This is a genomic window from Paenibacillus sp. FSL M7-1414 (assembly GCF_038003195.1).
In the GTDB taxonomy this organism is placed as follows: Bacteria; Bacillota; Bacilli; order Paenibacillales; family Paenibacillaceae; genus Paenibacillus; species Paenibacillus amylolyticus.
In genome coordinates, this window is the sequence record NZ_JBBOOS010000001.1 from 2,364,534 (window position 1) to 2,422,204 (window position 57,671).

At 44.8% G+C, this 57,671-nt stretch carries 58 protein-coding genes (2 of these 58 cut by a window edge); 53 read left to right on the plus strand and 5 right to left on the minus strand.

The features are described from left to right. From MHH92_RS10690 to coaD, 17 genes are all read left to right on the plus strand, one after another. Positions 1-12 carry the end of a hypothetical protein gene (locus tag MHH92_RS10690; RefSeq protein ID WP_340903628.1) on the plus strand. 423 nt of this gene lie to the left of the window's left edge, so 12 of the gene's 435 nt are visible here — the last part of the coding sequence; its start codon lies off the left edge, out of view; the stop codon is at positions 10-12. A gap of 337 nt (positions 13-349) precedes the next feature. After that, entirely contained in the window at positions 350-1,108 is a 759-nt protein-coding gene (locus tag MHH92_RS10695) for a GIY-YIG nuclease family protein (protein WP_340903630.1), read from the plus strand. Positions 1,109-1,689: 581 nt separating this feature from the next. Next, the gene (locus tag MHH92_RS10700; RefSeq protein WP_340903631.1) at positions 1,690-2,955 is read left to right on the plus strand and encodes a hypothetical protein; all 1,266 of its coding nucleotides are present in this window, start codon (positions 1,690-1,692) and stop codon (positions 2,953-2,955) included. Between the two features lie 212 nt (positions 2,956-3,167). Further along, the gene (locus tag MHH92_RS10705) at positions 3,168-3,713 is read left to right on the plus strand and encodes a DUF6932 family protein (protein WP_340903633.1); all 546 of its coding nucleotides are present in this window, start codon (positions 3,168-3,170) and stop codon (positions 3,711-3,713) included. After that, on the plus strand, positions 3,694-4,767 hold the full coding sequence (locus MHH92_RS10710; protein WP_340903634.1) for a hypothetical protein: 1,074 nt from the start codon (positions 3,694-3,696) through the stop codon (positions 4,765-4,767). Before MHH92_RS10705 ends, MHH92_RS10710 begins: the two co-directional genes overlap by 20 nt. A gap of 78 nt (positions 4,768-4,845) precedes the next feature. Then, a complete protein-coding gene (locus MHH92_RS10715; protein ID WP_076318496.1) occupies positions 4,846-5,583 on the plus strand; it encodes a hypothetical protein in 738 nt (245 codons plus the stop codon). Positions 5,584-5,637: 54 nt separating this feature from the next. Further along, entirely contained in the window at positions 5,638-6,303 is a 666-nt protein-coding gene (locus MHH92_RS10720; protein ID WP_445744669.1) for an ATP-dependent DNA ligase, read from the plus strand. 224 nt (positions 6,304-6,527) lie between these two features. After that, complete coding sequence (locus tag MHH92_RS10725; RefSeq protein WP_076318497.1) at positions 6,528-7,199, plus strand: SOS response-associated peptidase; 672 nt, start codon at positions 6,528-6,530, stop codon at positions 7,197-7,199. A gap of 133 nt (positions 7,200-7,332) precedes the next feature. Then, on the plus strand, positions 7,333-7,674 hold the full coding sequence (locus MHH92_RS10730) for a hypothetical protein (protein ID WP_076318498.1): 342 nt from the start codon (positions 7,333-7,335) through the stop codon (positions 7,672-7,674). Between the two features lie 58 nt (positions 7,675-7,732). After that, positions 7,733-8,083, plus strand: coding sequence for a hypothetical protein (locus MHH92_RS10735; RefSeq protein WP_340903637.1), 351 nt, complete (start codon positions 7,733-7,735; stop codon positions 8,081-8,083). 618 nt (positions 8,084-8,701) lie between these two features. Continuing rightward, positions 8,702-9,985 (plus strand): putative phage abortive infection protein, encoded by a 1,284-nt coding sequence (locus tag MHH92_RS10740; RefSeq protein WP_076318501.1) that lies wholly within the window; start codon positions 8,702-8,704, stop codon positions 9,983-9,985. Positions 9,986-10,131: 146 nt separating this feature from the next. Continuing rightward, complete coding sequence (locus MHH92_RS10745) at positions 10,132-10,887, plus strand: hypothetical protein (protein ID WP_076318502.1); 756 nt, start codon at positions 10,132-10,134, stop codon at positions 10,885-10,887. Positions 10,888-11,028: 141 nt separating this feature from the next. After that, positions 11,029-11,337, plus strand: coding sequence for a hypothetical protein (locus MHH92_RS10750; RefSeq protein WP_143781037.1), 309 nt, complete (start codon positions 11,029-11,031; stop codon positions 11,335-11,337). Between the two features lie 322 nt (positions 11,338-11,659). Next, positions 11,660-12,487: a hypothetical protein gene (locus MHH92_RS10755; protein WP_076318504.1), complete on the plus strand. Its 828-nt coding sequence runs from the start codon at positions 11,660-11,662 to the stop codon at positions 12,485-12,487. Between the two features lie 734 nt (positions 12,488-13,221). Continuing rightward, positions 13,222-13,644: a BRO-N domain-containing protein gene (locus MHH92_RS10760; protein WP_340907661.1), complete on the plus strand. Its 423-nt coding sequence runs from the start codon at positions 13,222-13,224 to the stop codon at positions 13,642-13,644. A gap of 290 nt (positions 13,645-13,934) precedes the next feature. Continuing rightward, complete coding sequence (gene rsmD, locus MHH92_RS10765) at positions 13,935-14,543, plus strand: 16S rRNA (guanine(966)-N(2))-methyltransferase RsmD (RefSeq protein ID WP_340903640.1); 609 nt, start codon at positions 13,935-13,937, stop codon at positions 14,541-14,543. Between the two features lies 1 nt (position 14,544). Beyond that, positions 14,545-15,051, plus strand: coding sequence for a pantetheine-phosphate adenylyltransferase (gene coaD / locus MHH92_RS10770; protein ID WP_085981453.1), 507 nt, complete (start codon positions 14,545-14,547; stop codon positions 15,049-15,051). On the opposite strand, the gene MHH92_RS10775 is transcribed toward coaD, so the two are convergent. Continuing rightward, entirely contained in the window at positions 15,029-16,366 is a 1,338-nt protein-coding gene (locus tag MHH92_RS10775; RefSeq protein ID WP_340903642.1) for a nucleoside recognition domain-containing protein, read from the minus strand. The genes coaD and MHH92_RS10775 overlap by 23 nt on opposite strands. A 251-nt stretch (positions 16,367-16,617) precedes the next feature. On the opposite strand from MHH92_RS10775, the gene MHH92_RS10780 reads away from it, so the two are divergent. After that, positions 16,618-17,658: a SepM family pheromone-processing serine protease gene (locus tag MHH92_RS10780; RefSeq protein WP_091031961.1), complete on the plus strand. Its 1,041-nt coding sequence runs from the start codon at positions 16,618-16,620 to the stop codon at positions 17,656-17,658. A gap of 350 nt (positions 17,659-18,008) precedes the next feature. Here MHH92_RS10780 and MHH92_RS10785 read toward each other — a convergent pair whose 3' ends face one another. After that, the gene (locus MHH92_RS10785) at positions 18,009-19,241 is read right to left on the minus strand and encodes a nucleotidyltransferase (RefSeq protein ID WP_340903646.1); all 1,233 of its coding nucleotides are present in this window, start codon (positions 19,239-19,241) and stop codon (positions 18,009-18,011) included. A 290-nt stretch (positions 19,242-19,531) separates the two neighbouring features. Then, positions 19,532-20,767: an NO-inducible flavohemoprotein gene (hmpA, locus tag MHH92_RS10790; RefSeq protein WP_340903647.1), complete on the minus strand. Its 1,236-nt coding sequence runs from the start codon at positions 20,765-20,767 to the stop codon at positions 19,532-19,534. A 463-nt stretch (positions 20,768-21,230) separates the two neighbouring features. Between hmpA and MHH92_RS10795 the strand changes: the two genes are divergently transcribed. The 21 genes from MHH92_RS10795 to MHH92_RS10895 all read left to right on the plus strand — a co-directional run bounded on the left by MHH92_RS10795 (position 21,231) and on the right by MHH92_RS10895 (position 41,236). Next, positions 21,231-21,737, plus strand: coding sequence for a YceD family protein (locus MHH92_RS10795; RefSeq protein ID WP_340903648.1), 507 nt, complete (start codon positions 21,231-21,233; stop codon positions 21,735-21,737). 67 nt (positions 21,738-21,804) lie between these two features. Beyond that, positions 21,805-21,978: a 50S ribosomal protein L32 gene (rpmF, locus tag MHH92_RS10800; RefSeq protein WP_017689233.1), complete on the plus strand. Its 174-nt coding sequence runs from the start codon at positions 21,805-21,807 to the stop codon at positions 21,976-21,978. A 372-nt stretch (positions 21,979-22,350) separates the two neighbouring features. Then, positions 22,351-22,899: a transcription factor FapR gene (gene fapR, locus MHH92_RS10805; protein WP_047842457.1), complete on the plus strand. Its 549-nt coding sequence runs from the start codon at positions 22,351-22,353 to the stop codon at positions 22,897-22,899. Further along, complete coding sequence (gene plsX, locus MHH92_RS10810) at positions 22,896-23,891, plus strand: phosphate acyltransferase PlsX (protein ID WP_017689231.1); 996 nt, start codon at positions 22,896-22,898, stop codon at positions 23,889-23,891. Before fapR ends, plsX begins: the two co-directional genes overlap by 4 nt. Before the next feature lie 8 nt (positions 23,892-23,899). Beyond that, the gene (locus tag MHH92_RS10815; RefSeq protein WP_338593790.1) at positions 23,900-24,889 is read left to right on the plus strand and encodes a beta-ketoacyl-ACP synthase III; all 990 of its coding nucleotides are present in this window, start codon (positions 23,900-23,902) and stop codon (positions 24,887-24,889) included. Positions 24,890-24,914: 25 nt separating this feature from the next. Next, positions 24,915-25,856, plus strand: a complete 942-nt coding sequence (gene fabD, locus MHH92_RS10820) for an ACP S-malonyltransferase (protein ID WP_340903667.1) — start codon at positions 24,915-24,917, stop codon at positions 25,854-25,856. A 249-nt stretch (positions 25,857-26,105) separates the two neighbouring features. Further along, on the plus strand, positions 26,106-26,855 hold the full coding sequence (gene fabG / locus MHH92_RS10825) for a 3-oxoacyl-[acyl-carrier-protein] reductase (protein ID WP_017689228.1): 750 nt from the start codon (positions 26,106-26,108) through the stop codon (positions 26,853-26,855). Positions 26,856-27,007: 152 nt separating this feature from the next. Next, the gene (acpP, locus tag MHH92_RS10830) at positions 27,008-27,241 is read left to right on the plus strand and encodes an acyl carrier protein (RefSeq protein WP_024630176.1); all 234 of its coding nucleotides are present in this window, start codon (positions 27,008-27,010) and stop codon (positions 27,239-27,241) included. A 177-nt stretch (positions 27,242-27,418) separates the two neighbouring features. Beyond that, a complete protein-coding gene (fabF, locus tag MHH92_RS10835; RefSeq protein ID WP_036609459.1) occupies positions 27,419-28,657 on the plus strand; it encodes a beta-ketoacyl-ACP synthase II in 1,239 nt (412 codons plus the stop codon). Positions 28,658-28,670: 13 nt separating this feature from the next. Further along, a complete protein-coding gene (gene rnc / locus MHH92_RS10840; protein WP_036670338.1) occupies positions 28,671-29,375 on the plus strand; it encodes a ribonuclease III in 705 nt (234 codons plus the stop codon). Positions 29,376-29,593: 218 nt separating this feature from the next. Next, complete coding sequence (gene smc / locus MHH92_RS10845; protein ID WP_076249832.1) at positions 29,594-33,163, plus strand: chromosome segregation protein SMC; 3,570 nt, start codon at positions 29,594-29,596, stop codon at positions 33,161-33,163. A 108-nt stretch (positions 33,164-33,271) separates the two neighbouring features. After that, positions 33,272-34,285, plus strand: a complete 1,014-nt coding sequence (ftsY, locus tag MHH92_RS10850; protein WP_036609455.1) for a signal recognition particle-docking protein FtsY — start codon at positions 33,272-33,274, stop codon at positions 34,283-34,285. A gap of 146 nt (positions 34,286-34,431) precedes the next feature. Further along, a complete protein-coding gene (gene trhA / locus MHH92_RS10855; RefSeq protein ID WP_017689222.1) occupies positions 34,432-35,079 on the plus strand; it encodes a PAQR family membrane homeostasis protein TrhA in 648 nt (215 codons plus the stop codon). A 262-nt stretch (positions 35,080-35,341) separates the two neighbouring features. Further along, positions 35,342-35,692 (plus strand): YlxM family DNA-binding protein, encoded by a 351-nt coding sequence (gene ylxM, locus MHH92_RS10860; protein ID WP_017689221.1) that lies wholly within the window; start codon positions 35,342-35,344, stop codon positions 35,690-35,692. Between the two features lie 62 nt (positions 35,693-35,754). Continuing rightward, entirely contained in the window at positions 35,755-37,134 is a 1,380-nt protein-coding gene (gene ffh, locus MHH92_RS10865; RefSeq protein ID WP_017689220.1) for a signal recognition particle protein, read from the plus strand. Between the two features lie 53 nt (positions 37,135-37,187). Then, positions 37,188-37,460 carry a 30S ribosomal protein S16 gene (rpsP, locus tag MHH92_RS10870; RefSeq protein ID WP_017689219.1) on the plus strand — a complete coding sequence of 91 codons (273 nt, stop codon included), beginning with the start codon at positions 37,188-37,190 and terminating at the stop codon, positions 37,458-37,460. 23 nt (positions 37,461-37,483) lie between these two features. Then, positions 37,484-37,714 carry a KH domain-containing protein gene (locus tag MHH92_RS10875; protein ID WP_017689218.1) on the plus strand — a complete coding sequence of 77 codons (231 nt, stop codon included), beginning with the start codon at positions 37,484-37,486 and terminating at the stop codon, positions 37,712-37,714. A gap of 301 nt (positions 37,715-38,015) precedes the next feature. After that, complete coding sequence (rimM, locus tag MHH92_RS10880) at positions 38,016-38,528, plus strand: ribosome maturation factor RimM (protein ID WP_340903682.1); 513 nt, start codon at positions 38,016-38,018, stop codon at positions 38,526-38,528. A 1-nt stretch (position 38,529) separates the two neighbouring features. After that, the gene (gene trmD / locus MHH92_RS10885) at positions 38,530-39,297 is read left to right on the plus strand and encodes a tRNA (guanosine(37)-N1)-methyltransferase TrmD (protein ID WP_211081668.1); all 768 of its coding nucleotides are present in this window, start codon (positions 38,530-38,532) and stop codon (positions 39,295-39,297) included. 162 nt (positions 39,298-39,459) lie between these two features. After that, positions 39,460-39,834: a VOC family protein gene (locus tag MHH92_RS10890; protein WP_340903685.1), complete on the plus strand. Its 375-nt coding sequence runs from the start codon at positions 39,460-39,462 to the stop codon at positions 39,832-39,834. 154 nt (positions 39,835-39,988) lie between these two features. After that, the gene (locus MHH92_RS10895; protein ID WP_340907662.1) at positions 39,989-41,236 is read left to right on the plus strand and encodes a hypothetical protein; all 1,248 of its coding nucleotides are present in this window, start codon (positions 39,989-39,991) and stop codon (positions 41,234-41,236) included. A gap of 3 nt (positions 41,237-41,239) precedes the next feature. On the opposite strand, the gene MHH92_RS10900 is transcribed toward MHH92_RS10895, so the two are convergent. After that, positions 41,240-42,205: a polysaccharide deacetylase family protein gene (locus tag MHH92_RS10900; protein WP_340903687.1), complete on the minus strand. Its 966-nt coding sequence runs from the start codon at positions 42,203-42,205 to the stop codon at positions 41,240-41,242. 349 nt (positions 42,206-42,554) lie between these two features. On the opposite strand from MHH92_RS10900, the gene rplS reads away from it, so the two are divergent. The 10 genes from rplS to MHH92_RS10950 all read left to right on the plus strand — a co-directional run bounded on the left by rplS (position 42,555) and on the right by MHH92_RS10950 (position 51,211). Continuing rightward, positions 42,555-42,896: a 50S ribosomal protein L19 gene (gene rplS / locus MHH92_RS10905; RefSeq protein ID WP_017689212.1), complete on the plus strand. Its 342-nt coding sequence runs from the start codon at positions 42,555-42,557 to the stop codon at positions 42,894-42,896. A 304-nt stretch (positions 42,897-43,200) separates the two neighbouring features. After that, positions 43,201-43,821 carry a signal peptidase I gene (gene lepB, locus MHH92_RS10910; RefSeq protein ID WP_017689211.1) on the plus strand — a complete coding sequence of 207 codons (621 nt, stop codon included), beginning with the start codon at positions 43,201-43,203 and terminating at the stop codon, positions 43,819-43,821. A gap of 30 nt (positions 43,822-43,851) precedes the next feature. Further along, positions 43,852-44,715 carry a ribosome biogenesis GTPase YlqF gene (gene ylqF / locus MHH92_RS10915; protein WP_017689210.1) on the plus strand — a complete coding sequence of 288 codons (864 nt, stop codon included), beginning with the start codon at positions 43,852-43,854 and terminating at the stop codon, positions 44,713-44,715. 463 nt (positions 44,716-45,178) lie between these two features. After that, positions 45,179-45,880 (plus strand): ribonuclease HII, encoded by a 702-nt coding sequence (locus MHH92_RS10920; protein WP_083669772.1) that lies wholly within the window; start codon positions 45,179-45,181, stop codon positions 45,878-45,880. A gap of 30 nt (positions 45,881-45,910) precedes the next feature. Continuing rightward, positions 45,911-47,968 (plus strand): DNA ligase, encoded by a 2,058-nt coding sequence (locus MHH92_RS10925; protein ID WP_340903690.1) that lies wholly within the window; start codon positions 45,911-45,913, stop codon positions 47,966-47,968. After that, the gene (locus MHH92_RS10930; protein ID WP_340903692.1) at positions 47,965-48,276 is read left to right on the plus strand and encodes an EscU/YscU/HrcU family type III secretion system export apparatus switch protein; all 312 of its coding nucleotides are present in this window, start codon (positions 47,965-47,967) and stop codon (positions 48,274-48,276) included. Before MHH92_RS10925 ends, MHH92_RS10930 begins: the two co-directional genes overlap by 4 nt. Further along, complete coding sequence (locus MHH92_RS10935) at positions 48,270-48,668, plus strand: YraN family protein (RefSeq protein ID WP_340903694.1); 399 nt, start codon at positions 48,270-48,272, stop codon at positions 48,666-48,668. The genes MHH92_RS10930 and MHH92_RS10935 overlap by 7 nt, the downstream gene beginning before the upstream one ends. Positions 48,669-48,975: 307 nt before the next feature. Next, positions 48,976-49,137 carry a paeninodin family lasso peptide gene (locus MHH92_RS10940; RefSeq protein WP_133120486.1) on the plus strand — a complete coding sequence of 54 codons (162 nt, stop codon included), beginning with the start codon at positions 48,976-48,978 and terminating at the stop codon, positions 49,135-49,137. A 60-nt stretch (positions 49,138-49,197) separates the two neighbouring features. Further along, positions 49,198-50,373: a carboxypeptidase-like regulatory domain-containing protein gene (locus MHH92_RS10945; RefSeq protein ID WP_340903697.1), complete on the plus strand. Its 1,176-nt coding sequence runs from the start codon at positions 49,198-49,200 to the stop codon at positions 50,371-50,373. Positions 50,374-50,659: 286 nt separating this feature from the next. Continuing rightward, the gene (locus tag MHH92_RS10950; RefSeq protein ID WP_105598201.1) at positions 50,660-51,211 is read left to right on the plus strand and encodes a nitroreductase family protein; all 552 of its coding nucleotides are present in this window, start codon (positions 50,660-50,662) and stop codon (positions 51,209-51,211) included. Between the two features lie 243 nt (positions 51,212-51,454). Here MHH92_RS10950 and MHH92_RS10955 read toward each other — a convergent pair whose 3' ends face one another. Then, entirely contained in the window at positions 51,455-53,065 is a 1,611-nt protein-coding gene (locus MHH92_RS10955) for a YifB family Mg chelatase-like AAA ATPase (RefSeq protein ID WP_340903702.1), read from the minus strand. 480 nt (positions 53,066-53,545) lie between these two features. Here MHH92_RS10955 and MHH92_RS10960 point away from each other — a divergent pair, with 480 nt between their 5' ends. The 4 genes from MHH92_RS10960 to dprA form a co-directional block, all read left to right on the plus strand. Then, positions 53,546-54,001 carry a MarR family winged helix-turn-helix transcriptional regulator gene (locus MHH92_RS10960; protein ID WP_036609387.1) on the plus strand — a complete coding sequence of 152 codons (456 nt, stop codon included), beginning with the start codon at positions 53,546-53,548 and terminating at the stop codon, positions 53,999-54,001. Between the two features lie 243 nt (positions 54,002-54,244). Then, complete coding sequence (gene sucC / locus MHH92_RS10965; protein WP_036609384.1) at positions 54,245-55,405, plus strand: ADP-forming succinate--CoA ligase subunit beta; 1,161 nt, start codon at positions 54,245-54,247, stop codon at positions 55,403-55,405. A 63-nt stretch (positions 55,406-55,468) separates the two neighbouring features. Further along, entirely contained in the window at positions 55,469-56,398 is a 930-nt protein-coding gene (gene sucD / locus MHH92_RS10970) for a succinate--CoA ligase subunit alpha (protein WP_047842471.1), read from the plus strand. A 243-nt stretch (positions 56,399-56,641) separates the two neighbouring features. After that, positions 56,642-57,671, plus strand: the 5' portion of a protein-coding gene (gene dprA, locus MHH92_RS10975) for a DNA-processing protein DprA (RefSeq protein WP_340903705.1). 101 nt of this gene lie beyond the right edge of the window; only the first 1,030 of its 1,131 coding nucleotides appear in the window; the start codon lies at positions 56,642-56,644; the stop codon falls past the right edge of the window.

Here is a 57,671-nt window from a genome sequence, read left to right on the forward strand (position 1 = left end):
AAGTATAACTAACAAAATAAAGTGATATAAACAACAAAAATAGGCCCTCTTTCGAGGGCCTACTTTTCATGGGAGAGGAGTTAATTCGGCTCATGAGTTCATATATCAAATCGTGAAACCATTGGTAGATTAAGCTTTTCATCAGAATATGGAGTAGAGTAGAAATGCTATTTTTGGGTACTTTTTGCGAAGTAGCTCGACAAGTTGGATTATCGTATAGCTCAGGTTAAACCTCTCTTTATGCTGGGAAGCCTTAAACCTTCCAAAAGATACCATCAAAGAATTAAGTTTGGTATGATTGGTTTTGGGAAGACAACCAGCATGAAGCTGCCTGAGGGGGATTTATTCCGTGTATGATATTTATGTAATCACAAATAAAGTGAACGGCAAAAGATATGTGGGATACACGTCAAAGGGATATGAGTCGAGATTCAATGATCATATCAAACAATCTCGTGGATCAAGCGAAAGGTATCTCTGCCGAGCTATAAGGAAATATGGGAAAGACCAATTTTATACCGAGTTAATTGAACAAGTCGAAACACTCGCGGAAGCTGCTGAAAGAGAAAAACACTTCATTGGAAAAATGAAAACCTTTGCTCATAACAAGGATGCGCATGGATATAACGCGACTTTGGGGGGCGAAGGAATGAATGGGGCGGTTTTCTCAAAGGAGACGAGGAAGAAAATCAGCGTCACTCACAAGAAGCGCGGAAGCTGGTCCGGGGAATCGAATCCTAAGTATGGAAAGGGACACCTTGTTAGCGGAATAAACCATCCTCTATTTGGAACTAAGATGTCAATAGACACAAAAGAGAAGATCGGTAATTCAAATAGAGGACGCTTAAAAGGTAACGCTAATCCATCTATAAAGGCTGTAATATGTTATTCCTTGGAGTTTTCAACTGGTTTAATTGAGAAATTCAACTCTTTTTTTGATTTAAGAGATTCATTTGAAAAGAGAGGTATAAAATTGAACCGTAGCAGTGTTCTTGCAGTCATGCGAGGCGGAAAAGGTCGAAAGACTTTTAAAGGTCATATGTTTTTTCGCCAAGATGTCACAGAACACCGAGTCCTAACTGAGATTGAACATAAATTCAAACACTGAATCATTGAACCAGTTGTAATGAAAGATCACAGACAAGGCAGTATCCATCCAAATGCAAAATCAGTCTCTTCTTATGCTGTGGACGTATCAAACGGAGAAATTCATAAGTTTGACTCATGGTTTGATTTGAAAAGTTGGTTTGATGTTCGAGTCGGTTCCAAGACCAGTTATTCCAACTTATATATAATGCCTTAAAAGGCAAGTATCGTCATACCAGAGGATACAAACTTTTCAGAGATGATGTGACTGACAAAGATACGATGGATGATCTTTTATTGAAATACAACGAGGGCAGAACCTTCAACGACTAGTCGAAAGACGTAGGGCCAAGCGGCTCGAAACGGGAGGCATCCAAGCCTCCTTTTTTTATTGCTTGGATGAAGATAAAGTCTGAAACATACAGCTGCTGAATGGGGTATGGTATTAGCGGCTACACCATGTGAACAGAGATGGACGCGATCAAGGAATTGACTATTCGTACGAAGGTCCGATGCAAGACAACCCATGAAGGTTATAAACTCCTGAATCTCAATGCTGCACAATTCGAAAGCGCCATAGCTGGTGGAGGTAAAACCGCATAAATGGCAACACAGAAGATATTCCAAGCGCTCGTCAAAATCGAGGATCTGATAAAGCGTAATGCTGCAGGTGTTTCACTCTTTGGTACTCAGTTCGAGGATCTGGAGTATGAAGCAATCAAGGCAATGGGTGAGGCTAGAAGCCAATTCGATCACACCCGAGAGACAATGGAAAATGTTAAGAATGTTAAGTTCGACACTTTGGGTATGGCATTCCAGTCCATCGGACGGTCAGTTGAGATGGATTTCATTCAGCCTTTGGGTAAAAAGTTGTTGCCGGTTCTTTCCAAAGTGGCAAAGTGGTTCCAGTCTACTGATGGCAAGGCGTGGATGAAAAACATGCAGGACAATATTCAAAAGATCATCAAAAAGGCTGTTGATCTGTACAATACGATTAAGAATAACTGGTCAGGTGTAAAAAGTATTGCTTTGTCTGTCGTGGCGGGAATTGTAGCTATGCAAACAGCATTTGGAGCTTTAAAGATAATTGGCAGTATTAATGCCCTTATGAAAGCTTATAAAGCTGGAACACTATTAGCCTCAGCAGCACAATGGGCTCTGAATGGCGCTATGCTCGCTAATCCAATTGGCATAGTAATAGTTTCGATAGGTGCGTTGGTGGCGGCTATCGTCCTAGCAATAACGCACTGGGACTCCATCAAAGCAGCTGTAATGCGGTTTTGGGAGTATGTTAAAACAGCGCTTGGAAATATCGGAGGCTGGTTCTCGGAACGCTGGAACGAGGCGTATAACGCAGCGACGACAGCGTTCGGTGGTTTGACTGGTTGGTTCGGCGGGATATTCGAAAACATTAAAAGGATATTCAGCAGCGCAGTTAACTGGATCATTGATAAGCTGAACTGGGTGATCGACAAGGCCAACGGGATCAGCTTTGACATACCTGACTTTCTCGGAGGAGGCACCATTGGCGTTGATATCCCTAAGATCCCAACAGTGGGCGGATACGCCAAGGGTGGTTATGTCGATAGACCTGAGCTTGCTTGGGTTGGTGAGGGTTCGTCTCCTGAGTGGATCATCCCGGACAACAACTCCCCTCGTTCTCGGGGGCTTCTCGAATCAGCGAACCGCAGTATGGGCGTTGCTGCAGCTCCTACGGGCGCGATGAATATCAATTACAACCCGCAGATCATTATCCAAGGCAATGCAAGCAAGAGCGATATCATAGCAGCTCATGACGCTGGTCGGAGTTCTTTTGAACAACAAATGGCTCAATGGCAAAGACAAAGGGAAAGGGCGAGCTTCGGATGATAGTATGAACGGTAATTTGTTTTAGACTTGATACCAATCATTTTTATGAGGCATGATGAATAATTCGAAATGCATTATTAAGGCGCCTATTAGGGTGCCTCTTTTTTTTAAAGCGAACATACAATCTGATTGACAGGTCTTAAGAACTAAAGGAAAATGAAAGAATTAAGTAAATCTTTCCAGCTATATCTAATTTAATTGGAGGTAAGTTAGTGAGTATTCCTGCTTTTTTCGATAATTATCATTTGCCAGATGGTGAACACGTATGTACAATGAAAGAAATAGAGCGTGTGTTCCTATTTTCAGAAAAAAGATCTAATGTGTGGGGAAAGTTCTTAGACTTGTTATCAAAGCTAGAAGAATTAGGACTGAAGTATGAATATATATTGATTGATGGGAGTTTTGTTACTGGAAGAGAAGAACCCAGTGATGTTGACTTCGGAATATATCTCCCCCCTTACATAATTGCTGAAGCTTTAACTGTTCTAAATGATACTGAAAAAGAACTATTGAAGTATTTTACAGATCTAAATAATCAGTATGAAATAAGTCAGAAATTTGGAGCTCATTTACTAATCGGTCACAATGACATTATGATGGAAGACATATCTTTTTGTTTTAGAGAAGGATTAGATTCTGAACTACGCCCCCCTGACCCTAAGAGAGATCCGGAATGGGTTTCAACTCCCGCTGCTAAGGGGATACTTAAAGTGATCAGACAGGATGGAGGTGAGTCAATTGAACGATTCGATGAATGATAAAATTCAAGGGGTTTCCAATAGATTAAAACGAGCTAAACAAAATCTTGATGAACTTAGAGAACAATATAAAATGAACCCTGATCTCTTATCCATATACGAGCCTTCTGCTGTTTATATTGTTAATCAAATTGAGTCAAAATTGAAAAAAATGTTATCTGAACAGTTTGGAGTTTCATTGCAACCTGAGCGGGTAGAGCAAGAGAACGTTGATATATGGGTAAGAATTGAAGGTAAAGAGTTTAAAAATGGTTCAGGCCCTATTGGGCAAATTGGCACTTACTTGACACTTTTAAATAAAGTGAATAAACAAGCTATGGCTTTAGTGAAAGAAAAAATGGGGGAAAAAATCAAACTTTCAGATTTACCTTCTCTAAATTTAGTGGCTACAGCGCCTGGTAGCTTAAAGCTTGGTCTGAATAAGCCCAAAATCGAAACTCCCGAGCCGGATCCTCAAGCAGATTTGTTTAATGGATACAAAGGTAATTGGGAGCTGCTTAAAGAGTCTCTTGAAGAATCATCTTTGGTAAGTCAAGGAATGCAATTGATTGTTCGAAGCATAGCATCCATTAGTGATGAATCCGTCTCTTCCGAACTTAAGCAAGAATATACGGAGAAAAGCATAATAAAGATGTTACATTATGTAAAAGATTTGACACCTTCAAGTAGATCCGATATAGATTACGTTAGTTTTGAAGGGAATAATATTCGAGTTAATAATAATTATATTAAAACCACTAAAGAAACTCGGAAGCTCATATCAGAATATTCAAAAAAATTAGCTCCAAATACGGAGTATGTAGAGGGTACTGCTACAATCATGGCTGCAGATATAAGTAATCAAGCATTGATAGCGCGTCCCTTCAAATTTAATGGTGCGGAACACAAAGAAATAAAATGCATTCTTCTTGACACTGTGCCTGCAGAAGATATCAAGAATCTTTTAAATCAGAAAGTAGAACTCTCAGGATATATTGTGTTTGATAAAAACAGAAGTAAAATGTTACGTCTTGAAATAGATCATATAACCATAAGCGATAATAATGCTTTTTAGTAATAAGAACCATACCTCAGCGTGTGGTTCTTATTTAGTGTCGATACCTAATAAAAATCATTGGGAGGAGAGTAGTTAATGTGGCATAGTGTATGGGATTTTATTGTGAACGATTTTTTAAGTTTTATTGGTGCTCTTTCTATTTTTGGAGGGTTGGCGCTTGGCTTAACATATTTCTTGAAAAAGTATGTGGACAATCAACTCCAAAAGAACCTGCAAGGACACAAGCGAGAGATGGACAAACAAATTGAAGCATTTAAACACATACAACAGAGGGCCTTTAAGGAATTCGATCTATACACTACAAAGAGACATGAAGTCTATCCAGAATTACACAAATTAATGGAACAAGCATATGGCGAAATACTTGGATTAAGAGGTCTAAAACATTCACCTGATTTCAAGAAATACAGTGTAGATGAACTGAGAGATTACCTTAAAAAAAATAAAGTAGGGGAAGTTGATACGAATGAATTGCTTGATCTTTTTTCCAGAGATAGGAGAGCAGCTGATAGAAAAATATCTGAGACAATGCGTATAGTTGAATACTATCAAACATTAAACTTTTGGAGCGAGGCGAATAACTACTTAGTAATAAACGAATTATATTTGACGGAAGAAGCTAGAGATTCGGCAGTTGATTTGCTGAGTAATTTGCGGAAATTTTGGATTAATGTTGACCCAGAACTCCCTTATGACAAAGAAAATTCTGCAGAGATAGAGAATTTAAAAAAGATATTTCTGCCTACTAGTAGAATAAGGTTAAAATTAGCATTAAAAAAAGATTTAAGTGAGTCATTCTCAGATCACCCATAACTTACCGCCTCAACCCTTTGTAGCAAAACGCTATAATTGGGTTGAGGTGTTTTTATGTTCATCAGTCCTATGTTACTTGAAACAGCATCGGGTCCATTCTCACATTCGGATTTCATTTTTGAACCTAAGGTTGATGGTCACCGGTTGATATATTCGCAACAGTCCGGCAATGTCCGGTTATATACACGTCACAACAACGATTGCACACGTCAGTACCCGGAATTACTACTACCCTTTGACTCTGACATCATCTTGGACGGAGAAGTCGCTTGCACCGATCCAGTTACAGGCTTGAACGACTTTGAGGCAGTCATGAGCCGGTTCAGCACTCGGCAGCACTCGAAGGTTCAGCAGCTTACCATGACATTGCCAGCCACGTTCGCCATATTCGATATTCTGCAGTACAACGGTCACGACCTCCGTAAGCTACCTCTTATAGAGCGCAAGGGATTCTACAAGGGTTACAACTTCCATCTAGTCTTTGGAGTGGTGCCGCATGTTGAAGGCGCAGGAGAGGCCCTATACGCCCAGATAGAGGCAATGGGCATGGAGGGTGTAGTTGGTAAGCGCAAAGACATCCAGTATGTTAGCAGGCGATCCAGAGAGTGGCAGAAGGTCATCAACTGGTCATATACCGATGTATTCATCACAGGATACAAAAAGTCAGAATTCGGGTGCTTGCTGCTGTTCCAGATCCAAGTGGCAGTATGCGACCGGTAGGGATCATTGAGCATGGTCCAAGTCCAAAACATAAGCAGGCTTTCCGTGGAGTGTGCCAGCAGCTTGTAACAGGGGAAGATGAGAACCATGTTTACCTGGAGCCCCGAATTCAGGCCAGGGTCAAAATGCGTAATTGGACCAAATCAGGCTTGCTACGTATCCCCGTGTTTGATCAATTTATTGTGTGATTATATATTGTAAAGACAATACAGGAGGTGTTTTGTATGTGTGGTAGATTTACAATCACTGATCCCTTGGACGCAATAATGGACAGATACTATGCATCTATAGCTGATGGCTTTGAGTACAAACCAAATTACAATGCTGCCCCTATGCAATACATTCCCACAATTATAGGCAGCAAGGATGGAAATAGGCTGGGTTCGCTCCGATGGGGCCTGGTACCCGTTTGGGCCAAGGATGACAAGATTGGAAATAAGATGATTAATGCCCGAGCCGAGACACTGGCAGAGAAGCCAGCTTTTAAACGTCTGATCAGCTCCAAGCGCTGTATTATTCCAACAAACGGGTTTTACGAGTGGAAGAAAGAAGGATCTGCAAAGCAGCCAATGCGCATCTTGATGAAGGATGACCGCTTATTCTCGCTTGCCGGCCTGTACGATACTTGGACAGATCCGGACGGAAACAAACTGAGTACGTGTACAATCATCACTACTGAACCAAATAGCCTAATGGAGGACATCCACAATCGCATGCCTGTCATACTACGCCCCGAAGATGAGGCTGAGTGGCTCGGAAGAGACAATGATGATGTTCAGTCCCTACTTGACTTGCTCAAGCCATATCAAGCTTCAAAGATGAGAGCATACGAGGTGCCCAAGGAAGTTGGTAATGTGCGGAATAACAATGAGGAATTATTAAAGGAAGTAAATTAGATGCTCATTTGTGAGTGACACCATAGCGGTGGGCACTCTTTTTTTTTTGTTTTAGATAACAGAAATTTATGGAAATACCTACATAGGTCTGATAGACTATTCTGGATTGATTTCATCGTTGAAGGAGTTTGTTATGATTCATAATATCAGTGAGATTTTTGGTATGGTATTCTTTGCAGGATTGATCTTAGCGTTATTTGTACTAGGCTTAATGGGTATTGCTGGAATGTTTCTTAATATCTATAGAAGATTGAAAGGGTTAAGGACTAAAAAAATGGAACCTTGCAGATCTTGTGGGCATTCAATCTCAAGTTCTGCCATTGTATGTCCTAATTGTGGAGAACACTACGGACGAGGAAGTGGATTTGCTAATTCAATCATTGGTTGTTTTATCGTTGGATTTGTTTGTATTGGAATTGGTTTCTATGCCTTGTCAGAATTTCTCGAGACATTTGAAACCTTTAGTTTTAAATAGTAAATGTTACATAGTAAACAAGACTATTCTAGATTAATTACATAGTTGGAGGAACGTCATGTTTGAGCGTATAAACAATATAATGGGTAATTTATTTGGTATAGGAATCATTATCGCAATGTTTGTACTTGCAGTGCTAGCCTTTAAGGCAATGTTTAGAAATATAAAAAGAAAGTTCAAACCTAACTCTAACAACTTAATACATTGCCAATCTTGCAGAAGTGCAATATCTGGAGATGCTTTCATGTGTCCACATTGCGGACATCATTACGGGAGATCAAGCGCTGGTAATTCTATATTTTACTGTTTATTGGCCGGATGTGGTTTTTTGTTGGGGGCATTTTATGGTCTCCAACTCTTCTTTGAAGAAGAAGAGGTTCTTATTTTTATCCAAACATACTTTAACTAATCGAATACCCAATAATAAAGGAGCCATATATGACTCCTATTTTGTACCCTAAATTCAAACGTGTCACGAAAGAATCTTTTCCCTGCCAACTTGACAGAGACTTGGCTATAGGCTTCTACTGATCCACAATAGTCAATGATGTGCTCTTGTTCCTCTAACACATGCCAAACCACCACCCGATCCTGGCTTAAAGCCGCCGTGAAAAAATCTATGTCCTCTTTCAACACCCTATATGTATGGTTCATACTATTCACCTCAAGTAAGATATTTCTTCAGCTACCACTGATGATCCTGCCATGGGGTGGAGTTATTTTATTTAGAACGAAGGTGTGGGGCAAGCTTGATTAGTTGCCGAATCAACAGGCCGAAATAATGATTGTTCCACAAACTACAGTTAATCAAAATCAGGTTAATTCGGATACAGTAGCTAGAGTATGTAAAGCGCAGATTGATAAATTGGTTCAGTAAGCATAACTGGATTTACAACATATCCCATTGCATATATAATTCTCATTATAAAATGGGACAGTTCACTTACTTGGTTGGCTAAAATGGCTGACGGGGTATGTTTTTAACGAATATTGCTGTCTTCTTATGGACTACTAGGGGGAGTTAAATTTGAGTTTTAAGCAACGAATTGAAAGGGCGGTTACTCGACTCAAGGTGTTTGTTAAAAAGTTACCTAAGTATTCATGGATAGCAGTTAAAAAGTTGCAGAAGTGGATAAGGAGAAAAGAATATATTTTAATGTCATTTGGTTTGATTATCGCAGTAATTGCAGTTTCAGTTCCATTCATGATAATTTATTTCACCAATACATCCTATACCTTGAATAGTTTTAATACCTTGGGTTCTATTGGAGATTTCTTTGGAGGAACTACGGTAGGTTTATTGTCACTGGCAAGTATTATATTTGTTACTGCTGCTGTTATCATGCAGAAAGAAGAGCTGCAATTACAACGTGAAGAGGTAGAAAAGACAAGAAAAGAATATGAGGTCACTAATGCAACAATGAAAAAGCAACAGTTTGATAGTACATTCTTTAATATGATTAATCTGCATCATAATATTTTAAAGGAAATATCATATAATGGTGTTAGTGGGAGAATAGCAATTACATTATTATTTGAAAAAGTAAAGGAAGTATACAACAATGAAGTCCATGTAGAATATAAGAGAACTCTTAAGAATTACTTTTTATTTTACGAAAATATATCCATAAGGAACGATTTTCTTCTAAAATCAATCTTGTTTAATCTGAAAAATGAATACATATCTGCTGTACAAAGCCATGCTGAAACCTATACTGATTACGACTCTTATGGAAGATCAGATCAAAATAGGCTTATTTTTAAATTGACATCTATCTATAAAGATACAGACTCATACTGGATTAATATGAAAGAACAAGCTATGGAAGAATTTTATGCTAATATGAAAGAAGACCCTGAGTATGCATTAAAATTATTAGATGAAGTTGATTTTGAAGGTCTGCTTAATGCTAAAATAGACCATTATTTTTTAGACCTTTATAATAAAAATACCAAAACTGAACCATTGAAAGATCTAAAAATACAATCCTATGAAGTTGTATATAATGCAAATGAAAATTTAATCGGTCATTATTATCGCAACTTATATAGAATAATCAGGTTAATTCAGGATGAGACATTTGATCTAGATGAGGAGAAGAATGAGAAAGAGAAGAAAAAATATAGAGGAATTTTACGAGCGCAGCTTTCTTCTTTTGAGTTAATGATGATATTCTATAACGTTGCTTACTCCAAAAAAGGTGAAAAATTTAAAACTTATTTAATTAATACGAATTTCTTCGATGATCATTTAATACAGTCTGATTTTATATGGGCGAATGATAAAGATGAGTTGGCATTAATAAATTAATTTTATTCAGTAAAAATATCATAAATTAATTGTTTGAAGTTTGAAGCCTATACTATAGGCTTCTTCTTATATTGAAATCTAGTTGATGTACATGATTTGAGATTTCAATTACAATATTTTGTAGTAAATACTAGGGAGGAATTGGATTGACTACCAATGTTAAAGATCAAGTAGAAAAACAAGAGCAAGAAGCCAAAAAAGAAGAACTAAAAACTTGTTTCATTGTAATGCCTATTTCGAATGCAGATGGGTACGATACAGGACATTTTAATAGGGTTTATGACTACATAATAAAACCAGCTTGTGCTGCTGCTGGATTCAAACCGTCGAGAGCGGATGACACCAAGCACACAAACACAATTATCTTGGACATACTAGATCAAATTGTTAAAGCAGATATGGTTTTATGTGATTTAAGTTCGAAAAATCCAAACGTCATGTACGAATTAGGAATAAGACAAGCATTTAATTTACCTGTAGTATTGATCAAAGATAATGCAACTCCGAGAGTGTTTGACACATCCGCATTGCGAGATATTGAATATGATCAAACATTACGTATTGATAATGTGAACTCAGTTGTGGACAGATTAACGGAAGCATTAAAAGAAACTTATAGGATGAAAGATGATGATACTCATTCCTTAATAAGTATGTTAAATATTGAGCCTGCGACACTTCCTGAGAAGAAAGAAATAAGTGCAGACACTGCAATCTTATTAGACGCGATTAATACTATGAAATCAGAACTTTCATTGAGAAATGCACGACCGGTTGAAAGACTAACGTGGGGACTACTAGAAAATAATGAGAGTACCGAAAAAGTAGTTAGTATAGGTGGAGATCTGGTTAGTAAAAATATTAAGTTGAAACTCCCGACAACTTTTGGCTCTTCTGAGTAAAAATTAATATACACGTAAGGAACAGGCATCTACCTGTTCTTTTTTTTATTCAATAACACTTAGCTATTGCAATACATATGGCTTTACCGTGTATTTATGGCAGACAAACAAACAGGAAAATTAAGGAGATGAGCATTGACCTTGAATCAGTACCGAGATTTGGCGGACCAACTGGGAGGAGAGGTCGGAGAACGGATCGCTGCACTGGTCGAAGAATTGGAAGAGTCCAGAAAGATCATACACGAGAAAAAGTACCCACCTCTCCTTGGTAGCAAGGAAGTAGCGGAACAGATTGGCGCAGATCCCAAGAACATGCATCATGTCCGGAAGTACAAGATGTTCCCTGAGCCTGACGTTATGGTTGGGACAAGGCCTTTCTGGTTTAAACCTTCGATTGATGAGTACCAGAAACGAATGGAAGAGTGGAGAAACAAAGACAAGCCAGATTAGGAGTTGGGTCCCTCTGACAGATGAAAACTGACTACGGGTGCTTGCGAGCCCGAAATCGTTCCAATTTTACTTTTTGTTTTCACCTTCCGCTTCTTATCGCCTCAGACCAAATCTAGGGCTTTTTGAGCGTGTTTCTTCAAATAATGCCCCTGGACTTAAGTGTTAGTGAAATGGTGAGATAACGGAAGTTAAGGGTAGACAATCATGAGAAGGAAACCTTAAGAGGGAAAGATTGTTTAATTGATACCTGATATCATTTTGTGTTAGGAAGGGGATTCTCGTTGATAGAGCGAAGGTAATATCTCAGAAGGAGGAGATTGCCTTGCTAAGCATAGTAGATTACATAGCTAAGAGAAAGAAAGAGGACGGTCTTAATGAATTTAATTACCAGGCGAAGGCAGAAAATACGAGTATCTGTGTAAATTATGTGTTTGAGTATTTCAACAATTATCTTACTGAAAGTGCATCAGATGAAAAAACATATCTCCAGTCTGAGAAGCTTGAGAAGTACCGGGGGCAGCTAGCACAGCTTGATTCTGAAACGGCTGAGTGGCTCGTTCAAATGTTCGATAATCATGGTAAAATGCTAAATCATGCTATTAATAATTTTCTGAAAAAACAAGAGCTATTTCTGATCTATAATTCTGATACTGAATTCCGGAGTGTTTCCTACGAGTGTTACACTTTCTTGAGTAAAAAGCATCCTTATTTAAGAGATCATACTGAGATGTTATTCATTTATATCAAAGAGCATCATGGGATCAAAAGTCAGGAAAGAAATGGAGTTAAAGTTCCTTATATTAATGAAGAGATAAATAATTGGCTGGAAGAGACATCGAGAAAGCATCAAGTGAACTTATGGAAGTTTACTTACGACTGGGTGATTAAATTTTATGAAGAAGAGAAGTTGTGGCCAGCAACACATAGAAAAAAAAGTAATGATTCTTGGAGGAATTACGAGTATGACTACAAGCAAAAGAGTAATCTTTTCAATCTAAATGAATTGTATAGAAGGTTGCCTAAGAAGTCCTTCATTCGAGGCAAAAAGCAGGAGTTGGAGATTTTGATGATGTACAATTGGCTTTTTGATGTGGTTGGAGATGAAGAGTATTGGGACGAATACATTTCTAAAGTGATCGAGTATTCTTAATCATTATGAAAGTGAGTCCGGAGTTGATGAAGCATCTAAACGAGCTATTGGACACTTACACACAGGAAGTGAAGAGTGCGGGGTTAAAGCCGTCTACAGAGAAGACATATCTACTTCACGCCGATCATTTCGTTCGCTGGTGTAACGGGGACTTTGTCCCTGGTACTACATTAAAAAAGAATAACAAATAAGAATATCAAATTGATGGAACTAAATATTAAGGGTCTTCATTAAACGAAGGTCCTTATTTCTGTCCGTTAAACGGTCAGGATGTATAGTGTATATATGAGTATTATAAGAACAACGTACTCGTATTTTGAGTCTGGCAGAATTTCATATCATCCTGATCGGATGATGAGTCCCCTCGTATTTATCTCCTGTTAGTATCTGTTACCCCCGACCTTACTTGTAGTAACCCCGCCGACTTGTACTCACTTTATGAGTATGTAAAAATTCTACATCTGTCAGATTGACAGCTAGAGAAATTGATTGGCGCAGTAAACAGTCCATAAAAACTAGAAGGAAGAGTAAGGCGCAAGATATGTGATTTGAAATCACATGGTGGAGTATGGAAGAACCGACGAAAAAGATATTATCCACTTAAACGGATAGTATCGAATAGGTGATGACCGTCAGATTGACGGATATGAACCCACTCCTCCAAAGAAAATAACAATTGCAAGAAAAAGAAAACAACCGGAGGATGTACTTTCAAAGCACCCCCCATGTCGAAGATGGGAGTCATAGTAATAAGGTCATCGGCTGGATGTGACATCAGGTTTGTAGAGAAATACCCTGGCGATTGGTGGGCCGTCCTCTCTGATGTATCAAAGGTGCTTGGATTGAAGGCTTTTAAAGTCCGGCAACGTCTTTCAAAGGATCTACTTTCAAAGTATACCCTTCAAACATCGGGTGGTCCTCAGGAAATGATCACCGTAAGTGAATTCGGTATTTACGAAACAGTATTTGAAAGCCGGAAGAAGGAAGCCAAGGAATTCAAACGCTGGGTATTAAGACGCTACGTCAATCAACAGGTCTCGAAGGATTCCAAGTATTTCGAATGCTCGACAAGAAAAAAACGCACCCAATTCGCACCCAATAACGGATTGAGTAATGACATTCAATCGTTAGGGATAGATGAAAACCTTGATAAATAAGGAATTTAACAACAAAAAGAAGCCCTCTTTCGAGAGCTTCTTTTTCATGGGAGAGGAGAAACCGGACGAAGAGCTTATGGGGAAACGTAAGTCTTCTCCGCGGTTGTCTACGACACTTGTGATGTCGATAATTATAGAATCGCCCGATTGTTTCCTTTTTATACATATGCGTCAACAATTCGTCAACAATTTTCCAAGGGAAATGAAGACCGCACATTTTTCAAACTGAACCCGAGTGTGGTACGATAGTCGTATCAATAAACTTACATAGAGAAAAGGTGACTCGTCAAGTGAGAGTGGTATCTGGGAGTGCAAAAGGCAGGCCGCTGAAGGCTGTTCCTGGCACGGGTACGCGGCCGACCACCGACAAGGTGAAGGAAGCGTTATTTAGCATGGTTGGTCCTTATTTTGAGGGCGGCACAGCATTGGATCTGTTTGCAGGCAGTGGAGGTCTCGGTATTGAGGCGCTGAGCCGCGGCATGGACAAGGCTGTTTTTGTTGATTTGGAATCAAAAAGTATTGAAGTTATCCGCATGAATTTGAAGGCAACCAAGCTGGAAGACCAGGCGGCCGTATATCGTAATGATGCAGGTCGGGCATTGAAGGCACTCGCCAAGCGAGGCACAACGTTTGATCTGGTATTTCTCGACCCGCCATATCGCATGAAGACCGGGCACGAGTTGATGTTAACCATGCACGAACTGGAACTTCTGGAACCCGAAGCAACCATCGTGCTTGAATATGAATCCAAACATGATTACCCTGAGCAATTCGGCCCGTTTGAACAAACGCGCAAGGCTTTGTATGGGGAGACGGCAGTATCCATCTATTATTATGCGCCAGAAGCAGTTAAAGATGGAGAATCCATTACACCGGAAGAGGAGGCTCCTCATGACTGAAATGATACACCGACAGGAACGGATCGCCGTATATCCTGGAAGTTTTGATCCCGTAACGATGGGGCATCTGGATATTATCGCCAGAGCGTCAAAGCAATTTGATCGCGTCATTGTAGCTGTGTTGAACAATATGAGCAAAAATCCGCTGTTTACGGTGGAGGAACGCAAGGAATTGATTACGGAAGTAACCCGGCATCTACCAAATGTGGAGGTGGACAGTTTCCGCGATCTGACGGCCAATTATGTCCGGCAAAAGGAAGCTCAGGTCATCGTTCGTGGTATACGCTCGGTAACTGATTTTGAATACGAGTTGCAATTGGCATCGACCAACAGCAAGTTGAATCCGGATGCGGAAACGATATTTATGATGACAAATCCGAAGTATTCCTATTTAAGTTCCAGCATCGTCAAAGAAATCGCTCATTATCATGGAGATGTTACAGATCTTGTCTCACCTGAAGTGGAAGCTGCGCTCCGTCAGAAAATCAGCGAGAAAACCGGCGGTTAAACCAGAAGGTAAGACCCGATAGACTAACCATGACTGCAAGAAGTAACGCAAGACCCATGCATGCGACAGGGAAGACGCTCCAAACGGTGTTGATCGTGTATGTGTTACCAGGACTATGTATGAGTAGCCAACCAAATGGTGTTGAGAGGTCCTGCTCTGCATTCGTCTGTAATGTGGTCCAGACTTCTGTGCTATAACGGCTGAACGGCATCCATAGGAACAGACTGATGAAAAAGGCAATTAATCCATGAGTCAGACGAACTCCGGCAAAATACAACATCGATTTGCTGCTTGGACCAGTTGTTTTCAGGACAGCAGAGACTTGCAGATGGGAGCATAAACCACCCCATCCCAGAACGGCTGCAAGTAGAGACATGAGCAGCGCGGGTGTAAGTGAGGTCTGGCTCAAATGATAGGTGCCCAGGTGAAGCTCAAAGAAGGCTGGCCACAGTGCAGCAGAGGACCCGGGAGTCAGATATAGGGAGACCAACCGGATAAACACGGCAAAACCGATCATGTATCCACCAGTCATCATCAAGGTCTGTACAGCTTGGGATACGGTGTCACCGAGCAGTTTGCCAAATCCTCTTCCATCACGACGATGGGCTTCTCTGGCTGCGATCATCATATCAGACCATACACTGCGTCGTTTGAACGTTGCGTGGTGGGGTGCAGATGAGCGACTTGTGGAACTTGCAGGACTTGCAGGCTGAGAATCAAGAGAGCTCTTATCTGCTTGTACGGCTGTCGAGCCAACCCTGTCTTTCTGGTTACCCGGTGCAGGCAGGAGACGCGTGGCAAGAATGGCAGCAATCCAGCCGCTGATCCAGTGGACCATGAGTAGAAAATATCCGGCTGCTGGCTGGTGGAGAAAAGCAGCACCAACGACCAGTATGATCATCATTGGATTGGCAAAATGAGATGCCGCCGCAAGGACAACCGCCTGCTTGGCGGTAATTTGTCTATCCTGAAATAAACGGGATACTGCATCTGCTCCTGCGGGGAATCCGCCGCACATGCCAACGGCAATCGCCAGACCTGCGTTGCCTGGAAGCCTAAACCAGCGTTGCATTAACGGTCCGAGCAAGGCGCCGATCGCGTGGGTGAATCCAAACGCAGTGAGCATTTGGGATAACATGAGGAACGGGAGCATGGCAGGGAAGATGATTTTCCACCATATATCCAGACCTTGAATAGAGGCATCAAACGCTTCTTTGGGGGAAGCAACTACCGCAATGACCAACATTAAAGCGCCGGTACTTAGGATTATCGTTCGTAACGGGCCAGAATCTCTAACCTCGCTCTGTAATGTCATCGTTTCACCTCATATCAGATAACGCCGATTTGGCATCTGAATCGTTATGGACGGCCGAATGACGCCCGAAGGGCGGTTCGGCCTTGACCGGACAGGCTATTGTATACAGCGGCCTATCCGGCCTGTACCATTGTATGCACAAGGACCAGAGTGTTAGACTTGAAAAAAATGATTAAATAAGATGGAATTATGATCGCTGATTAGTGTAGAGTTCAGCTTATATAGAGATACAAAGAACGGAGGCTCATGCGATGAATCGGATTCGGAAATCTGGCGGATTCAGAGCTTCGATCTTTGTGATCGTGGTGGCTCTGGTCGTCTATGTTGCCGTGTACATGCCAACGCCGTATATCATATATATGCCTGGCAGTGCAGACGAAGTAAAACCAATGGTAACCGTTAAGGGTGGAGACCAGGAAGAACGCGGTGTGTTCATGATGACGACCGTGTCGGCAACATATGCCAATGTGTTTTTGCTAGGAACCTCTCTGTTCAATAAAAATGCTCAAGTGGATAAAAAGGAAGACCGACTGCGCGGCAAAAGCGAAGCGGAATATTCTGCCGAACAGGTGTGGTTCATGAGTGACTCACAATCCTCCGCAATGGAGGCTGCATATGAGCAGGCTGGTGTGACTTATTCTATTGTACCTGAACATATCTTTGTATTTGGACTGTCCGAAGATCCAAAACCGGAAGGAGATATTGCTCCGGGAGATATCATTCTGGGAGTGAATGGAACAGCTACGCCGGATAATACGGTGCTTTCTGCCCAGTTAAAAGATAAAAAGGTCGGAGATACAGTCGAAATGCAACTGGAACGTGGTGGAGAGACCATTAGCAGGGACGTGAAACTGATTCAGGTAAAAGACAGTAAAACGGGTGAAACCCGCCCGGGACTCGGCGTTATGATCGGTGCGGTTCAGAAGGTGAAAGCTGAAGATCCGGACAAACAGATCTCCTTTACCGATACTCAGGTTGGTGGTCCGTCTGCCGGTTTGATGTTTACGTTGGAGATCTATAACCAGTTAACACCTGGAGATCTGACCAAGGGGCATCGAATTGCGGGTACAGGTACCATTACTAAAGACGGTGTGGTGGGTGCCATTGGTGGTGTAGTGCACAAGATTGTAGCCGCTGACCGGAAAGAAGCGGAGATCTTCTTTGTACCTAAGGATAACTATAAGGAAGCAGCAGCCAAGGCTGAACAGATCGGCACCAAAATGAAACTTGTGCCTGTAAGCACGGTGGATGATGCGCTGGCTTATTTGAAAACCCTGTCCGTGAAATCATAGATTATAATCGGGCGGGAAGAGATCGAGCCAACGTTGAACCGGATGGATAATGAACGGATGAAATCGGAAAAATTGATTGCAATGGAATGAAGTGTGATCAAGAGATTTGAGAAGATCAACAAACTCACTAGACCCAAAGGGGTAGAGATACCCAAAAGATTTAAGAGAAAAAGAATTAAGAGAACAAGAGAAGTGAATAAGGAAATCCCCTTGTTGCGAGGTGCCTGAGAGGCGCGCAACAAGGGGATTTTTTAATTGTATAGTTGAGTGTGGAACAGTGGATGTCAATGATCTGTTTGATGATGGAATAAAAAGCTCCATAGAGATGAAGCCTTATGGTCAAAAGGGGATTACAGTCTCACAGGCGACTCATAGTAGTCACTGAACATCCTACGTGTGTCCCTGTGCTCGCAAGCGAGCCCATACGCAACCTGAGCTTGTATATCCAGTTCCAGCTGATTGTGTGTGAACGTCGATGGTTTCAGCACAACAGGCAGTGACGCGGTTTTCTTCATTTGTTTAAGCAGGCTCTGCCCTTGAGCCTTAAATCCGAGGACTCGGAGATATCCGGGTCCGGCAGCTAATTGCTCTGGTGAACACTCGGCTTTGGTGTGATTCAGGAGCAAGTGGGCGAGCATACGCTGGAGCTTGGTGCGTGTGTATCGTTTGGTCTTCATTGCATTCAGGAGTGTTTCGACTGAAGGCTCCGGGAGCTGAGCGAGTGCACGGCTCAGCCGGTGTTCTAGGCCTTCCGTGAATTCGGCGATGCGTTCCAGCTCGGAGGCACGGCGGGTGGCCGCGAGGTGCAACAGCGGCTGTGCAAAGCGCTCCCAGTGTATGGGAGCGCGCCCTTCCTGCCATTCGCGATGCAGAATGGCAAGGGTTGCCGCCGGCACGTATGGCGCGGCGGCGTTGGGGCCGTCCGCCATCAGCAGGCGGCGGACGGCTGTTGCACTGGCGATCGCCCCCGGTCCAGGCGTCGCCTCATGATACGCGGCACCGGTACGCGCCGCCGTAAAGGGCTGGATCGCGCTGCCAAGTCGTTGCAGCGCGATCAGGTAGTGCAGCCCAAGCGAATTGTTGGGCTGCTCCAGCAGTGCAGCGGCGTCGTGAGCATCGACGCCGCCGGGCGCCAGCGCTGCCGCCGCGCCTGCGTACGCGGCGGGGTAGCTGGCGCCTTCCCGCAGGCGGCGCGCGATGTCCTCGCGCATCCCTGCGGGCTCCACAGCCAGCACGCGCGCAATGCGCTGCAGGCTGTCCAGGTCGCCGGACTCGCTGCCAAAGCAGAGCGAGTCCACAATGCCGGTGCGGTGCAGCAGCGATACCGCACCGAAGGCAAACCACTCGGCCGGTTGGACCGCGTACGCCACCGGCAGTTCAAGCACGAGATCCGCGCCTGCGTGCAGCGCCATCTCGGTGCGCGCCCTTTTACCCACGATGGCGGGTTCGCCACGCTGGAGAAAAGGGCCGCTCATGACTGCGACAACGGCGTCTGCGCCGCTTAGCCGCCGTGCTTCCTGCAAATGATAGACATGCCCATTGTGCAAGGGGTTATATTCAACAATGACGCCTACGGCTTTCATGATTAGACGTACTCCTTTCGATTGGATAACCGAGTATGTATAACATCCATTCCATCATAGGGGATGTCATGTATTAGATCAAATCATGCACCAATTTAGACAAGAAAAAGGCACAATTCCAACATCAGCAGATGTCAGACTGTGCCTGTAAATCTATTGTATATTACACATTTTCGATAATCGGAGAACGGCTTCTTCATCTTAATAAATCATCGTAGTAGTACACTTACCTATACACTTATACATGTAGGAAGAAGTTAGGTTAATCACATCTCGCAATCTCAGCATGCTTAGACACTTTCCGGCGTGGGAGATAGACTTGCTTTGGGCCCAAAAAATTCATAATGAATGTTGTCCGCGGCAACACCAAGCGCCTGAAGTTCCGTATACACTGCCCGCATGAACGAAACCGGTCCGCACAGATAATAAGTGGAATCCAGTTCATCAATCACTTGACGAAGCCAGACCGCATCCATATAACCTTCCTTATGAAAATACTCATTTTCACGATCAGCATTCTCAGGTTGAGTATAACAATAATAAGTTTTAACGCCCGGATTGCGTTTGGCCAGACTGTTCACATGATCACGGAACGCGTGCGATTGACCATTGGGACTTGCATGCAAAAATGTAATGGTGCGATTTTCATTCAAGTTAACGAGCGTATTTAACATACTGATCATGGGCGTTAGACCCACACCACCACTCAGGAGAACAACAGACCGTTTATCGTCTGCATTCAGCGTGAAGTCGCCAGCAGGAGAGGATAGTTCCACCAGACTGCCTTCTTTAATGTGATCGTGGAGATACGTAGAGATAACTCCGTCAGGACGCTCTAATACACCTCGCTCACGCTTAACGGAAATGCGATAGTAGGGTTTACCCGGGGTATCTGAAAGGCTATACTGACGAATCTGGGTAAATGACTGTGCCTCTGGTTGGATTTTGATACTGATGTATTGTCCCGGTTCATAACTGGCAATGGGCTGGCCATCGTCTGGAACGAGGTAAAAGGACGTGATGATTTCACTTTCCTGCACTTTCTTAGCAACCTTGAAGGTACGAAATCCTTCCCAGCCACCCGTCTGGTTTTCCGCTTCTGTATACATGTCCTGTTCGATCCCGATAAAAGCATTTGCAATGACATTGTAGGCTTCGCCCCACGCCGTGATAATTTCATCCGTTGCCGCGTCTCCAAGTACGTCTTTGATGGCTTGAAGCAGATAGGTGCCAACAATCACATATTGCTCGGGAACGATACCCAGGCTGCGATGTTTATGTGCAACTTGCCGGACGGCAGGCAGGATGGAGGACAGATTATCGATATGCAGGGCAGCGGTGTATACCATATTGGCGAGGGCGGCTTGCTGTCGTCCCTGTTTCTGATTTGCGTGATTGAAAATATTCAGTAGTTCCGGATGAGCTGTGAACATCGTTTCATAGAAATGACGTGTGATCGCTTCGCCGTGGACTTCAAGTACGGGTACTGTAGATTTAATGACTCTAATGGTGTGCTCGCTTAACATACATTTTCCCTCCCGATATAATATGAAATAGTTGGATAATAAATCGGTCATGGAGCTGATCATGTTTCGGTTTATAGCAAGTATAGATAGGGGACAAGCGGGTCTATGTGATATAGATCACACTAAACGTTAACGAAATGTGACCGCTATTTGCAAGGAACTACAATTAAAATGACGACTTGTAGTTTATCTTGAAGTGAGTCTATAATAGACCAGATGGAGTAAACGGTTCTGGGCCATTGGTTTTAAAATAGGGTGTAAAGTTAAAAGTGTTGACAAACGTCTTGAAAAATCGGTATAATGATTTTTGTTTGTTAAGTCAATTTCATAATACTTTTAACGAAGATTCGTCAGAATACATACAGTCAGGATTTATTGCTTTACAAAAGCAGGCTTGACCTGTATAACTGTCGTGATACGTTTGATACGAATTATGAAATTGGTTTCGTTTGGAGTGATGGAAATGTTAATGCCATTTCGCAAAGTGGCTACCAGTGATGGTCCCCTGAAGTTTAACGAACAGTGGGAGATCAAGGAACTGGTTTTTAACCGACAAGATATCACAGCCGTTACCCCGCTGACTGCGGACTTATCTGCAGAATTCAGAGAAGGTGACGTTGTGGGTGTTCATGGCAAGCTGACTGTAGGAGTGGACATGTTGTGCTCCCGTTGTCTTAAGCCAATCAATGAACATTTTCATATTGATTTTCATGAGCAATTCAAGCAGGGAAAACAGCCAAAGGAATTACACGAAGACGATGATACGCTCTATGTGGATGGAGATAGCGTTGATCTGAAGGGTTATGCCGAGGAAGCTTTCCTGCTGGATCTTCCGTTTATACCGCTATGTAGCGATACATGCAAAGGGTTATGCCCCAAGTGTGGCCATGAGCTGAACGAAGGTGACTGCGGTTGTGATAACGAGGTTATTGATCCGCGGCTTGCAGGGCTCAAGGATTTTTTTAAATGAGCATGATTGAAAATCGAACATTTTAAGACTACCTGCAAAGGTTGATTTTGATAAGGAGGTGGGAATAATGGCAGTACCTCAACGGAGAACGTCCAAGACGCGTCGCGACAAACGTCGCACTCACTTTAAATTGGCTGTACCGGGCATGGTGAAATGTGAACAATGTGGCGAACTTAAACTTAGTCACCACGTGTGCAAAGTGTGCGGAACGTACAAAGCAAGAGAGATCATCTCTCAATAATAGTTGGACATTAAGTAGCACTTCATTTCGATGAGGTGCTACTTTTTTTGGATTAGAGAGTGTAAGTAGAGTGAGCTAACTAGCATGAAATCCTTGCACCAGAAGGGTGAATTGTTTTTGTTAGGCCAGTCTTTCTTTTTGACACGGGATGAGATATACTATAGTTTAGTACCAGGTTCTAAGATTTGACGTTACATATAGATGAACCATAATCCGTTTGAGAACGACCCTGGTGACCAGGGATGCAACTATAGAAGCAACACGAAAGAATGGTTGAACTGGCCGGGCGGGACGGTTCCGTAAACGATACAGCGGGGGGTGTCAGGCATCGAACGTGTACCGAAGAGACAGAGGCAACAGCAGTTAACCAGAATGATAGAAGAGAACCCGTTTGTGACGGATCAGGAACTTACACGCCAATTGAAGGTGAGTATTCAGACGATTCGTCTTGACAGGCTGGAACTTGGAATACCCGAACTTCGGGAGCGGATGAAACTGATGGCAGAGCTCTCGTATGATCAGGTACGCTCGTTGCCCTTGCATGAGATTATCGGTGATATTGTGGATCTGCAACTGGATAAGAGCGGGATTTCCCTGTTTGAGATTAAGGAAGAACACGTGTTTTCCAGAACAGGGATTGCACGCGGACACTATGTCTTTGCGCAGGCCAACTCCTTGGCTGTAGCGATTATTAATGACGAGATCGCGTTGACTGCATCAGCAGACATTCGCTTTGTCCGTTCGGTTCATTTGGGAGAGAAATGTATTGCAAAGGCTTATGTGAGATCGATTCCGGGTCAAAAGGGCAAAGCCAAAGTGGAAGTATTCACTTATGTAGGTGAAGAAATGGTGTTTCAAGGCAACTTTGTAATCTACCATTCAGGTGGAGAAGACAGCGGAGAAGGAGGTCATTTGGAATGAAAATCGTCATTGATGCCATGGGAGGCGACAATGCACCTGCATCAACGGTAGAAGGTGCGATTGCCGCAGCCACGGAATGGGCGGATACACAGATCGTCCTGATCGGCGATGAAGCCAAGCTGGAGCCTCTTTTGAGTCAGTCAGGTGTGAGACCTGCCAATCTTACGGTCCGGCATGCTTCCGAAGTTATTGGTTCGGATGATGAACCCGTCAAAGCAGTGCGTCGCAAAAAGGATGCCTCCATGGTGGTCGCAGGCCGCATGCTGAAAGAGGGCGAAGCGGACGCGATGATCTCGGCGGGCAATACTGGAGCGCTCATGACAGCGGGTTTGCTTGTTGTAGGTCGCATGGAAGGCATTGAACGTCCGGCGCTTGCGCCTATGATTCCAACGATTGATGATGTAGGTGTGCTTGCGCTGGATCTAGGAGCGAATATGGATGCCAAACCGGAGCACCTTGCACAATATGGCCTGATGGGCAGTTTGTATCGGCAAAAAGTACAGGGCATTGAGTCCCCACGAGTGGGCTTGCTCAATGTAGGAACAGAGCCAGGCAAAGGAAATGAGTTGACCAAACATGCATACCCTTTACTGGAACAACTCCCAATTCGTTTTGTCGGTAATGTTGAGGCACGTGATGTGCTGACTGGTGCTTGTGATGTGCTTGTATGTGACGGTTTTGCAGGGAATATCCTGCTGAAGTCGCTGGAAGGCACAGCAGGTGCCATTTTCGCCTTGCTTAAGGAACAATTTTCATCTTCACTCAAAAGTAAACTGGCTGCAGCTGTACTAATGCCTGAGCTGCGTGGGTTGAAACGAAAGCTGGATTATACGGAGCATGGCGGAGCGCCACTCCTCGGTTTGAGCAGACTGGTTGTGAAAAGTCATGGATCTGCTGATGGCAATGCCATCAAAAATGCTGTGCGCCAAGCTCGGATTGCAGTGCAGAATCAGCTGGTAGAGAGCATATCTAAGGAAATTAGCGGGAAGTGAGTGACGATATGAATAATTTGCGCCCAGTAGGGGTTATTGGTACAGGGAAATATGTGCCTGAGAAAATTTTGACAAATAGCGATCTGGAGAAAATGGTCGATACCAATGACGAGTGGATCGTCAGTCGTACAGGAATCAAAGAGCGTCACATCGCTGCACCCGATCAGGCAACTTCTGATCTGGCATATGAAGCGGCTATTAAAGCCCTTGAATCTGCAGGCATGACAGGCAGTGATCTTGATCTGATTATTGTTGCAACCATTACCCCGGATTCTTCGTTCCCATCGACAGCCTGCATCTTGCAGGACAAATTGGGCGCAAAAGGTGCCGCGGCATTTGATCTGTCGGCTGCTTGTTCCGGATTTGTATACGGGTTGGCTAGTGCTACGAGCTTCATCCAAAGCGGTATGTACAACAATGCACTTGTGATTGGTGCGGACTGCTTGTCTCGTATTACGGATTATACAGACCGTAACACATGTGTCCTCTTTGGTGATGGAGCAGGCGCGGTAGTCGTTGGTGAAGTTCCGGAAGGTCGCGGATTCAAAGCATTCGATCTCGGTGCCGAAGGTGCTGGCGGTAGTCTTCTTCAGATGGAAGGCGGCGGTTCCCGTCTGCCTGCTACTGCAGAGACCGTTGAAAATAAAAAACATTACATCAACATGAACGGTCGTGAAGTGTTTAAGTTTGCGGTACGTGTCATGGGGACGGCTACCATTGAGGTATTACGCAAGGCTGGTATGGAGCGTACGGATGTGGATCTGTTTGTTCCTCACCAAGCGAATATTCGAATTATCCAATCTGCGATGCAACGCCTTGAACTTCCTGAAGAAAAGGTTGTAGTCAACGTGGATAAGTATGCAAACACATCAGCTGCTTCCATCCCGCTTGCTCTGGTAGAAGCAGCGGAGGAAGGTCGAATGAAAGCCGGAGATACCGTTCTGATGGTTGGATTCGGTGGCGGTTTGACATGGGGTGCATCGGTACTCGTTTGGTAAAATAGACATCTGGGAGATGAATGAGATGGGTAAAATAGCATTTGTATTTCCCGGACAGGGATCACAGGCTGTAGGCATGGCCAAGGACGCGTATGAGTCCGTGCCTGCGGCAACCGAAATTTTTCGTGCAGCAGATGAAACATTGGGTTTCTCGCTGAGCAACCTTGTATTTGAAGGACCGGAGACCGAGTTGAAACAGACATCAAATACACAACCGGCTCTGTTGACAGCAAGTATTGCCTTGCTTGAAGCTTTCAAAGAAAAAGGGATTCAGCCTGACTATACAGCTGGACACAGTCTGGGAGAATACAGTGCACTGGTGGCAGCGGGCGTTCTTTCGTTTGCTGACGCAGTGAGCACTGTGCGGGCACGTGGTCAGTATATGGAACAGGCAGTACCGGGTGGACAAGGAGCGATGGCTGCTGTGTTGGGTGCGGATCGGGAAGCGCTGGGGGTGCTTTGCCGTGACGTATCTGAAAGTGGTCATGCGGTTGAACTTGCCAACATTAATTGTCCGGGACAAATCGTCATTTCTGGTGTGAAGGAAGGCGTAGCTGCTGTCGCGGAACGAGTGAAAGAAGCAGGCGGTAAACGCGCCATTGCATTGGAAGTAAGTGGTCCGTTCCACTCTTCATTGATGAAGGGTGCAGCTGAGAAGCTGGCAGAGAAACTGAAAACCGTTACGTTCTCACCGGCAGCGGTCCCTGTAGTCGCTAATGTGACTGCAAGACCTGCAGAGGATGGACAGGTTCAGGATTTGTTGACAGCTCAGGTCTATTCTCCTGTATTATGGGAAGACAGTGTGACATGGCTTATTGAGCAAGGCGTGGATACGTTCATCGAGATTGGATCTGGCAGTGTATTGACTGGTTTGATTAAAAAAACAGATAAAACCGTAAAACTGTACAATGTGAACAGTCTTGAAACGCTCGAAGCAACGGCAAGTGAATTAGAAGGAATTATATGAGTTAAACTAAAATTTTTACACGAGAACGGAGAGGACAGAAAAAAACTGAAGAAGCGGAACGTTCGCCTAAAAGCTTTCTGAAAGAAAGCTACATCGGAAGCATACGCTATCACCGGATTTTCCCTTTATAAAAGGGAATCAAAAAAATCTGGGGATAACAGCGATCGGAAGTTTATTCTGTCATCGGAGTGGCAAGTGTAAACATTCTTTGGTTGAACTGATATAGATTTGGGGAAAGGAGGAATGATTATGTCTAAACCATTAGAAGGTAAAAATGCACTCGTTACCGGGGCATCCCGGGGCATTGGGCGAAGTATTGCACTGGCACTTGCAGAAGCTGGAGCGAACGTAGCCGTGAATTATGCGGGTAGCCAAGCGGCAGCTGAGGAAGTGGCGGAAGCGATTCGTGCCAAAGGAGTTAAGGCGATTACACTTCAAGCCAATGTTGGCCTGATGGATGAAGCTGAACAAATGGTCAAAGCTACACTCGAAGCATGGGGCAACGTTGATATTCTGGTGAACAATGCTGGAATTACCCGTGATAATCTGATCATGCGTATGAAAGAGGAAGAATTCGATCAGGTTATTGAAACCAATCTCAAAGGTGTGTTTAACTGCCTTAAGGCGGTTACACGTCCAATGATGAAACAACGGTCGGGAAGAATTATCAATATCTCCTCGGTTGTAGGTGTGCTCGGTAATGCTGGACAAGCGAACTATGTTGCTGCCAAAGCAGGAGTCATTGGCCTGACAAAGGCATCTGCTCGTGAACTGGCTTCTCGTGGAATCACAGTTAACTGTGTTGCACCAGGATTCATTGAGACAGATATGACAAAAGAGTTGTCCCAGGAGCTGGTGGACGGTATGCTAAGTGGTATTCCGTTGTCCCGTTTGGGTCAGCCGGATGAAATCGCCGGTGTAGTCACTTTCCTGGCTTCACAGGCTTCATCTTATATGACAGGGCAGACGCTGCATGTCGATGGTGGCATGTACATGTAATTCTTCCCAGACTTGAACAATAGTCGGGGAACAGGCGCTGGACGATCCGAAATGCCGGAAAAAGGCCGGGTTCCCCGGCCGGGAGCCGCATATGTCTTCTATGGCATTTTGCCTGCGATTCTCGTATAATACCAAAGAAGGAGGTGAACCGGATGTCCGATGTATTGGAGCGTGTAAAACGCATCGTCGTCGACCGCTTGGGCGCAGACGAAGCTGAAGTTACACTTGAAGCATCTTTCAAAGAAGATTTGGGTGCTGATTCTTTGGATGTAGTGGAATTGGTCATGGAATTGGAAGATGAATTTGATTTGGAAATCTCTGATGAAGATGCAGAAAAAATCACGACCGTAGGTGAAGTTGTAAACTACATACAATCTCATACCTAAAGTCATTTTTAGTCCCGCACATGTTTTCGAACAGGCGGGACTTCTCATCATTCATTGGTTTTTCTCATTCCGCAAGCAGCTCTACTCAAGCAAGCCTATCTTGGTTGAGTAGATGTCTGTTTGCGGATATTCCCACAAAATACTTGCGTAATGCAGTCGATATAGAGGTGACTCGGTTTGAAACAAAGAGTAGTAATTACCGGAATGGGCGTAATGACATCGCTCGGAAAAGATTTGGAAACGTTCTGGGGCAGTTTAATGGCAGGAAAGTCCGGAATTTCTCAGATTGAGGCGTTTGATGTTAGTGAATACACGACACAGATTGCAGCCGAGATCAAGGATTTCAACCCGGAAGAATATATGGATCGCAAGGATGCTCGCAAAATGGACCGTTTTGTACAGTTCGCTGTGGCAGCCGGCTTCAAAGCCGTTGAAGACAGTGGTCTGAAAATTAACGAGAATATTGATGCAGAGCGTTTCGGTGTATCCATCGGATCAGGTATTGGTGGATTGGGTACGTGGGAGGACCAACATAATGCATTGTTGCAAAAAGGTCCAAAACGGGTAAGCCCATTCTTTATTCCCATGATGATCTCCAACATGGCTTCAGGCCAAATGTCTATTTCCCTTGGTGCCAAAGGTCCTAACATTAACGTTGTTACCGCTTGTGCAACAGGTACACACTCCATCGGAGATTCCTTCAAGCTGATTGCCAATGGTGATGCAGATGCCATGATCTGTGGTGGTGCGGAAGCAACAATCAGACCAACGGGTCTTGCAGGGTTCTGTGCGATGCGCGCAATGTCTACACGTAATGATGATCCTGCGAAGTCAAGCCGTCCTTTTGATACAGAACGTGATGGTTTTGTTATGGGCGAAGGCGCTGGTGTTATGATTCTGGAATCCCTGGAGCATGCTCAAAAACGTGGTGCACGCATTTATGGTGAAGTGATCGGTTACGGTCTGACAGGTGATGCACATCACATGACAGAACCAGATCCGGACGGAGCAGCACGTTGCATGAAGATGGCACTTCGTAATGCGGGCATTGAGCCTGAAGAAGTGGACTACATTAATGCACACGGAACTTCGACGCCTGTAGGCGACAGATCCGAAACGCTTGCGATCAAAAAGGCGTTTGGTGATCATGCGTACAAGCTTGCCGTGAGTTCCACTAAATCCATGACGGGCCACATGCTGGGCGCTGCTGGTGGTGTAGAGGCGGTTATCTGCGGATTGTCACTGACACATCAGACACTGGCTCCAACGATCAATCTGGAAAATCAGGACCCGGAATGTGATCTGGATTATGTACCAAATGTTCCACGTCAAACCAAAGTTAATATTGCCATGTCCAATTCATTTGGATTCGGCGGTCACAATGCCACCATTATTCTCAAAAAATTTGAAGCATAAGGGGCTAGTTCGTTTGAGTGAAGATCTGAAGCAGTTACAACATAAACTTCAAATCAAATTTGACAACAGGCAGCTTTTAAAACAAGCGTTTACCCATGCTTCTTATGTAAACGAACACCGGTTCAGTCAGCATCAGGACAACGAGCGTCTGGAATTTCTGGGCGATGCCGTGCTGGAACTGACTGTATCGGAGTACTTGTATCATTTGTATCCTAACCGTCCGGAAGGTGAATTAACTAAGCTGCGGGCATCCATTGTCTGTGAGCCTTCCCTCGTCAAATTTGCTGAAGCGTTGGGTTTTGGGCAGTATGTACTTCTTGGTAAAGGTGAGGAACTAACTGGAGGACGGACACGGCCGGCTCTGCTGGCAGATGTGTTTGAATCTTTCATTGGTGCATTGTATCTGGATCAGGGGCTTGCGCCTGTTCGGACATTTCTTGATCAGCATGTCTTCCCATTAATTGTATTGGGCAGCAAGCTGCAAATGAGTGATTACAAAACGGAACTGCAGGAACTTACTCAGCATCACAATATGGGAGCTTTGGAATACCGTATCGTTGAGGAACGGGGACCTGCCCATGAACGTGAGTTTGTCTCGGAGGTCCATATGGGTCAAGAAAGGCTTGGCAGAGGTACAGGACGTTCCAAAAAGGAAGCGGAACAACAGGCTGCATCTGCAGCACTTGATCGACTGAAGCTTCCGGAAGCCGGAGCTTAACCGATAGCGCATAGACAAACGAAGAGCAAAGAGCAGCCCGCGGGTCCGCCCCGGCGGAAGTAATCGGCCGGACTGCTTTTTGCTCTTTTTTTTGTAAAGAGGTTCAGGAGAAGGTTACCTGATCGTTAACTAAATAAGTGAACTTTATTTTAGTTCAATTTATTTAGGCGCTGGAATGCAATACTTGAAATTTGCAAGAGGAGGTGACGAGAAACCCTATGTTTTTAAAACGGATTGAATTGGGTGGATTCAAGTCATTCGCCGACAAAACGGAGATGGAGTTCGTTCGTGGCATTACGGCTGTTGTAGGTCCGAACGGAAGTGGAAAGAGTAATATATCGGACGGAATCCGCTGGGTTCTGGGGGAACAAAGTGCCAAGTCGCTGCGTGGTGGCAAGATGGAAGATATCATCTTTGCAGGCAGTGACGCACGGAAAGCCGTTAATTTCGGTGAGGTGTCGCTAACGCTTGATAACGAGGATCACGCACTTGCATTGGATTTCGGTGAGGTGACAGTGACTCGTCGTGTACATCGCAGCGGAGATAGTGAATATTTTATTAACAAACAATCTTGTCGTTTGAAGGATATCACGGAGTTGTTTATGGATACCGGCATTGGTAAGGAAGCCTACTCGATTATTGGACAGGGGCGAATCGAAGAGATTCTGAGTACCCGTTCAGAGGATCGCAGAGGTATCTTTGAAGAAGCTTCAGGTATCGTTAAATATAAATCCCGCAAGCGGGATGCGACGCGCAAACTGGATGAGACAGAGCAGAATTTGCTGCGTATTCATGATCTGGTGACTGAACTGGAAGATCAGATTGGACCGCTAAAGGAACAATCAGAGAAAGCGATCCACTATAAGGAACTTCGTTCACAGCTCAAATCACAAGAGATCTCCATGTATGTGTACCAGATCGAACAGATTCATGCTTCCTGGAGTAAGGCAAACGAGCGCCTGCAATCGCTAAAACAGGAAGAGGTTGGACTCGCAGCGATTGTCTCTACGCATGATGCCAAGCTGGAAAATGATCGGAATGCGCTGCGTATCCTGGAAACAGAGACAGAGCAACTGCAAGCCGCTTTATTGCAATTCAGTGAAGCGACAGAGAAAAGTGAAGGGCTTGGAGAATTGCTCAAGGAGCGCTCCCACCATCTGCAAACAAATCAGGAGCAGCTCAAAGTAACACTTGCCGCCAGTGAAGAGAGACATCGCGAACGGGAAACCGAGCTGCTTGCACTGCGTGAGAAGTTTGGCAAACTTGAGCATGAACTGAATGATGTGAGAAATCAGTTGTCCCAAGAAGAAGCCAAACTCATCGGTGTCACAGGTGGCATTAGTCAACAGCAAGAGGAAAGCCTCAAAGGCAACTTGCTGGAACTGATGAATCAGATGGCTCAGACACGCAATGAAATTCGTTATGTGGATCAGCAGAAAGAAACGCTGGAGCGCAGAATGAATCGCGCGGCTGAGGAATCGGGCAAATGGGAAGATCAAAAAGAGACACTGGAAAGTCGTAAAGCGGACATTGAGAAAAAAGTTGTTCGTTTGGGCAAAGAAATCAGTGATCTACGTGGTGGATACATTACGGAAAGTGAACGACTCCAGTCGCTGCAGAAGCTGCTCGAAGAAAGTCGGGGTACGGTCCGTAAATGGGAACAGAAGCGTGAAGCTCAAGTTTCCCGCCGCGATACGATGAAAGAGATGCAGGATGATTTTGACGGATTCATGCTGGGTGTCAAGGAGGTTCTCAAGGCTTCACGTAAAGGTACGCTGAGCGGTGTTCATGGAGCTGTGGCTGAACTCGTAAAAGTTCCCGAGAAGATCGAACTTGCGGTAGAAACAGCAATGGGAGCATCCTTGCAGCATGTGGTCATGGAAAATGAATCAGTTTCCAGACAGGCAATTGCTTTTCTGAAGCAACGCCAGTTGGGGCGTGCAACGTTCCTGCCTCTGGATGTCATTCGTCCTCGTGCCATTGGAGCGGCTGAACGTTCTATGATTGAAGGTATGGAGGGTTTTGTGGGGATTGGTGCTGATCTTGTACAATTCGAATCCAAATATGCTTCAATCATTGGTAGCTTGCTCGGTAATGTTATTATTGCCGAAACGTTGGAGGTCGCCAATAAAATTGCGGCTCGCTGTCAGTATCGTTTCCGGGTTGTGACGCTTGAAGGTGACGTGGTCAATGCGGGTGGTTCCATGACAGGTGGTAGCCAGCACAAGAAAAATGTGAGTCTGCTCAGCCGGAAACGGCAACTAGACCAGCTCGACCAGGATATTTTGGATACGGAAAATCAAATCGTGAAACTGCATCGCAGTGTGGATGATGTAAAAGTCCAACTGGAACAGTGTCAGGACAAACTGGATGAACTTCGTCAGTCCGGTGATGATACCCGAAATGCAGAACAGCAGGCTTCGATGGAAATGAAACAGGTAGAGCATGAGCTTCGCCATGTGCTTGAACAGGTTGCTGTTGCCGGGCAGGAGAAGAGCGGCTTTACCGAAGAGATCAAAGAGCTGGATACGGCTCGGATCGTCGCTGTGAAGAAGCTGGAGCAGCTTGAAGAGGAAGAAAAAGCGACTCATCGTGCCATTCATGCAGCCGAGTTTGCTCGGAAAGCCAATGAATCTGCGAAGGAAGAATTGCAGAGCCAACTCACCGAATTGAAAGTGCGTGAAGGCAAGCTGGATCAGGAGCGATTCTCCAATGGAGAACAATTGCGACGTCTGGAGCGGGAAGTAGAGTCGCTGGTGAAAGATCTTCGTCAGAATCGCACGTTGCTGGCTTCGATGGAAGCAGATCTCAAGAAAACACAGACCGAGAGTGTTAAACAGATTGAAGATCTGAACCAGTATAAGCTGAAAAAAGCGGAAGCTTCTCAGGATCTGGACTTCAAACGTGCTGCCCGAAGTGAGTTATCGAAAAAGCTTGAGCTTGCCGAGAGCGAAACGAAGGAACAGCGCACGCAGTTAAAAGCTGTGGAAGAGCAGATGCGACAGACGGAAATTTCCGTGAACCGGCTGGATGTTGAGCTGGAAAATATACTGCGAAAACTGACGGATGAATACGAACTGGGTTATGAACTGGCCAAAGAGCGTTATCCTGTGCCGGAAGACGTGGAGCATACACAGGCAGAGGTACAGAAGCTGAAGCGCAGTATATCAGCCCTAGGTGATGTGAACCTGGGAGCGATTGAAGAGTTCCAGCGAGTCAATGAGCGATACGAGTTCCTGAGTGAACAGAAGAATGACCTGGTGGAAGCTAAAACAACGTTGTATCAGGTTATTCGGGAAATGGAAGACGAGATGGCGAAGCGATTCAAGATCACGTTTGATGCCATCCGCCGTGAGTTCGGTACCGTGTTTAGCAAGCTGTTTGGCGGGGGACGTGCTGACCTTGTTCTGATGGACCCGGAGCGCTTGCTTGAAACGGGAATAGATATCGTGGCTCAGCCACCAGGCAAGAAACTGCAAAACCTGCAACTGTTATCCGGTGGGGAGCGGGCTTTGACGGCGATGGCTTTATTATTTGCTATTCTGCATGTCAAACCGGTACCATTCTGCGTGTTGGATGAAGTAGAGGCAGCACTGGACGAAGCTAACGTGGTACGTTTTGCCCAGTACTTGCGTGAATTCTCCGAACAGACACAGTTTATCGTTGTTACCCATCGTAAAGGTACGATGGAAGAGGCAGATGTGCTGTACGGTGTTACAATGGAAGAGGGCGGTGTATCCAAGCTCGTTTCGGTTAAACTGGAAGATGAGGAAGCAGTAATTGCCTGATCTGATCCAAACCTGCGAGACAAACGAACTCATTGTAATCATTGAAAATCATTCAGATTGAGCATTTTTGCAAAACCGCTTAGATTATGTACACGATGGAGGGGCTTTATGAGTTTTTTTAAAAAGCTTAGAGACAGCATTGCAAGCAAAACGGAGTCGGTCACTAAACAGTTTAAGGATGGATTGGAAAAGACACGTAAAGGGTTAGTGGAAAAAGTGTCGGATCTCGTAATCCGTCGCAAAAAAATCGATGAAGAGTTCTATGAAGAACTGGAAGAGATTTTGATCGGAGCAGACGTTGGTGTGAATACAGTCATGAATCTGATCGAAGACCTGCGCGTTGAGGTGAAAAAACGCAAAATTGAGGATGCGGCTGAGCTGCAGCCTGTATTGTCCGAGAAACTGACGGGTCTTCTTCGCGGTGAACAGAATAACGAATTGAAAATGAACCCGGATGGCATTACCGTCATTTTGTTTGTTGGTGTTAACGGTGTTGGTAAAACAACAACGATTGGCAAGCTGGCACATCGATTTAAACAACAAGGTAAAAAAGTCATCATGGCAGCTGGAGATACGTTCCGTGCCGGAGCCATTGAACAGCTGGAAGTATGGGGGCAACGTGCCGGTGTCGATGTGATCAAACAGCAATCTGGTTCTGATCCAGCAGCGGTTATGTATGATGCGGTACAGGCAGCGAAACAACGGGGTGCGGATGTTCTGCTCTGTGATACAGCAGGTCGTCTGCAAAACAAATCGAACCTGATGGACGAGCTTAACAAGATCTATCGTGTCATTCAACGTGAAATTCCGGATGCTCCGCATGAAGTACTGATGGTACTGGATGCAACAACAGGTCAAAATGCTTTGAACCAGGCTAAACTTTTCGGTGAGAAAAGCGGTGTAACAGGCCTCGTACTGACGAAACTGGATGGAACAGCTAAAGGCGGGATCGTTGTTGCGATCCGTCAGGAGCTGGACTTGCCTGTGAAGCTCGTAGGACTGGGTGAGAAAATTGATGATCTGCAGCCGTTTGATTCGGAGCAATTTGTGCATGCTTTGTTCGCCGGATTGATCCAGGAACAGCCAGCGGAAAGTGCTGAAGAAGAGGAAGCTAATTCCTAGAATCATTAATAATAGAATGAATTAATGATGTTAACCGTATTGCCAGTGATATACGTGATAAGTGTCACGTGTAATGTCGCTGGCAATACGTGTATAATGGAGGAATAAAGCAGGCAATGTTAAAGGGTTAGAAAGGACGGTTGAAAATGGCCAATACGTATACCTATTCTCGCCGTGAAGAAGTCGCCAATGCGGTGACACATGGAATCGGCGCTGCACTCAGTGTAGCTGCACTGGTGATATTGATTGTATTTTCAAGTATGAAAGGCACGGCTTGGCATGTGGTCAGTTTTACGATCTACGGAATCACCATGCTGTTGCTCTATACAAGTTCTACACTCGTGCATGCATGGAAAGATGGAAAAGTGAAAGATTTATTTGAGATTTTCGACCATTCTTCCATTTATTTATTTATTGCGGGATCGTACACTCCGCTTTTGTTTATTGCTGTTCGCGGTACACTTGGATGGACCCTGTTTGGTATAATCTGGGGTATCGCATTATTCGGCGTGATCTTTAAGGCATTTTTTACGAAAAAGTTTCTATTCATGTCCACGATTTTCTATATTGCGATGGGCTGGCTGATCGTTATTGCCTGGCAACCTCTTATGGCGGCCATTCCTACAGGCGGCATTGTGTTGCTGGTTGCTGGAGGCCTGATGTATACACTTGGTACGCTCTTTTATGTATGGCGTGGATTTCCGTACCACCATGCGATTTGGCATCTCTTTGTGTTAGCAGGCAGTATTCTTCATTTCTTTATGGTACTGCTGTACCTGACACCACTTCGTTAGAACACCATAGACGGATGCATCTCCACGGACTGAGACGCATTCGTTTTTTCTTCTACATAGAGGTGGGTCGCAGGGACACAGATAGAATTTGCTTGTAGTGAAGAAGGGCATTAACCACCCGTTAAACATCGAAATAACGTATCATCAGAGCTGTTTTTATTGTGACAAGTATTTTTGCTTGACAACCTGATTTGTTTTAGGTATTATTAGGAACGTTGCAAGAGTGTAAAGTGTTTTTCCTTGACGAAGGGAGTGCCCCGATGTGAGTCAAGAAAATCGGCTTGAGAAGACAAACCGGATTAACTTGCTGTTTGCTTTTTATGAATTGTTACTTACCGAGAAACAGCAGACTTTTCTAAAGTATTACTTTCATGACGATTTCTCACTTGGTGAAATTGCAGCCGAGTTTGAGATCAGCCGCCAGGCGGTATACGAGCATATCAAGCGTGCCGAACAAGTGCTGGAAAATTACGAAAGCAAGCTGGGCTTGCTGGAAAAGCATGAACGGCGTAATCGCAATCTTGAAGATTTGCAAAATGCATTGGAACGCGCAGGCGTCTCCATTGATAACAACAAACAAATACACGATATCGTTGCTCAGCTTAGTGAATGATAATTGGCTGAGCGGAACGTATCGGTCTTGAAAACAGTATTAAAGCTTAAGGAGGTGGGATCATGGCATTTGAAGGATTAACGACCCGATTACAGAATGTGTTCAGCAAGCTGCGCGGCAAAGGCAAGGTGTCTGATGAAGATGTAGCCGAGGCTATGCGCGAGGTACGTCTGGCATTGCTCGAAGCGGATGTAAACTTCAAAGTGGTCAAGGAATTCATCGCCAAGGTGAAAGAGAAGGCTGTTGGCAAAGAAGTGATGGAGAGCTTCACGCCAGGAATGGTCATCATCGACATCGTTAACAAGGAACTAACGGATTTGATGGGTGGAAGCCAAGCGAAACTGGCTAAAGCGAACAAACCGCCTACGGTGCTGATGATGGTTGGTTTGCAGGGTGCTGGTAAAACAACTACATCGGGTAAACTGGCTAAAATGCTGCAAAAGCAAAACAGCAGACCATTGCTTGTTGCAGGAGATATTTATCGTCCCGCAGCGATCAAACAGTTGCAAGTACTTGGCGAGCAGATCAAAGCGCCGGTATTCACACTGGGAGATCAGACAAGCCCTGTTGAGATCGCACGTCAAGGTCTACAACATGCCAAAGATAACGGTAATGACTATGTTATTATCGATACAGCTGGACGTCTGCATGTTGATGAAGAACTTATGGAAGAACTTCGCCAGATTCACAGCGTAGTGAATCCGGATGAAGTACTGCTTGTTGTAGACAGCATGACAGGTCAGGATGCGGTTAACGTAGCAGAACACTTTAACCAGCAGCTTAATCTGACCGGGGTTGTCCTGACAAAGCTGGATGGAGATACTCGTGGTGGTGCTGCGCTTTCCGTCAAAGCAGTTACGGGTTGTCCAATCAAGTTTGCTTCCCTTGGAGAGAAACTTGACGCTTTGGAGCCGTTCCACCCGGAACGTATGGCTTCACGGATCCTCGGTATGGGTGATATGTTATCTCTGATTGAGAAAGCACAATTAAACATTGATACCGATAAAGCCAAGGAAATGGAACGGAAGATGCGTAATGCAGAATTCACGTTTGAAGATTTCCTGGAGCAGATGGATCAAGTGAAAAAGCTGGGACCAATCGATCAGATCATGGATATGATCCCCGGGATGGGCAAGATGAAACAAGCCAAGGATCTGAAGGTTGATGATAAACAGATGGGCCGGATCGAAGCGATCGTTTACTCAATGACGACCGAAGAGAAACGTAACCCGGACATGATCAACCATAGCCGCCGGAAGCGTATTGCTACCGGAAGCGGAACATCTCTGGCTGAAGTAAATCGTCTGATCAAGCAATTTGATGAGATGCGCCGCATGATGAAACAGTTCTCGGATATGATGGGACCTAAAGGCGGCGGTAAAAATAAAGCGATGAAGCAGCTTAAAGGTATGGGTAAAGGAATGAAGTTTCCTTTCCGTTGATTTAAGCGAAGCTGGATCATATACAGATTTCATTGAAGGAGGTGAATTTTCAAATGGCAGTTCGTATTCGTCTGAAACGTATGGGTGCTCACAAAGCTCCTTTCTACCGCGTAGTGGTATCGGATTCCCGTTCCCCACGTGACGGTCGTTTTATCGAGGAGATCGGTTACTACAACCCGGTTGAACAACCGGCTGTTGTTAAGATCGATGAAGATAAAGCATTGGCATGGCTTCAAAACGGTGCACAAGCATCTGACACTGTCCGCAACTTGCTTAGCAAAGCGGGCGTGATGAAGAAGTTCCACGAGTCTAAATTATCTAAATAAAGTGCTGATTCGGAGGGTCATCTATGGAAGAATTAGTAAGCATAATTGCTAAGGCTTTAGTCGATCATCCGGAAGATGTGACGGTTCGGACGGTTGAGAAAGACCGGCTTGTCGTTTATGAGTTAACTGTTCATCCTGACGATGTCGGGAAGGTAATTGGTAAACAGGGACGAATCGCGAAATCACTTCGTACGGTCGTCACATCAGCAGCAGTTAAGATGGATAAACGGGTTACCGTTGATATCATATCTTAAAGATATACGAAAGGGGGTTAGGATGCATGTCCTAGCCCCTTTTCGTGCATGCTGAACTTAATATGTTGAATTAGATATTGAATTAAAATATTTTGGGTATGAGTGACTTCGGAGCAGTGCAGGGGACGGGATCGATTCTGGAGAAGCGTTAGCGTTCGCCTTTATCACCTCATTTTCACCTTTTAAATTAAGTTCGAAAAATGAGGGGGTAACAGCGATCGAAAGAACGAACCGTCGCCGGAACGACCGTACGAGAGTCGAAGTAGCTGTTTAGTTTGATTTAATTTCGTAGGAGGAACGTATGGCAGAGTTTATGAATGTAGGTAAAATCGTTAATACGCATGGAATTCGCGGTGAGGTGAGAATCATGCCTATAACCGATTTCCCAGAAGTGCGTTTCGCGAAAAATGCAGAGTTGTTTTTCTTTACACCAGATAATCATCCAGTCATGGTTAACGTGGAATCTGCACGTTTGCATAAAAATATGTATATTCTTCGTCTGAAAGAGTATGGCAATATTAATGAAGTAGAGAAGTTTAAAGGCGGTATGGCCAAAGTGTTAAAAGAGAACCTCGCTGAGCTGGAGGAAGGTGAATACTACTTCCATCAAATCGTTGGGTGTTCGGTTATCACCGAAGAGGGTGAAACGCTTGGAACTATCTCTGAAATTTTGACTCCGGGTGCCAATGATGTATGGGTTGTCAAAACGCCAGCAGGTAAAGAAGTGCTGATTCCCGTTATTGATGATGTAGTACTTGATGTGGACATCGAAAAGCAGCAAGTGAAGATTCACCTGATGGAAGGGCTGCTGTAACATGAAAGTGGATGTATTAACACTCTTCCCGGAGATGTTTGATGGCGTATTCGGAGCAAGCATTCTGGGTAAAGCCCAAACGAAGGGGCTGGTGTCCCTCGGTGCAACCAACTTCCGTAATTATGCGACAAATAAGCACAATACGGTCGATGATGCTCCTTACGGTGGGGGTGGAGGCATGGTGCTGAAACCAGATCCGATCTTTGCTGCTGTTGAAGATGTACTGGAGCAACGCGGAGAAGCCGCGGCAACCATGAAAGCTCCACGTATTATTTTAATGTGTCCGCAAGGTGAGACGTTTACACAGAAAAAAGCAGAAGAACTTGTACAGGAAGATCATCTGATTTTTATATGTGGACATTATGAAGGTTACGATGAGCGAATTCGCGAATTTCTCGTGACGGATGAACTATCCATTGGTGATTACGTGCTCACTGGTGGGGAATTGCCTGCTATGGTTGCGATCGACAGCATCGTACGCCTTATTCCCGGTGTGCTTGGCAATGAGACAAGTGCTGTGACGGATTCATTCAGTACTGGACTCCTCGAATATCCACACTACACACGTCCACCCGAGTTTAGGGGCATGAAAGTACCGGATATGCTGTTGTCAGGACATCACCTGAACATTGAGGCATGGCGCAGAGAGCAGTCTTTGCTTCGTACGTTAGAACGTAGACCGGAGATGTTGGAAACGGCGGACTTGACGGACAAAGAACGCATTTGGTTGAAAAAGATACGCTCAAACCGTAAAAATAGTACAGAGTAAATATATCTTTTTATAGAGTTTGAAAAAGCCAACCTTGATACCAAAGGTTGGCTTTTCTTATGTGTTTTGTAAAGAAAGCTGGATATTCAATGGGTTATTCTATAAAATGGAGGTATATTTTAAAACTAAGTTTCACTAAATGAAACCAAAGGCGGTGTATGAATGACTTACAATATTATTGGTCTTGATCATATTCAGCTCGCAGCACCAGAAGGCTGTGAAGAGGAGGCACGTCATTTTTTCAATAAAGTTCTGGGCTGGACGGAGATTCCCAAACCTGAAATTCTGAGAAAACGGGGTGGTGTATGGTTCGAGTGTGGTAGACACCAAGTGCATATTGGCGTACAAAAAGATTTTATTCCCGCTACAAAAGCTCATCCGGCATTTCATGTACAACATTTGGATCAGTTGCGTGATCATCTCATTCATAACCAAATTCATATTGTCGATGACGAAGCAAGGGCAGATGAAGGTGTAAGACGTTTTTATATAAATGATCCTTTTGGCAATCGTCTTGAGTTTTTAGAGTGGGCTTAAAATCATTCGTTTAAATCGTTTAATTACGTAGGCACTTTTTTGCAGCTTTGAACATTTTTGCATGACCACATAATAGGGTTGTAAAAAACAGGGGTTTTCTTTATGGTGAACTCAGCTGGATTTGAATAACAACGATAAGCTGAGGAGGAAGATGATGAGCATTCAGCCTTATGAAATTGCCAGACTAAATATTAGCCAAGCCGGAGAACGCTGCAAAATGCTTTTGGGAGATCTAAACGGGGATGGCAGACTTGAAATGTTGCTGGTACAGGCAGATGGGGGTATAGACGATCGCTACGTCCCGCATCAGGTATGTTGTTTGACTGCATTTGATCTGGAAGGAACATTACTATGGCAGGTCGGAACTCCTGATCCCGATGCAGGGGGTCCGGGTTCAGACTATCCCGCTCAGGTCGCAGATTGGGATGGAGATGGAAATAATGAAGTATTGTGTGTCATGGACAAACAATTTCTCGTGTTGGATGGCCGGACCGGAGAGATTAAAGAAACACGTGATCTGCCAGGTGATGAAGCACATGACTGCATTATTCTCACCAACCTGACGGGTAACCAGCAGAAAATGGACATTATACTGAAAGACCGCTATAAGACGTTATGGGCACTCGACCATGATTTTAATTTGTTATGGAAGCATGAAGGGAATCCGGGACATTTTCCATGGGTATATGACATCGATGGAGATGGGAAAGATGAAGTGATGGCCGGATATGACATGCTGGATCATGATGGGACGTTGTTATGGTCTTGTCATAATCTCGATGATCATGCTGACTGTATATGGTTTGGTGACGTTGATGGTGATGGGGAAGTCGAGATTGTTATCGGTGGCAGTGTTACGGTCATGATGGACCGCTATGGAAATGAGAAATGGCGTTATGAAGATTCGATTGAATCACAGCATATTGCATTAGGTCATTTTTGTACTGGAATGGAAGGTTTACAGATTGCAGGCCTGGACCGGATTGTCCGAGGGGATGAGCATGGTAAGGATGGAATGTTCATGCTGGATAGCGCAGGGCAAGAAATATGGAAAGAAAACCGCACGACTCGTGGCTGGTTAACCATTATAGAGCCTGTATGTAACTGGGATGAAGGTGAACTCGATTATATTTTGGCGTATCGCCGAGGTGGAGATGTGTTGCCTACTTTGGTAGATGGAGATATGAAAACGGTTACTGAATTCCCGAAAGAGGGATATGCGGTACATGCAGACCTGGTTCAGACGGGGAAAGAACAGATCATTATCTATGACGCAGAGGAAGCAGTGATTTATTCTAGTTCTCCGATGACATTATCACTACTGGATGCAAAAAGAGCCAAGCCACAGCTTAAAAGGCTGTATAGCTCGACTCTATATCCAGGCGGTGAAGTTAAACTCTAGGTTTCACTGGTCATTCTCCGATGCAGGTAATCCATTCTGCGGACTGGATTCGGGTTGAAGCAAGGTCGCCAAATCAGTACCTGTCGTGACCGTCAAGCGAGGCAGCTTCATGGGATGATCTCCTGGATGCACAAATCCAGACTTTACGGTAAAAGCCATGCGATATCCATGTTGCTGTAACTTGTAGATCATCTGTGTACTGGTATAACCAAAAGGATAGGCCAGATAAGGTGTGTCTATTCCGGTTTGCTTCATATGCTGGATATCATCATCCAGAAGACTGGTGTCCAGACCGACAGGTACGCTGTTCCCACAGCGCATAAATCCCTTATGATGCAGGTTATAGGTATGGCTGTTGAATTCAAATACGTCTGTTGCTGCCTGCATCTCTGGCTTGGAGATGAAACTGTTGATGGCGGGCTCAAACACCGAAGGTTGATCCTGAATTTTACTGCCTATGACAAACAGCGAGGCATGAAAATTATATTTCCGAAGCACAGGATAAGCTAAAGTATAATTGTTCTGGTATCCATCATCAAAGGTAATCACAATGGACTTCTGTGGCAGGGAAATCTTCCCGCTAACATATTGCTCAAGCTGATCCAGTGTAATCGTTTGGTAGCCCTCATCATGCAGGTATTTCATATTTTGCTCAAAATCCTCCAGATTAATGATGGATTTGTTATCTGTCTCGTGATTATTCAATTTGGGCTCTATGTAATGATACATCAGCACAGGAACTTCTGTAGCGGTACCTTGTTCAATCCTAAAGGTAGAACGATCCAGCGCAGATTGGTTAGAGAAGTCAGTGTGTGACAGCTCGAATGCTTTGCGTTTGACTATGTCCCAGGATGTGCAGGCTTTGTGTGACAGTGCATTCGTTGGGTGAGTGACGGCATATGAATATAGTGTAATGGAGCATGTGAGCATGGCGAGTAGGGCAAGTGTGATCTTTTTCCAATATTTCATAAGTCTTGGGATTCTCCTTTTAAAGTGGTCAATAAGTTATATCATAGACGATATTACTACACTGGAAGTTACAGTATTTTTTCCTGTATCAGGTTGACTTGCAGATGAGAGCGTTCATTCACTTTCCATACGGGAGAATGTATTTTAGAATGAAGTTAACATGTGATGGATGAGTTTCAGAGTGGCAGATTAATCAATAGGCATTTGTTTAATTTCTCTTGTGTTTTGATATGCTGCGTGATACAATAAGTCTGTTATGTGGAATACGGCGGTCCTCTATGGATGATGAAGGAGACAAGGTGATCTCTGGAAGAAGTATGAACGCCTGTATGGAAGGAGGGAGTCATAGATGAATATCGTTCAAGCGATTACACAAGAACAACTTCGCAAGGATCTTCCGAGTTTTCGTCCTGGTGACACTTTGAAAGTGCACGTTAAGGTAATCGAGGGAACTCGCGAGCGTATCCAATTGTTCGAAGGTGTTGTGATTAAACGCCGTGGTGGTGGAATCAGTGAGACTTTTACAGTTCGTAAAATTTCTTACGGTGTAGGTGTGGAAAGAGCTTTCCCGCTTCATTCCCCTAAAATCGATAGAATCGAAGTGGCTCGCCGTGGTAAAGTTCGTCGTGCGAAGCTTTATTATCTTCGTGAACTACGCGGTAAAGCAGCGAGAATTAAAGAAATTCGTTAATATAACGGATACCGGGAAGGGCTTGGAGACAAGCCCTTTTCGTTTTTGTCCGGGAAAAGTTGAACCGGAGGTACACTTCCGAGTAAAATGGTATGGCAACACATGCGGGGAATAGTCCGGGAGGCTTGTAAAATCAGTTATTGATAACATTTGAATTGTGGATTAAATGTACTGTAATGCTTGGTGTAAGATTACATAACTGATGTGAATGTTTTGTATCCATCCATTGAGTTATTGGAACGATACAGAATGCTGGATGTGTGTACTGCTATAAACATGTACTGTGAAGAGAGGAAGATCTTGAATGGAACAAGAAGTTCAACATGACCGGGGCAATCCTGCCGAAGAGAAAAACAGTCGGTCCAAAAAAGCCAAAAATGAAATTGTTGAATGGCTTAAAGCCATTGTTATCGCATTAGTTCTCGTCATTCTCATTCGGTGGTTGCTCTTCAAACCGTTTGTTGTGGACGGTCCGTCCATGCAGCCGAACTTTGAAACGGGTGAACGTGTGATCGTCAACGAAATCTTATATGATATCAGAGAACCGAAGCGCGGTGAAGTTATCGTCTTCCACGTACCATCCGAAGGTCGAGATTTCATTAAACGTGTTATTGCTGTAGAAGGTGATACCGTTGAGGTTCAAGACGATACCGTGATGGTTAACGGTAAAAAGGTTGATGAAACGTATATTCAAGGAGCCATTGATGCAGCTGAAGCAAATGGTGGAACCTATAACGTGAAGGATTTCCCGAATGAACAGTTCCCTGATGGCAAAGTGCCGGCAGGTCATGTGTTTGTCATGGGAGATAACCGTCCAAATAGTACAGACAGCCGTATGATTGGTTATGTTTCTTTAAAAGATATTATTGGTCGTGCAGATGTGATTTTCTGGCCGATCGGTGAGATTAAGTGGATCAACCACTGAAATTGAAGTAAATAATGAGGTGAAGACAAGTTGACGATACAATGGTTTCCAGGTCATATGACTCGAGCCAGACGCCAGATTCAGGATAAGTTAAAGCTCATCGACGTGGTCATCGAACTATTGGATGCCCGTCTGCCTGTCTCCAGCCGTAATCCAATGATTGACGAAATATTGCTGGATAAACCCCGGATGATTTTGTTGAACAAATCGGATTTGGCAGATGCAAAAGTGACGCAAGAATGGATTGAATATTTCAAAAAAGAAGGAATTACCGCTTTTCCTGTAGATGCTTCGACGGGAACCAATGTTAAAGATATTCCCGTGCAGGCCAAGCTTCTTCTTAAAGAAAAAATTGACCGTCAAATTGCTAAAGGGATTAATCCTCGTGCGGTTCGCGGGTTGATCGTAGGGATTCCCAATGTAGGTAAATCAACACTGATTAACCGACTGGCTGGACGGAGTATTGCGTTAACAGGAGATCGTCCTGGTGTGACGAAGGGGCAACAGTGGATCAAGGTAGGCAAAGAAATGGAGTTATTGGATACTCCAGGTATTCTTTGGCCTAAGTTCGAAGATCAAAATGTAGGTTATCGTCTTGCCGTAACTGGTGCGATCAAAGAGGAAATTTTGAATGCAGAGGATATCGCCTTTTTTGGAATCAGTTACCTGATGCGTTATTACTGGGACGCCCTTGAAGAGAGATACGGACTTCAGGAGTTCTCCAAGGATGCAGATGATTCAGACAGTGTTATTGCGATTATGGAACAAGTCGGCCGTATACGTGGTTGCATTGTAAGCGGTGGACGTATTGATCTGGAAAAGGCATCACGAGCATTTCTGCGTGAACTGCGAGCGGGTAAAATGGGACGTTTCTCTATGGAAGCTCCCTATTAAAAAAATGGACTCTACACGATGGAGATTATTATCTTTATCTGTTCATTTCATATGTACAAGTGCCGAAAGAAGCGGCCGTTACCGGATTACCGGGAGCGGTCGTTTTTTTGTGTATACAAACGCGGAAGTAGAGCTGGAACATACGTCGAAAACGATAAAATGGAAGAGGATTGAAGAACAGTACGCTTTATGGAATTGGCTGACCTATATATCAGGTGCATCTAAATCGTGCTATGATAAATGGTGGTGCAATTTAAATTAGACGAGGTCTGATATATTCAATTTAAACCATCAAATACCGATAAATGAAGACATCACTATCTTTATATTGTAAATCTCAAGGAAAAGTTTTACTGAGAGAGACAGGTTGTACAGAACAAAAGACAGAGGATCTACGTCTATATTATAAAAAGTTGTAAGTGATACGTATGCTGAAAAAGCGTGGGTAGAGGAGATGAGCGTTATGGTTGAAAATAATGAAGAGATCGGGTTGAATCTACTGGATACTCCGATTGGACCAAAGAAGAAAAAAGAAGTCAGTGAACCTCGAGATCTGTTGCTCTATGAGCGGGAGTATTGGGACAGTGGATTTGAACGTATTGCTGGTATTGATGAGGTGGGACGGGGATGTTTGTTTGGGGATGTTGTCGCAGCGGCGGTTATTTTACCGAAGGATCTCATCCTGGAAGGCGTGAATGACTCCAAGAAATTAACGGAGAAAAAACGGGATGCATTATATGACATCATTATGGAAAAAGCGCTGGCGGTAGGTATCGGGTACGCGGATGCAGAGACAATTGATCGGCTTAACATCAAACAAGCTGCGAGACTTGCGATGAAACGTGCGGTTGAAGCATTGGGAGAAACTCCTGATTATATGCTGGTGGATGCCGAGAAGGTGGATGTGAATGTACCTCAACTGTCCATTATTAAAGGTGATGCTAATAGTCAATCGATCGCAGCGGCATCTATTATTGCTAAGGTAACGCGAGATCGGCTTTGTAAGGAAGAATGGGATACGTTATATCCGGAATATGGTTTGTCGATACATAAAGGATATGCAACAAAAGTTCATCGGGAGCAAATTATGGCATTGGGGGCAACCCCGATGCATCGACGCAGTTTTCTGGGCAACCTGCTTGGAGAGCAGCAATCGTTGTTTTAACACAGGTTTGAAGGAAGGAGGGGGAGAGATTTGAATATCGGTTCCATGATAAAGGGGTTAATGGGAGACAGTAAGCCCGGCAATGCCAAACCGCTTGAATTAAAGGAAGGTCAGGTGGTTCGTGGCTCCGTCGTTAGTGTATCCGATGATGGAGGAGAAGCAGTTCTGCAGATTCAAGGGGTGCAGGTGCGCGCCAAGTTGGAGACTCCACTCCGTCCGGGTGAGACCACGTTGCTTCAAGTGCAGCCTCCAGGTGAAAATGGCATAACGGTAATGAAACCTATGACGGGTACACTTGCTGAGCTGCCACAAGCTTCGCTGAACAACCTGCTTAAGGATGTAGGACTGCCGGATACAAAAGGGAACCGGGAACTGTTACTTGCCATGCAGCGTAGTGGATTGCCGCTAACGAAGGATAATGTGGCTATGGTCCAGAATATGATGACTGCCAAACCCGCACAGGTCCCTGTGGAAGAATGGGTGCAGGCGACAGGGATTGCTTTTCAGCGTGGTCTTCCGGTTACGGCGGAAACAGTAAAAGGATTACACCAGACGGTGTTTGGCCCCCCTCTGCACCAGTTGTTAAGTGGGCTGGCTGACCAGTTGGAAACGATGCTTACTCAAACAACAGGTAAACCGGTATTGCCTGGAGAGCAATCTGCTACGTTGAAACCAGCAGTCATGGCTGGTGCACCTGTTGTACCGAATGCTTCACAGACGGAAGAAGGATTGGCTGCATCAGGCAATGGTCGTCAGGTGACTGGAACCGGAACGCCTGCTTTGTCAACGCAACAAGGACAAGCGGCATTGGCGGGATCTATATCCATGACGGATGGCGGGGCAGACGATGCAGGTACTGCGGTGAAAGGAAACGTGCAGACCGGCGGAGGCACAGGAAATGCTGAAGCCGGGGCCAAGGCAGTTGTCAGCAACGTTGAAACGGCTGGCAAAGGAGGCGCAGGTATTCCGTCTGGAACCGGAATACCTGGAGAGAGCCCGCGCGGGGCTGACGTGGGGCAGGCTGGGAGCCGCCCGGGTACAGCGGGGGCGGCTACTGAATCTGTGGCTGGCCGTGTAATTGCGGGCCAGCCTGAAGCAGGCGCGGCCGGGCGGACTGACGGTCGCGCTGAAACGCCTGCTGCTGCGGGGACACCGTCCGCAGCAGTCCAGGCGGCGCCAGCAGCGCCTACGGCAGCGCAGCTGGCGCCCAAGCTGCTGGCGCTGCTGGACGCCTTGCGCAGCGCGTCCACTGCCGCACCGGCACAGCCTGGTGCGGCAGCACTGGCCGCCCCTGCATCGCAGGGCGGCCAGGCGGCTGCGGTTGCCGGAGGCGTGCCACAGCCGTTGCCAGCCGGCGCTGATGCGCCGCCGGCTGGCGGTACTGCCGCAGCACCTGCGGGAGCTGCGGCAGTGCACGCGCCTGTCACCCACGAGGGGGACCCGTGGGTGGGGCGCGTGCTGAAGCTGCTCGGTGCGGAGCACGAGCAGCAGGCCGTTCACGGCGCGGCAGTGCAGCCGCGCGTGGGAGATGCGGCGAGTCCGGCAAATGCGGACACGCTGAAGGGCTTGCTGCTGCAGCTTGCCAGCAGCGAAGGTGCACCGGCGGCGCTTAAGGATGCCGCCGGACAGGCCGTGCAATATCTGACAGGTCAGCAGTTATTGCTAACGACAGATCGCAGTGCTACATTTGCACAGATGCACTGGTTTATTCCGATCACTGGACCGGACGGGGAAGAAACGGCGTCTGTTCAGATTCAATCACGTCGTGGATCTCGTGGAGAGCTGGATGCGTCCAACTGCCGTCTATGGTTTGATCTGGACATGAAAAGTCTTGGGCCTACTCTGGTAGATGTCCATGTGGTTAATAACATTGTCAGTCTGCGTGTATTAAATGATCGCGAAGGAATGGGAGCGCTCCTGGAGAGCGGACGAGAGGTAATCCATCATGCATTGGACAAGCTGGGCTATCAACTGCTGACCTTCAAGGCGGAACCGTGGCCTGCGGGCCAGGAGCCGGGCGCGGAACGAAAAACGCGGGCCTCGGACTATAGTCCTGAACGATACAAAGGGGTGGACTTGAAGGTATGAAAGACGAGTCGTCACAACCGGACCTGCTTTCCAAAAAGGCGGTTGCCCTAAAGTATGTCCCTGGAGAGAGTGAAGCACCTGTTGTTGTAGCCAAGGGGCGCGGCAAAGTGGCAGAAGCCATTCTGGATAAAGCCAGAGAAAACGGCGTGGCTGTTCAGGAGGATGCAGCACTTGTGGAGGTGCTCTCCAAGTTGGATCTGGATGAACAGATTCCGGCAGAACTGTATCAACTGGTCGCAGAGGTGCTAACGTACGTCTACCGTGCAGATCGAATGGCCTCAGGACGTGAGGAAAATGAGCCATGGTAGAACGTAGATTGGGTCAGGAGCCAGGATTAAAGCTCACACGACAGCAGAAAGGCCGATTAGGTGAAGAGGCTGCCTGTCAATGGTTGCGAGACCACGATTATCGAATCATTAGACAGAACTGGCGTTGCCGTAGCGGTGAGATTGACATCATTGCTTCCTACGAGGGCTTGCTTGTCTTTGTAGAAGTAAGAAGCAGAAGTGGAGCTGCTCAGTACGGTACACCTCAGGAATCGGTTGATATGCGTAAAATGCAGCAGGTACGTTCAACCGCATCCGTATATTTGCAAATGACGGGAGAGACGGAACTTCAGATCCGTTTTGATGTAATTGCCGTAATGCTTGATCAAGCAGGGAAAACTGTCTCTGTGAATCATATTGTTAATGCTTTTTAAGAATTACACTAGAAGTTATTATTGTATTATGTGATACGAAATGTATCTTTTTACTGTGATTCGGTCAGTAAGTTTAATTATGTCTTATCTTTGCATTCGTTTTAGTTTTAAAATTAGTTAATATACTAAAGCCGTAGTTCCTATTTATACAGGAGCTGCGGCTTTTTTTGATTTAACTATGAAATCAGAAAACAGAGGATAGAGCGTTGATAATAAAATCATTGTATTTCAGAAATTTATAGATACAAAATGTAACATTTGTAATAAAATAAGAAAGTTGAAATTTAAAGAGAGGTTGGTGGGATGTATGAAAGAGTTTCAGAATACTTCGAACAACACAGTAAAACAAGTATGGGAGTGCCCTCGGATGGAAGTGCTGGATATCAGCGAGACCATGAACGGTGGACAGGGGATTTGGCAATATGTTTGGGACGGAGAATTCTGGAAGCTTGAGCTTATGGTCAGTTAATTTAAGAAGTTAAAGAGGAATGTTTGATCAATAAAATAAATGGTGAGGTGTAGTGAGAAGATGCAGACAAGTATCAAATGGATCATTCGACTAAGTACACTATCTTTATGTTTCATTTTGTTTGGAATCATGTATTCCGGAGTTTCTTATGCAGCCGATCCGTCTACACAGGCAAGTGTATCAGGTAAAGTTATTGATCGTCAGGGATTACCTGTCCAGAACGCTACTGTCAAGTATTGGCTTAATTATCGTGGGGATATGTCAGAGAAAAGCGTGAAGACGGATGGGAATGGACGGTATCATATTATAGAGTCCGTTGAAGACAATACGGACATTACTTTTGTAGTTGAAGCAGAGGGTTATGTGACGTACAGACACTATAGCTCCTACGGATTGTCCGGTGGAGAGCAAATACAGCTTGATTTTCATATTTATGAGCCATCCACGATTGTAGGAACAGTCAAAGATCAGGCAGGCAGACCTGTTCCAGATGCTCGTATAAAAGTAACAAGTGTCTTTGATCGTATAGTGAAAACTGATCAGCAAGGTCGATATGCGGTTACAGGAATTGATTACGCCTATAATCCGAACATTGCAATATGGGTGGATGCCGATGATTATATGTTATATGAACAGGATCGCTTGGGTGTCCGGGAGGGAGGAACCTTGAGAATGGATGTTGTTTTGGCAGAGGCGGCACACGTGCGGGGAAAAGTTGTAGATGAGTCGGGCAATCCAGTAAGTGGGGCTAAAGTTAATGCTGGAGGTTCGGCAACAACAGATGCTCAAGGCAACTATTTAATAAAGCGCGTACCAACAGGGGCTAGAACGATAACGGGAGAAGCAGCAGGATATCTAAAAACGAGCCTAAGCGTTACTCTTGTAAAAGGAGATCATAATACGTTTAATATCGTACTTAAGAAGGATGCAGATATTACACCTCCAGTAACCAAGTACAGATTAGTTCCTATTACAGATACTGTGAACGGGAAGGTATACATTAAAGGATTTACATTCAGACTTCAGGCAACGGACGAAGTCAAAGGTTCGGGCGTTAAAACAACGCAATATCGAATCAATGGGGGAGAATGGAAGAACTATGAAGGACCCGTCAAGTTTTATGCTCCCGATGTCAAGGTGGTAGAGTACTACAGTACAGATGTTGCAGGTAACCAGGAGAAGTACAACAAAATGGATTTTGTTAATGGCACATTTGAAGGCGCGGGTTCATATTGATTCATCATTGATATGATAGTGTGATTTGTATAAGATGATAATTTAATTAGACGGCTCCGACATGATGATCGCCCTCGGTAGATCAGGATTCGGAGCCGTCTTTACCGTTTTTAATACCTGTAGCCCTAGTAGTCGAGGCCTTCCCTTTGAATCTCGTGATCAGATGGGTGTATAATCAAGGATGTAATCTGGCGTTTTAATCTTTTGATTTGTCATAAACGAATTGTTCCAGACCGTAACCCATCGTTACGGTTACAAATCATATTATAAACAGGAGGTACGGCCGATGAGTAAAGCTACGAAAACAATAAATGAAGTCAGAAATGCGATTCAAAACCGTCGTACGGTGAAAAAATTCAAAAAAGAAGCTGTTCCTACACAGCAGATTATAGAATTGCTGGACACCGCAGTCTGGGCTCCTAACCATAAGCTGCGTGAACCTTGGAGATTTTTGTTGTTTACCGGAAATGGACGGAAGAAACTGGCTGAGGCTATTGATGCAGAAATGGGAGAAGACAATAAATTCTCAGCCAATATTATGCAAGTTCCATCCGTTATGCTTGTCGTGCTGGAAGAAGATCCAAGACAGAATATCTGGGACGAAGACTTCGCTGCGGTCAGTGCATTGGTTCAGAACTTTATGCTTGCAGCCTGGAGTGAAGACATTGGAACATTCTGGGTGACCAAGCCATTCTTGTACGCCCCCAAATTCCGCAAACCGCTTGGAATAGAGGCGGGAGAGAAGATTGTAGGCATGATTTATATGGGATACCCTGATGTTATTCCGTCTGCCAAAGAACGCACACCAGCTAAGGACAAACTCACTCTTTTTGAATAATAAATTATTTGTAGACCTTAGCTATATACGATCCCCTTATGTTACAGGGAAATTTACGTACAAGTTCCTTTCTTCACAGAAGAGAAGGGCTTGTACGTTTTTTGTCATGTTGGCATATCCGAATTGTAGAATCTCTATAAGGAATCCTTCTCGATCTTCCTCTGCTGTCTGCAGTTTCATGCCCATTTCACTGCCTTTGGGTAAATCGGCCTGTTCTTTCCTCCTTATGCTTCTAAAATAGCTTCAAAATAAATTAAGATCCAGTTGACGATACTGGATGGCTTCAGCCACATGAGCTGTCACAATTTCACCTTCATGGTCCAGATCGGCAATTGTCTGTGCCATCTTGATAATCCGATCATGTGCACGCATGCTCAGGTTTAACGTTTGCAGCGTTTGCTCTAACAGTTGCTCTGCCTCTTGGGGGAGATGGATGGTTCGTCGCAAAAGCGTGCCGGAAAGCTGGCTATTCCAACGAACCGAACTTTTGGCATAACGTGTAGCCTGAATTTGATGAGCGTGGATCACTTTTGCTTGCATTTCTTCAGAGGAAGGGGAAGCAGCAGACTTGCGCCACTCGCCTGGTGGAGGAACCTCAACCTGAAGATCAATACGGTCTAGCAGTGGTCCTGAAATTTTGGCTCGGTATGCGGCAACACGGGCTGGACTACATATGCAGCGTTGCTCCTCCGAATGAGCGGACAAATAACCGCAGGGACAGGGATTCATGGAACATGCAAGCATGAACTGGGCCGGAAAGGTGAATGCAGCGCGAGCCCGACTAATTGTCACTGTGCGATCCTCTAACGGCTGCCTTAATACCTCCAGCACTTGGCGCTGGAATTCAGGTAATTCATCCAGAAACAATATGCCCCGGTGGGCAAGGCTCACTTCACCGGGTTTTGGGATACCACCGCCTCCAATCAGACCAGAAGTGGATATTGTATGGTGAGGCGAGCGAAAAGGTCTATCCGCAATCAGGCCTTGAGGCGCTTCTTTCAATTTGCCTGCGGCACTTAATACTTTGGTTACTTCTAACGCTTCATCTTCTGACAAAGGTGGAAGGATGGTAGGCAACCGTTTGATTAACATCGTTTTGCCCGTGCCTGGCGGTCCAACGAGCAGTATATTATGCATTCCGGCTGCAGCAATCATAAGCGCGCGTTTTACATGATGCTGCCCCAGAACATCGCTATAGTCATCTGCAAATAATGGTGTTTGTCTCGGCTTCCTATCCGCCATCTTATGAGTCTTGTCAGTTATAGGAGCTGCGAGGTGGGCATAATTTTTCAACACGACTGGTCCTGCATTCGAATTATTTGGTATTCCCACTGATCTAGCGGGTTGATCTGGGTTTTCCGGAGCAATGTCCTGTAAATGACGAATGCCAAACACCTGGATACCTCGAATCAGTGACGCTTCCTCTACGTTATCCAAAGGCAGGAGCACGGACGTAAAGCCTTGTCGTTTGGCCAGATCCACCATGGATAAAATGCCCGGCACGGACCTGATCGAACCGTCCAACGCCAGTTCGCCAACCACTAGTGTCCGTTCCTGGGGAGGAAGTACAAGCTGGCCGCTTGTCATAAGTAAACCAATAGCAATGGCCAGATCAAAGGAAGATCCTTCCTTGCGCAGATCAGCGGGGGCCAGATTGATTGTGATCCGCTGTAAAGGATACTGATATCCGCAGTTTTTAATCGCTGCACGGACACGTTCAACGGCCTCACGAATGGCTGAATCCGGTAAACCGATGATGGATGTCTGTGGCAGACCATTGGATAAATCGGTTTCCACCTCGATCAGAACACCATCGATTCCGTACAAACACGCACTGTGTAATTTTCCGTACATAACAAAGAAACACCTCACTCGATTCTTGACTCCGCATAATACGGGCCAGTCTACGAATTAAGGTGCTTCCTCAGCTTCTATTAAGCATTTTATATAAAAGGAATCATGGAGTCAACCTGTCATTATCATTGCTGTAGTCATCTTTCCTGATCCCTGAATTTTATTTCTGGAAGGAAATCATTAAATGGCTTTGGTGCAAATGGTTACGTATAAACTTTCATTATGTTTATTAAATTTAGCCCGAGAAAGCGTGAATCTGTTCGATGGACTTATCTATTATTGTTGTTAAAATCATGGGGATGAACTGCTGATTATCTAATTATATTTATATTTTACACAATCTAATTTATCATAATTAAATTGAATAGTAAAATCATTTGTGCTCAATTATTCTGTTTTTTTTCTATTTTGTGATAGTATAGATCTATAGTTCCTGTATTATTAGGAATAGATTGCACAATAGGCAGGTGAGAAAGACATATGCAGACTGACAGTTTGAAGCTGGATAACCAATTATGCTTTGCCATATATGCTTGTTCACGTGAGATTACGAAGATGTACCAGCCTTATCTGGAGGTACTTGGCGTAACATATTCCCAGTATTTGGTGTTGATGGTTTTGTGGGAACGTGAAGAATGTACGGTTAAGGAGATCGGGGAGGCTCTCTATCTCGATTCGGGAACGTTGACACCACTTCTCAAACGTTTGCAGTCAGCAGGACTTATTAATCGCGAACGCTCGGCTCAGGATGAACGAAAAGTATTAATTACATTAACCGACTCCGGCCGTGAGTTACGGAACAAGGCATTATCCATACCTGAATCCATTCAGGGAGATGCGTGTTTGAACAGTACAGAGTTTGAAACATTGCTGGGTCAGTTCAAAGGATTGCTGGAGAAAGTTCATGAAACCAACACTAACGCAGCCAAAAAATAAAATGTAGTTTTGCATTAAGGAAACCTCAGTTTTTAGCTGAGGTTTTTTCCATATATACCCAAGCATTCACAATATGGGATCATACTCATATCAAAATACTGTCTATTAAACATTAATTTTTTAAGGAAAGCGTTTTAAAAACGTGTTACAATGAATTGGGTTTAAGTGAAAATAGTCAACATTTGTCTTTTGTTAGTCTACCAACCCGCCTTGTTGCAGTCATGTTGATAGGAGGATTCGAGAATGAATATCCATGAATATCAAGGAAAAGAAGTACTGAAACAGTATGGAGTTACCGTTCCAAACGGAAAGGTTGCTTATACAGTCGATGAAGCGGTTGCGGCCGCAGAGGCACTGGGCAGTCCGGTGACTGTTGTTAAAGCGCAAATTCACGCAGGTGGCCGGGGTAAAGCCGGCGGCGTAAAAGTGGCAAAGAGTACGGATGAAGTTCGTGCCTATGCTTCCGAAATTCTGGGCAAAGTATTGGTAACACACCAGACTGGACCAGAAGGTAAAGAAGTGAAACGTCTTCTGATTGAAGAAGGATGCGATATCCGCAAAGAGTATTATGTGGGTGTTGTTGTGGACCGTGCCACAGGCCGTGTAGTTATGATGGCTTCCGAAGAAGGCGGTACTGAGATTGAAGAAGTAGCTGAAGCTACACCTGAGAAAATTTTCAAAGAAATCATTGACCCTGCCATTGGATTGCAAGTGTTCCAGGCACGTAAACTGGCTTACAGCATTAAGATTCCGAATGAACTGGTGAACAAAGCTGTTAAGTTCATGCTCGCGCTGTACACTGCATTTGTCGAAAAAGATTGCTCTATTGCCGAGATCAATCCTCTCGTTGTTACCGGAGATGGAAACGTTATCGCGCTAGATGCGAAATTAAACTTTGACTCCAACGCCCTGTTCCGTCACAAAGACATTTTGGAACTGCGTGACCTGGATGAAGAGGATGAAAAAGAAATCGAAGCTTCCAAATACGACCTCAGCTACATAGCACTTGATGGCAACATCGGCTGTATGGTCAATGGTGCGGGACTTGCGATGGCAACGATGGACATTATCAAATACTACGGTGGAGACCCGGCCAACTTCCTTGACGTTGGGGGCGGTGCAACAACGGAGAAGGTGACTGAAGCATTTAAGATTATCTTGTCCGATGCCAAAGTAGCTGGGATCTTTGTTAACATCTTCGGTGGTATCATGCGCTGTGATGTTATCGCCAATGGTGTTGTTGAAGCCGCGAAGCAGCTTGGCCTGACCAAACCGCTGGTTGTTCGTCTTGAAGGAACTAACGTGGAGCTTGGCAAACGTATTCTGGGTGAATCTGGCCTGAATATCGTTCCTGCTGATTCCATGGCCGATGGTGCACAGAAAATTGTTGCCCTCGTAAAATAAGTTCATTCCTTAGTACCGGAGCTGTCCGGGAATTGAAAAATAACCGTAAGGATGTGAAGCAACGTGAGTATTTTGATCGATAAAAATACAAAAGTCATTACGCAAGGCATTACGGGTTCAACGGGAATGTTCCACACGAAGGGCGCATTGGACTACGGAACCCAGATGGTAGGCGGAGTTACACCGGGTAAAGGCGGAACTAAGGTGGATATCACGTTGGAAGACGGTACAGTAGCTAGTCTGCCGGTGTTTAACACTGTGCAGGAAGCGAAGGAAGCTACAGGCGCAACAGCGAGCGTCATTTACGTTCCTCCTGCATTTGCAGCAGATTCCATTATGGAAGCTGTTGATGCTGAGCTGGACCTCGTCATCTGTATTACAGAAGGTATTCCGGTTCTTGACATGATCAAGGTTGACCGCTTCATGGAAGGTAAAGATACTGTCCTGATCGGACCAAACTGTCCAGGTGTCATTACACCAGGAGAATGTAAAATTGGTATCATGCCTGGTTACATCCATATGGCAGGGCACGTAGGCGTTGTTTCCCGTAGTGGAACACTTACCTATGAAGCCGTTCATCAACTGACGACACGTGGTATTGGACAATCTTCAGCTGTAGGAATCGGGGGAGACCCTGTAAAAGGCTCGGAGTTCATTGATATCCTCAAACGGTTCAATGAAGATCCACAGACTCATGCGGTCATCATGATTGGTGAGATTGGTGGTACAGCTGAAGAGGATGCTGCAGATTGGGTACGTGAAAACATGACCAAACCGGTTGTTGGCTTTATCGGTGGCGTAACAGCGCCTCCAGGCAAACGGATGGGCCATGCTGGCGCTATTATCTCTGGCGGTAAAGGTACAGCCAAAGAGAAAATTGCGAAGCTGGAATCATGTGGAATCAAAGTAGCACCAACTCCTGCTGAGATGGGTTCGACTTTGGTGAGCGTACTTGAGGAACGCGGTATTTTGAATTTGTGCACGACACATTAATTCTTTTTCGTTATAATAGAAGAAACGGCTCGGAAATTATTTATTTCTGGTAGACCGACTATTATGGTTACGGAAAAGGTAAGCAACCTTTTGTCCTTGAACAGGGCGAAGGGTTGCTTTTTTGCGTTTTTTTACGGGAAAAGGGGGAGGAATTGTCCCTCATCTGCGTAAACGCTTGCATTCCGTGGTCACTTAACACACAATATGGGGGAAGATCTCTTCCCGCTTTGGGAGGTTTATGGTATGGAAGAACGATGGATCTTGTTTGGGTTACATGAGATGGAGGGTATTGGCAAGAAAACAATCTCGAAACTGATTCTGGGACAACATGAATTAACCGATCTATTGAATTATGGGGAAAGCGACTGGGTCGCAGCAGGTTTGCGCAAAGATCAGGCTGCACGTTTGACTAGCCAATTTACTATCGACTGGATTGAGAGTAAAAGAGAACACGTTTACAATCAGGGGATAGAGGTTATTACTTATCTGGATCAGAATTATCCCATATTAATGAAGGAAACCGTTCAACCTCCCTGGGTAATGTATACTCGAGGGGATGTTAGTTTGCTACACAATTCGTCTATTGCCATGGTGGGAACTCGTATGCCAACCGTGTATGGGCGCAAAGTTGGAGAAAAGCTGGCAGAGCAATTATGCAATGCAGGACTGACGATTGTAAGCGGGCTTGCCCGCGGTATTGATAGCGTATGTCATGAGGCAGTACTACGTGCTAAAGGAAAAACGATTGCAGTATTCGGAACAGGGATTGATAATATATACCCACCCGAAAATACAAGCCTCGCTGAACGAATCGCGGAGACGGGGCTGCTTTTGTCGGAATATCCACCAGGTACGCGAGCGCGCCAGGGATTATTTCCGGAACGGAATCGAATCATTGCTGGTCTGACACTGGGAACATTGGTTGTTGAGGCTGACATTCGCAGTGGTTCACTCATTACAGCAGATGCTGCGCTTGAAGCAGGCAGGGATGTATTTGCAGTCCCTGGACCTATTACATCGCCGAAAAGTCGGGGAGCACACAATCTTATCCGTCAAGGGGCCAAATTGGTCACTTGTGCAGCAGATGTATTGGAAGAGTATCGATTGGGCTTGCCAAATGCAGAACAACTTCCTTACAATAGAGGACGTTCGACCGAAACAACCGAGCCTTCCGGGCGAGGGATATTCGCTGAGGTTAAGCTCTCTCCAGATGAACAACGTGTGATTTATCTGTTGGAACAGGGAGAGCAATCATTGGATCAACTGGTTGAGC

Coding starts and splice junctions, on each gene's coding strand:
- MHH92_RS10700 (WP_340903631.1), top strand. CDS start 1,690: ATGGCAACACAGAAGATATTCCAAGCGCTCGTCAAAATCGAGGATCTG.
- MHH92_RS10715 (WP_076318496.1), top strand. CDS start 4,846: ATGTGGCATAGTGTATGGGATTTTATTGTGAACGATTTTTTAAGTTTT.
- MHH92_RS10720 (WP_445744669.1), top strand. CDS start 5,638: ATGTTCATCAGTCCTATGTTACTTGAAACAGCATCGGGTCCATTCTCA.
- MHH92_RS10725 (WP_076318497.1), top strand. CDS start 6,528: ATGTGTGGTAGATTTACAATCACTGATCCCTTGGACGCAATAATGGAC.
- MHH92_RS10730 (WP_076318498.1), top strand. CDS start 7,333: ATGATTCATAATATCAGTGAGATTTTTGGTATGGTATTCTTTGCAGGA.
- MHH92_RS10735 (WP_340903637.1), top strand. CDS start 7,733: ATGTTTGAGCGTATAAACAATATAATGGGTAATTTATTTGGTATAGGA.
- MHH92_RS10760 (WP_340907661.1), top strand. CDS start 13,222: ATGGGAGTCATAGTAATAAGGTCATCGGCTGGATGTGACATCAGGTTT.
- coaD (WP_085981453.1), top strand. CDS start 14,545: ATGATACACCGACAGGAACGGATCGCCGTATATCCTGGAAGTTTTGAT.
- MHH92_RS10775 (WP_340903642.1), bottom strand. CDS start 16,366: ATGACATTACAGAGCGAGGTTAGAGATTCTGGCCCGTTACGAACGATA.
- MHH92_RS10780 (WP_091031961.1), top strand. CDS start 16,618: ATGAATCGGATTCGGAAATCTGGCGGATTCAGAGCTTCGATCTTTGTG.
- MHH92_RS10785 (WP_340903646.1), bottom strand. CDS start 19,241: ATGAAAGCCGTAGGCGTCATTGTTGAATATAACCCCTTGCACAATGGG.
- hmpA (WP_340903647.1), bottom strand. CDS start 20,767: ATGTTAAGCGAGCACACCATTAGAGTCATTAAATCTACAGTACCCGTA.
- MHH92_RS10795 (WP_340903648.1), top strand. CDS start 21,231: ATGTTAATGCCATTTCGCAAAGTGGCTACCAGTGATGGTCCCCTGAAG.
- rpmF (WP_017689233.1), top strand. CDS start 21,805: ATGGCAGTACCTCAACGGAGAACGTCCAAGACGCGTCGCGACAAACGT.
- fapR (WP_047842457.1), top strand. CDS start 22,351: ATGATAGAAGAGAACCCGTTTGTGACGGATCAGGAACTTACACGCCAA.
- plsX (WP_017689231.1), top strand. CDS start 22,896: ATGAAAATCGTCATTGATGCCATGGGAGGCGACAATGCACCTGCATCA.
- MHH92_RS10815 (WP_338593790.1), top strand. CDS start 23,900: ATGAATAATTTGCGCCCAGTAGGGGTTATTGGTACAGGGAAATATGTG.
- fabD (WP_340903667.1), top strand. CDS start 24,915: ATGGGTAAAATAGCATTTGTATTTCCCGGACAGGGATCACAGGCTGTA.
- fabG (WP_017689228.1), top strand. CDS start 26,106: ATGTCTAAACCATTAGAAGGTAAAAATGCACTCGTTACCGGGGCATCC.
- acpP (WP_024630176.1), top strand. CDS start 27,008: ATGTCCGATGTATTGGAGCGTGTAAAACGCATCGTCGTCGACCGCTTG.
- smc (WP_076249832.1), top strand. CDS start 29,594: ATGTTTTTAAAACGGATTGAATTGGGTGGATTCAAGTCATTCGCCGAC.
- ftsY (WP_036609455.1), top strand. CDS start 33,272: ATGAGTTTTTTTAAAAAGCTTAGAGACAGCATTGCAAGCAAAACGGAG.
- trhA (WP_017689222.1), top strand. CDS start 34,432: ATGGCCAATACGTATACCTATTCTCGCCGTGAAGAAGTCGCCAATGCG.
- ffh (WP_017689220.1), top strand. CDS start 35,755: ATGGCATTTGAAGGATTAACGACCCGATTACAGAATGTGTTCAGCAAG.
- rpsP (WP_017689219.1), top strand. CDS start 37,188: ATGGCAGTTCGTATTCGTCTGAAACGTATGGGTGCTCACAAAGCTCCT.
- MHH92_RS10875 (WP_017689218.1), top strand. CDS start 37,484: ATGGAAGAATTAGTAAGCATAATTGCTAAGGCTTTAGTCGATCATCCG.
- rimM (WP_340903682.1), top strand. CDS start 38,016: ATGGCAGAGTTTATGAATGTAGGTAAAATCGTTAATACGCATGGAATT.
- trmD (WP_211081668.1), top strand. CDS start 38,530: ATGAAAGTGGATGTATTAACACTCTTCCCGGAGATGTTTGATGGCGTA.
- MHH92_RS10890 (WP_340903685.1), top strand. CDS start 39,460: ATGACTTACAATATTATTGGTCTTGATCATATTCAGCTCGCAGCACCA.
- MHH92_RS10895 (WP_340907662.1), top strand. CDS start 39,989: ATGAGCATTCAGCCTTATGAAATTGCCAGACTAAATATTAGCCAAGCC.
- MHH92_RS10900 (WP_340903687.1), bottom strand. CDS start 42,205: ATGAAATATTGGAAAAAGATCACACTTGCCCTACTCGCCATGCTCACA.
- rplS (WP_017689212.1), top strand. CDS start 42,555: ATGAATATCGTTCAAGCGATTACACAAGAACAACTTCGCAAGGATCTT.
- lepB (WP_017689211.1), top strand. CDS start 43,201: ATGGAACAAGAAGTTCAACATGACCGGGGCAATCCTGCCGAAGAGAAA.
- MHH92_RS10920 (WP_083669772.1), top strand. CDS start 45,179: ATGGTTGAAAATAATGAAGAGATCGGGTTGAATCTACTGGATACTCCG.
- MHH92_RS10930 (WP_340903692.1), top strand. CDS start 47,965: ATGAAAGACGAGTCGTCACAACCGGACCTGCTTTCCAAAAAGGCGGTT.
- MHH92_RS10935 (WP_340903694.1), top strand. CDS start 48,270: ATGGTAGAACGTAGATTGGGTCAGGAGCCAGGATTAAAGCTCACACGA.
- MHH92_RS10940 (WP_133120486.1), top strand. CDS start 48,976: ATGAAAGAGTTTCAGAATACTTCGAACAACACAGTAAAACAAGTATGG.
- MHH92_RS10945 (WP_340903697.1), top strand. CDS start 49,198: ATGCAGACAAGTATCAAATGGATCATTCGACTAAGTACACTATCTTTA.
- MHH92_RS10950 (WP_105598201.1), top strand. CDS start 50,660: ATGAGTAAAGCTACGAAAACAATAAATGAAGTCAGAAATGCGATTCAA.
- MHH92_RS10955 (WP_340903702.1), bottom strand. CDS start 53,065: ATGTACGGAAAATTACACAGTGCGTGTTTGTACGGAATCGATGGTGTT.
- MHH92_RS10960 (WP_036609387.1), top strand. CDS start 53,546: ATGCAGACTGACAGTTTGAAGCTGGATAACCAATTATGCTTTGCCATA.
- sucC (WP_036609384.1), top strand. CDS start 54,245: ATGAATATCCATGAATATCAAGGAAAAGAAGTACTGAAACAGTATGGA.